This is a genomic window from Bacillus sp. VA15 (assembly GCF_055721145.1).
On record NZ_JBVQPQ010000004.1, the window covers coordinates 346030 to 399076 of the forward strand.

General features: G+C 42.6%; 55 protein-coding genes, 1 rRNA gene and 3 pseudogenes (1 of these 59 cut by a window edge). 23 read left to right on the top strand and 36 right to left on the bottom strand.

The features are described from left to right. The 3 genes from gdpP to AC0DBE_RS13495 form a co-directional block, all read right to left on the bottom strand. Positions 1-982, bottom strand: partial view of a cyclic-di-AMP phosphodiesterase GdpP gene (gdpP, locus tag AC0DBE_RS13485; protein ID WP_088680241.1) — the 5' portion only. Its footprint begins 998 nt before the window's first position; only the first 982 of its 1980 coding nucleotides appear in the window; the start codon lies at positions 980-982; its stop codon lies beyond the left edge, outside the window. Between the two features lie 37 nt (positions 983-1019). Beyond that, positions 1020-1949, bottom strand: a complete 930-nt coding sequence (locus AC0DBE_RS13490) for a YybS family protein (RefSeq protein ID WP_014115855.1) — start codon at positions 1947-1949, stop codon at positions 1020-1022. A gap of 227 nt (positions 1950-2176) precedes the next feature. Then, positions 2177-2326 (bottom strand): hypothetical protein, encoded by a 150-nt coding sequence (locus AC0DBE_RS13495; protein WP_014115856.1) that lies wholly within the window; start codon positions 2324-2326, stop codon positions 2177-2179. Between the two features lie 145 nt (positions 2327-2471). Here AC0DBE_RS13495 and cotF point away from each other — a divergent pair, with 145 nt between their 5' ends. Continuing rightward, entirely contained in the window at positions 2472-2954 is a 483-nt protein-coding gene (gene cotF, locus AC0DBE_RS13500; RefSeq protein ID WP_014115857.1) for a spore coat protein CotF, read from the top strand. A gap of 29 nt (positions 2955-2983) precedes the next feature. Here cotF and hypR read toward each other — a convergent pair whose 3' ends face one another. Beyond that, entirely contained in the window at positions 2984-3361 is a 378-nt protein-coding gene (gene hypR, locus AC0DBE_RS13505) for a transcriptional regulator HypR (RefSeq protein WP_014115858.1), read from the bottom strand. Positions 3362-3567: 206 nt separating this feature from the next. On the opposite strand from hypR, the gene AC0DBE_RS13510 reads away from it, so the two are divergent. After that, positions 3568-4497, top strand: coding sequence for a manganese-dependent inorganic pyrophosphatase (locus AC0DBE_RS13510; RefSeq protein WP_014666106.1), 930 nt, complete (start codon positions 3568-3570; stop codon positions 4495-4497). Positions 4498-4731: 234 nt separating this feature from the next. On the opposite strand, the gene AC0DBE_RS13515 is transcribed toward AC0DBE_RS13510, so the two are convergent. Continuing rightward, positions 4732-5178: a DUF6376 family protein gene (locus AC0DBE_RS13515; protein WP_472962484.1), complete on the bottom strand. Its 447-nt coding sequence runs from the start codon at positions 5176-5178 to the stop codon at positions 4732-4734. A 435-nt stretch (positions 5179-5613) separates the two neighbouring features. On the opposite strand from AC0DBE_RS13515, the gene AC0DBE_RS13520 reads away from it, so the two are divergent. After that, complete coding sequence (locus AC0DBE_RS13520) at positions 5614-6924, top strand: MFS transporter (RefSeq protein ID WP_014115861.1); 1311 nt, start codon at positions 5614-5616, stop codon at positions 6922-6924. A gap of 230 nt (positions 6925-7154) precedes the next feature. Then, the gene (locus AC0DBE_RS13525; RefSeq protein WP_472962522.1) at positions 7155-7892 is read left to right on the top strand and encodes a MerR family transcriptional regulator; all 738 of its coding nucleotides are present in this window, start codon (positions 7155-7157) and stop codon (positions 7890-7892) included. Between the two features lie 21 nt (positions 7893-7913). Here the strand turns inward: AC0DBE_RS13525 and AC0DBE_RS13530 are convergent, their stop codons facing one another. Together AC0DBE_RS13530 and AC0DBE_RS13535 are read right to left on the bottom strand one after the other, a co-directional pair. Further along, positions 7914-8723 (bottom strand): hypothetical protein, encoded by an 810-nt coding sequence (locus AC0DBE_RS13530; RefSeq protein WP_014115863.1) that lies wholly within the window; start codon positions 8721-8723, stop codon positions 7914-7916. A gap of 64 nt (positions 8724-8787) precedes the next feature. Beyond that, the gene (locus AC0DBE_RS13535; RefSeq protein WP_061187120.1) at positions 8788-9177 is read right to left on the bottom strand and encodes a YybH family protein; all 390 of its coding nucleotides are present in this window, start codon (positions 9175-9177) and stop codon (positions 8788-8790) included. Between the two features lie 145 nt (positions 9178-9322). Here AC0DBE_RS13535 and AC0DBE_RS13540 point away from each other — a divergent pair. Then, positions 9323-10164, top strand: a pseudogene (locus tag AC0DBE_RS13540) (pentapeptide repeat-containing protein). A gap of 126 nt (positions 10165-10290) precedes the next feature. On the opposite strand, the gene AC0DBE_RS13545 reads toward AC0DBE_RS13540, so the two are convergent. Beyond that, a complete protein-coding gene (locus AC0DBE_RS13545) occupies positions 10291-11490 on the bottom strand; it encodes an MFS transporter (protein WP_472962487.1) in 1200 nt (399 codons plus the stop codon). Between the two features lie 187 nt (positions 11491-11677). Here AC0DBE_RS13545 and AC0DBE_RS13550 point away from each other — a divergent pair. The 3 genes and pseudogenes from AC0DBE_RS13550 to AC0DBE_RS13560 all read left to right on the top strand — a co-directional run bounded on the left by AC0DBE_RS13550 (position 11678) and on the right by AC0DBE_RS13560 (position 13578). Further along, positions 11678-12558: pseudogene (locus AC0DBE_RS13550) on the top strand (LysR family transcriptional regulator). 14 nt (positions 12559-12572) lie between these two features. Next, positions 12573-13016: a GNAT family N-acetyltransferase gene (locus AC0DBE_RS13555; RefSeq protein ID WP_472962489.1), complete on the top strand. Its 444-nt coding sequence runs from the start codon at positions 12573-12575 to the stop codon at positions 13014-13016. A gap of 82 nt (positions 13017-13098) precedes the next feature. Then, on the top strand, positions 13099-13578 hold the full coding sequence (locus tag AC0DBE_RS13560; protein WP_472962491.1) for a DUF2798 domain-containing protein: 480 nt from the start codon (positions 13099-13101) through the stop codon (positions 13576-13578). Between the two features lie 46 nt (positions 13579-13624). Here AC0DBE_RS13560 and AC0DBE_RS13565 read toward each other — a convergent pair. Further along, positions 13625-13813, bottom strand: a pseudogene (locus AC0DBE_RS13565) (LysR family transcriptional regulator); the annotation flags it as partial. Positions 13814-13945: 132 nt separating this feature from the next. Continuing rightward, positions 13946-14608: an MBL fold metallo-hydrolase gene (locus AC0DBE_RS13570; protein ID WP_472962493.1), complete on the bottom strand. Its 663-nt coding sequence runs from the start codon at positions 14606-14608 to the stop codon at positions 13946-13948. A 104-nt stretch (positions 14609-14712) separates the two neighbouring features. Between AC0DBE_RS13570 and AC0DBE_RS13575 the strand changes: the two genes are divergently transcribed. Beyond that, positions 14713-15066, top strand: coding sequence for a winged helix-turn-helix transcriptional regulator (locus AC0DBE_RS13575; RefSeq protein ID WP_072183180.1), 354 nt, complete (start codon positions 14713-14715; stop codon positions 15064-15066). Between the two features lie 162 nt (positions 15067-15228). Here AC0DBE_RS13575 and AC0DBE_RS13580 read toward each other — a convergent pair whose 3' ends face one another. Then, a complete protein-coding gene (locus tag AC0DBE_RS13580; protein WP_472962496.1) occupies positions 15229-15681 on the bottom strand; it encodes a MarR family transcriptional regulator in 453 nt (150 codons plus the stop codon). A gap of 119 nt (positions 15682-15800) precedes the next feature. Here AC0DBE_RS13580 and AC0DBE_RS13585 point away from each other — a divergent pair, with 119 nt between their 5' ends. Further along, the gene (locus AC0DBE_RS13585; protein ID WP_061187112.1) at positions 15801-16229 is read left to right on the top strand and encodes a GNAT family N-acetyltransferase; all 429 of its coding nucleotides are present in this window, start codon (positions 15801-15803) and stop codon (positions 16227-16229) included. Between the two features lie 11 nt (positions 16230-16240). Further along, positions 16241-16837, top strand: a complete 597-nt coding sequence (locus AC0DBE_RS13590) for a YczE/YyaS/YitT family protein (RefSeq protein ID WP_090557182.1) — start codon at positions 16241-16243, stop codon at positions 16835-16837. Positions 16838-17002: 165 nt separating this feature from the next. On the opposite strand, the gene AC0DBE_RS13595 is transcribed toward AC0DBE_RS13590, so the two are convergent. The 3 genes from AC0DBE_RS13595 to AC0DBE_RS13605 all read right to left on the bottom strand — a co-directional run bounded on the left by AC0DBE_RS13595 (position 17003) and on the right by AC0DBE_RS13605 (position 18314). Next, a complete protein-coding gene (locus tag AC0DBE_RS13595) occupies positions 17003-17476 on the bottom strand; it encodes a DMT family transporter (RefSeq protein WP_014115877.1) in 474 nt (157 codons plus the stop codon). A 13-nt stretch (positions 17477-17489) separates the two neighbouring features. Then, positions 17490-17918 carry a DMT family transporter gene (locus AC0DBE_RS13600; protein ID WP_072565597.1) on the bottom strand — a complete coding sequence of 143 codons (429 nt, stop codon included), beginning with the start codon at positions 17916-17918 and terminating at the stop codon, positions 17490-17492. A gap of 81 nt (positions 17919-17999) precedes the next feature. Next, complete coding sequence (locus AC0DBE_RS13605; protein WP_014115879.1) at positions 18000-18314, bottom strand: ArsR/SmtB family transcription factor; 315 nt, start codon at positions 18312-18314, stop codon at positions 18000-18002. Positions 18315-18583: 269 nt separating this feature from the next. Here AC0DBE_RS13605 and AC0DBE_RS13610 point away from each other — a divergent pair, with 269 nt between their 5' ends. Next, positions 18584-20653: a thioredoxin domain-containing protein gene (locus AC0DBE_RS13610; RefSeq protein ID WP_014115880.1), complete on the top strand. Its 2070-nt coding sequence runs from the start codon at positions 18584-18586 to the stop codon at positions 20651-20653. Here the strand turns inward: AC0DBE_RS13610 and AC0DBE_RS13615 are convergent. After that, positions 20650-21549 (bottom strand): CPBP family intramembrane glutamic endopeptidase, encoded by a 900-nt coding sequence (locus AC0DBE_RS13615; RefSeq protein WP_014115881.1) that lies wholly within the window; start codon positions 21547-21549, stop codon positions 20650-20652. The genes AC0DBE_RS13610 and AC0DBE_RS13615 overlap by 4 nt on opposite strands. 226 nt (positions 21550-21775) lie before the next feature. On the opposite strand from AC0DBE_RS13615, the gene AC0DBE_RS13620 reads away from it, so the two are divergent. Beyond that, positions 21776-23131, top strand: a complete 1356-nt coding sequence (locus AC0DBE_RS13620; protein ID WP_072183176.1) for an MFS transporter — start codon at positions 21776-21778, stop codon at positions 23129-23131. Between the two features lie 30 nt (positions 23132-23161). Here the strand turns inward: AC0DBE_RS13620 and AC0DBE_RS13625 are convergent, their stop codons facing one another. The 11 genes from AC0DBE_RS13625 to AC0DBE_RS13675 form a co-directional block, all read right to left on the bottom strand. After that, entirely contained in the window at positions 23162-23719 is a 558-nt protein-coding gene (locus AC0DBE_RS13625) for a sugar O-acetyltransferase (protein WP_472962500.1), read from the bottom strand. A gap of 17 nt (positions 23720-23736) precedes the next feature. Next, complete coding sequence (locus tag AC0DBE_RS13630; protein ID WP_014115884.1) at positions 23737-24117, bottom strand: VOC family protein; 381 nt, start codon at positions 24115-24117, stop codon at positions 23737-23739. A gap of 55 nt (positions 24118-24172) precedes the next feature. Continuing rightward, a complete protein-coding gene (locus AC0DBE_RS13635; RefSeq protein ID WP_014115885.1) occupies positions 24173-25108 on the bottom strand; it encodes a LacI family DNA-binding transcriptional regulator in 936 nt (311 codons plus the stop codon). A gap of 58 nt (positions 25109-25166) precedes the next feature. Beyond that, positions 25167-25925, bottom strand: a complete 759-nt coding sequence (gene xth / locus AC0DBE_RS13640) for an exodeoxyribonuclease III (protein ID WP_268455639.1) — start codon at positions 25923-25925, stop codon at positions 25167-25169. 60 nt (positions 25926-25985) lie between these two features. After that, positions 25986-26225 (bottom strand): 30S ribosomal protein S18, encoded by a 240-nt coding sequence (rpsR, locus tag AC0DBE_RS13645; protein WP_003219224.1) that lies wholly within the window; start codon positions 26223-26225, stop codon positions 25986-25988. Positions 26226-26268: 43 nt separating this feature from the next. After that, complete coding sequence (gene ssbA, locus AC0DBE_RS13650) at positions 26269-26787, bottom strand: single-stranded DNA-binding protein SsbA (protein ID WP_014115887.1); 519 nt, start codon at positions 26785-26787, stop codon at positions 26269-26271. Positions 26788-26827: 40 nt separating this feature from the next. Continuing rightward, the gene (gene rpsF, locus AC0DBE_RS13655) at positions 26828-27115 is read right to left on the bottom strand and encodes a 30S ribosomal protein S6 (protein ID WP_014115888.1); all 288 of its coding nucleotides are present in this window, start codon (positions 27113-27115) and stop codon (positions 26828-26830) included. A 110-nt stretch (positions 27116-27225) separates the two neighbouring features. After that, the gene (gene ychF, locus AC0DBE_RS13660) at positions 27226-28326 is read right to left on the bottom strand and encodes a redox-regulated ATPase YchF (protein WP_053407040.1); all 1101 of its coding nucleotides are present in this window, start codon (positions 28324-28326) and stop codon (positions 27226-27228) included. A 126-nt stretch (positions 28327-28452) separates the two neighbouring features. Further along, on the bottom strand, positions 28453-30456 hold the full coding sequence (locus AC0DBE_RS13665) for a molybdopterin-dependent oxidoreductase (RefSeq protein WP_014115891.1): 2004 nt from the start codon (positions 30454-30456) through the stop codon (positions 28453-28455). Positions 30457-30506: 50 nt separating this feature from the next. Then, on the bottom strand, positions 30507-30713 hold the full coding sequence (locus AC0DBE_RS13670; protein WP_003219236.1) for a DUF951 domain-containing protein: 207 nt from the start codon (positions 30711-30713) through the stop codon (positions 30507-30509). Between the two features lie 93 nt (positions 30714-30806). After that, entirely contained in the window at positions 30807-31823 is a 1017-nt protein-coding gene (locus AC0DBE_RS13675; protein ID WP_014115892.1) for a YkvI family membrane protein, read from the bottom strand. 569 nt (positions 31824-32392) lie between these two features. Here AC0DBE_RS13675 and yyaC point away from each other — a divergent pair. Then, positions 32393-33010: a spore protease YyaC gene (yyaC, locus tag AC0DBE_RS13680; protein ID WP_472962507.1), complete on the top strand. Its 618-nt coding sequence runs from the start codon at positions 32393-32395 to the stop codon at positions 33008-33010. Between the two features lie 38 nt (positions 33011-33048). Here yyaC and spo0J read toward each other — a convergent pair whose 3' ends face one another. Continuing rightward, positions 33049-33897, bottom strand: a complete 849-nt coding sequence (gene spo0J / locus AC0DBE_RS13685) for a stage 0 sporulation protein Spo0J (protein WP_014115894.1) — start codon at positions 33895-33897, stop codon at positions 33049-33051. After that, complete coding sequence (soj, locus tag AC0DBE_RS13690) at positions 33890-34651, bottom strand: sporulation initiation inhibitor protein Soj (RefSeq protein WP_003219244.1); 762 nt, start codon at positions 34649-34651, stop codon at positions 33890-33892. Before soj ends, spo0J begins: the two co-directional genes overlap by 8 nt. 243 nt (positions 34652-34894) lie before the next feature. Here soj and AC0DBE_RS13695 point away from each other — a divergent pair, with 243 nt between their 5' ends. Further along, entirely contained in the window at positions 34895-35335 is a 441-nt protein-coding gene (locus tag AC0DBE_RS13695; RefSeq protein WP_472962524.1) for a PH domain-containing protein, read from the top strand. Between the two features lie 49 nt (positions 35336-35384). Here the strand turns inward: AC0DBE_RS13695 and noc are convergent, their stop codons facing one another. The 8 genes from noc to rpmH all read right to left on the bottom strand — a co-directional run bounded on the left by noc (position 35385) and on the right by rpmH (position 42878). Beyond that, positions 35385-36236, bottom strand: a complete 852-nt coding sequence (noc, locus tag AC0DBE_RS13700) for a nucleoid occlusion protein (protein ID WP_003219249.1) — start codon at positions 36234-36236, stop codon at positions 35385-35387. 121 nt (positions 36237-36357) lie between these two features. Next, on the bottom strand, positions 36358-37077 hold the full coding sequence (gene rsmG, locus AC0DBE_RS13705; RefSeq protein ID WP_061187099.1) for a 16S rRNA (guanine(527)-N(7))-methyltransferase RsmG: 720 nt from the start codon (positions 37075-37077) through the stop codon (positions 36358-36360). Between the two features lie 13 nt (positions 37078-37090). Beyond that, complete coding sequence (gene mnmG, locus AC0DBE_RS13710; protein ID WP_003226825.1) at positions 37091-38977, bottom strand: tRNA uridine-5-carboxymethylaminomethyl(34) synthesis enzyme MnmG; 1887 nt, start codon at positions 38975-38977, stop codon at positions 37091-37093. Between the two features lie 20 nt (positions 38978-38997). Then, positions 38998-40377 (bottom strand): tRNA uridine-5-carboxymethylaminomethyl(34) synthesis GTPase MnmE, encoded by a 1380-nt coding sequence (gene mnmE, locus AC0DBE_RS13715; protein WP_014115897.1) that lies wholly within the window; start codon positions 40375-40377, stop codon positions 38998-39000. Between the two features lie 311 nt (positions 40378-40688). Continuing rightward, positions 40689-41315, bottom strand: a complete 627-nt coding sequence (jag, locus tag AC0DBE_RS13720) for an RNA-binding cell elongation regulator Jag/EloR (RefSeq protein ID WP_457895596.1) — start codon at positions 41313-41315, stop codon at positions 40689-40691. After that, entirely contained in the window at positions 41312-42097 is a 786-nt protein-coding gene (spoIIIJ, locus tag AC0DBE_RS13725; RefSeq protein WP_061187097.1) for a YidC family membrane integrase SpoIIIJ, read from the bottom strand. Before spoIIIJ ends, jag begins: the two co-directional genes overlap by 4 nt. A 144-nt stretch (positions 42098-42241) precedes the next feature. Further along, the gene (gene rnpA / locus AC0DBE_RS13730; protein ID WP_041521115.1) at positions 42242-42592 is read right to left on the bottom strand and encodes a ribonuclease P protein component; all 351 of its coding nucleotides are present in this window, start codon (positions 42590-42592) and stop codon (positions 42242-42244) included. Positions 42593-42743: 151 nt separating this feature from the next. Continuing rightward, a complete protein-coding gene (rpmH, locus tag AC0DBE_RS13735) occupies positions 42744-42878 on the bottom strand; it encodes a 50S ribosomal protein L34 (protein WP_003178075.1) in 135 nt (44 codons plus the stop codon). A 619-nt stretch (positions 42879-43497) separates the two neighbouring features. On the opposite strand from rpmH, the gene dnaA reads away from it, so the two are divergent. The 8 genes from dnaA to AC0DBE_RS13775 form a co-directional block, all read left to right on the top strand. Further along, entirely contained in the window at positions 43498-44838 is a 1341-nt protein-coding gene (gene dnaA / locus AC0DBE_RS13740) for a chromosomal replication initiator protein DnaA (RefSeq protein WP_003242674.1), read from the top strand. A gap of 188 nt (positions 44839-45026) precedes the next feature. Further along, positions 45027-46163, top strand: a complete 1137-nt coding sequence (dnaN, locus tag AC0DBE_RS13745; RefSeq protein WP_088680205.1) for a DNA polymerase III subunit beta — start codon at positions 45027-45029, stop codon at positions 46161-46163. A gap of 131 nt (positions 46164-46294) precedes the next feature. After that, positions 46295-46510, top strand: coding sequence for a ribosome maturation protein RlbA (gene rlbA, locus AC0DBE_RS13750; RefSeq protein WP_003219264.1), 216 nt, complete (start codon positions 46295-46297; stop codon positions 46508-46510). A gap of 15 nt (positions 46511-46525) precedes the next feature. Beyond that, positions 46526-47638 (top strand): DNA replication/repair protein RecF, encoded by a 1113-nt coding sequence (recF, locus tag AC0DBE_RS13755; RefSeq protein WP_014112268.1) that lies wholly within the window; start codon positions 46526-46528, stop codon positions 47636-47638. Between the two features lie 17 nt (positions 47639-47655). Then, positions 47656-47901 (top strand): extracellular matrix regulator RemB, encoded by a 246-nt coding sequence (gene remB, locus AC0DBE_RS13760; protein ID WP_003219266.1) that lies wholly within the window; start codon positions 47656-47658, stop codon positions 47899-47901. Between the two features lie 54 nt (positions 47902-47955). Next, positions 47956-49872, top strand: coding sequence for a DNA topoisomerase (ATP-hydrolyzing) subunit B (gene gyrB, locus AC0DBE_RS13765; RefSeq protein WP_014112269.1), 1917 nt, complete (start codon positions 47956-47958; stop codon positions 49870-49872). Positions 49873-50082: 210 nt separating this feature from the next. Further along, positions 50083-52548 carry a DNA topoisomerase (ATP-hydrolyzing) subunit A gene (gyrA, locus tag AC0DBE_RS13770; RefSeq protein ID WP_061187096.1) on the top strand — a complete coding sequence of 822 codons (2466 nt, stop codon included), beginning with the start codon at positions 50083-50085 and terminating at the stop codon, positions 52546-52548. A gap of 281 nt (positions 52549-52829) precedes the next feature. Further along, positions 52830-53047, top strand: a 16S ribosomal RNA gene (locus AC0DBE_RS13775); the annotation flags it as partial.

Consider the following 53047-nt stretch of genomic DNA (forward strand, 5'->3'; position numbering starts at 1 on the left):
GAGAAATGACGCGGGCCCGCACCCTTGTTCGTTTCTCCATCGGGTTTGTTTTACCTCCGTAAAACTTCACCTTGCCGTTCGGCAGCTTAATGGCTACTTGGTCTCCGCCGCGCCCCAACGCTAAGTCCAAGCTGGATTGCGCCAAATCGCCAAGTTCTTTCAGCGAGGAGACTGAAGCCCCGACACCAACGCTTAACGTCAGTGCTACACCGTCATATGAGGTTTTTTCCCGCACCTCATCTAGAATCGAAAACTTCGAATTTTCGAGTTCAGTTAAGATGTGTTCATTAAGTACAGCAATAAAGCGTTCTGAAGACGTCCTTTTCAGGAAGATCCCGTACTCCTGCGCCCAGGCGTTCAGCAAAGATGTTACCTGGCTGTTCATCGTGCTTCTCGTCTGGTCATCCAATCCTTGGGTCACATCATCATAGTTATCAAGGAAAATATACGCCAGCACGGTTCTTTCGTTTTCGTATAGCTTTTCAATCTGGATTTGTTCCGTTACATCAAAGAAATACAGCAGGCGCTCATCCCGTTTGATGACAACCTTAAACTTACGGTCATTCAATGTAACCGTTTCCGATTCCACCTCTTGTTTGATGAGCGGCACAACCGACTCACAAGTATCGTAAAGGGACCTCCCCACTAATGTGCTTTCATTAAAGCAAGAAGAAAGAAACGGATTTGCCCATTCTATATAATATTGGTCATTAAAAAGCATGATGCCGATCGGCATTTCCATCAATGCCTCTTCACCGACTTTTTTCAACCTGTAGGATAACGTAGAAATATAAGCATCAATCTCTTTTCGAATAAGAGAATCAGCACGTTTAATAAAAAACAAAATAACTGCGAGCAGCAGTACTTCGACGGTTCCTAATATCCAGTTAAAATAAAAGCTGATGAGGATTGTAATGATTGACAGAGCAATCAATGCATAGATGGGATACCGAAACAGCGGTTTTTCATAAAAGCTTGGCATTTCTATCACTCCCCACCATGTGAGTAAAACTTCATGTTCACTTCACCTTATTCCTTATATTAAAGCCCATATCTATAACGCCTAAAATGCGAATGGCTGCCATAAAGATCGGATGTATAAACCCAAGAATCACTGCAATTACAGCCGCAGCCTTCGGATATTGTTTCTTATGGCAATAGAAAAAGATAAATGATAAACCTTGGATAAAAATCAGAAACCCGAGTATAAACTCCCCATTTAAAGCGATAGAGTACAGCATTTGGCCTTTTTCTAAAGGCAAAAATGAAAGTATGACGATCATTAAATACAGCACTACAACACTTTGCGGAAACTTCAACTCTCTAAAAGGCTTTAGATTAGGAATATCGGGGGAGAATCGCCTTAAGAGCGGCTTAGCGATAAGGTAACTGAGGAAAGAAAAAATAGCTCCTACCATCACAATAGCTGTTGGAAAAAGATATTGAACGATACCCAATTGTTCTTCCATCAGTTTCAATTGCTTCTCAAGCTGTTCAGCATTGCCCGACTGCTTCACTACAGTTTCTACAATATCAAGAGATTGCCGGTATTGTGTCATCGCTTCATCAATGATATTGATACCCAAAAACTGAATGCTTATCACAAAATAGAAGACAATACAAAGCATATAAATAAGAGCGCCCGAAATAATGGCGTGCCCGGGTTCTTTCTTTTTGAAATAGTGCCCCATGGCAATGCCGGCGCAAGCTGACATAAAAGCTACAATAAGCCCGGTAAAGGACCCAACAATAAAAACAACCGGAAGACTGACAATGCCCATCCATATCCCTAACTTCAATCCATGTCTAATCGTATACAGGATCATGGGCAGCGGCAGTGCAAATAACAGAATTGTTCCAATCACAGGAACATAAACGACCAAAAGCGTGATGATCGCAAACAGACTGATTAAAATAGCACCTTCCATTAATGCTCTCGTTTGTTTCACTTAGTCACCTCGTATCATCCTGAACATACGAATAGAAAAGAGCAGCATAAACGACTGCTCTTTTTTCATCGCTGCAACATGCTTTGCACCGAATGTTTTTTTATATCATCTCTAAATTTTACTTTTATATTTTAACATAAGTCCAAATCGCAAGTAAAATGACGCCAATGTTTCATGTGAAACATTGCAAATGAAAAGACATTCTTTGAAAAGAATGCCCATCACGGTTAATGTTTATCATCCATAAAGCCAGAAGATTCCTTGTTTTTCTTTTTCGTTTTTCTGACATACATAAAAATTAAGATCACCAGTAAAAGGGTTGTTGCTTGCAGAACGCCGCTGCTAAACAAGAAAAAGTTCTTTATCATCTCCCACATCGTGTTTCACCTCTTTTTGCATGTTCTCAACCCGTATCCTATATAAGGTGAATTTCCCTTTTTAAAAACTTCAAAACATCATGAACAACATTGAGCGTTAGGCATATGCTGATATGGAATCTGATTGATAAAGGAGAATTGTTACATGGATGAACGCAGAACATTGGCTTGGCATGAAACATTAGAAATGCACGAGCTGGTTGCTTTTCAATCAAATGGACTCATTAGGCTGAAGAAAATGATAAGAGAAGTAAAAGACCCTCAGCTCAGACAGCTTTATAGTGTGTCCATTCAGGCTGTTGAGCAAAATCTAAGAGAGCTTCTTCCATTCTTCCCGCAGGCGCCGCACAGAGAGGATGAGGAAGAAGAACGCGCGGATAACCCATTTTACAGCGGTGATCTTCTCGGGTTTGCCAAAACGTCTGTCCGCAGCTATGCCATCGCGATTACAGAAACAGCAACACCTCAATTAAGAAACGTACTGGTCAAACAGCTGAATGCTGCCATCCAGTTGCATGCACAAGTTTATCGATACATGTATCAGCATGGATACTATCCGTCTTACAACCTTTCTGAACTGTTGAAAAATGACGTCAGAAACGCCAACAGAGCCCTTTCAATGAAATAAAACAAGCAGCAAAGGAGTTCCCTTTGCTGCTATTTCTGCTGATCCTTCAGCAAGCCGTTCGACCGATAAGATTCCAGCACATCTCTGTTGGATTCTCCCCATTCTTTCATTTGCAAAACAATCGGTTCAAGCGTTCGACCAAATTCCGTCAGAGAGTATTCAACCTTGGGCGGCACCTGATGGTAAACCTCACGATGCACGATGCCGTCCGCTTCCAGCTCCCGAAGCTGAAGGGTGAGCATTCTTTGGGTGATACTCGGGCAGATTCGACGAAACTCATTAAACCGTTTCTTGCCATCTATCATGTGATAAAGAAGAATTCCTTTCCACTTTCCGCCAATCACATCTAGTGTAAATTCAACTGGACAGCCTTCTTTGTTCGGGTATATATTCTTTTTTTCACTCATTCTTGACCCTCCAATAGTACCTTTTTTGATACTACATCACATTTCGCAACTAAGCTACCCAGTATTTTACACACCTTTTCCTCTCAGCTCAAAGAAAATGCTTCTTATTCACATCAATTTTTACGGGTTTGTATGATTACACCTGCAGCAAGACGTGTTAAACTATATAAAGATTACACTACTTAAAAAATAGATAAGGAGCTATCATGGAAAAAATACTTATTTTCGGACACCAAAACCCAGACACAGATACGATTTGTTCTGCGATTGCTTATGCTGATTTGAAAAACAAACTCGGCTTTAATGCTGAGCCAGTCCGTCTTGGACAAGTCAACGGCGAAACACAATACGCGCTTGACTATTTCAAACAAGAAAGCCCGCGTCTTGTTGAAACAGCCGCAAACGAAGTAAACGGCGTTATCTTGGTTGACCATAACGAACGCCAGCAAAGCATCAAGGACATTGAAGATGTTCAGGTTCTAGAAGTGATCGACCACCACCGCATCGCTAACTTTGAAACAGCTGAGCCGCTTTACTATCGTGCTGAGCCTGTAGGCTGTACGGCTACAATCTTAAACAAAATGTACAAAGAAAATAACGTGAAAATCGAGAAAGAAATTGCCGGCCTGATGCTGTCTGCGATCATTTCTGACTCACTGTTATTCAAATCTCCAACTTGCACAGACCAAGACGTAGCGGCAGCAAAAGAGCTTGCGGAAATCGCCGGCGTAGATGCTGAAGAATACGGCTTGAACATGCTGAAAGCTGGCGCTGATTTAAGCAAAAAAACAGTGGAAGAGCTGATTTCTCTTGATGCGAAAGAATTTACACTCGGCAGCAAAAAAGTCGAAATCGCACAAGTGAACACAGTAGACATTGAAGATGTGAAAAAACGCCAAGCTGAATTAGAAGCTGTGATTTCTAACGTTGTGGCTGAGAAGAACCTTGACCTGTTCCTTCTTGTCATCACAGACATCTTAGAAAATGATTCACTTGCTCTTGCGATCGGTAACGAAGCAGCGAAAGTGGAAAAAGCGTTCAACGTTACATTAGAAAACAACACGGCCCTCTTAAAAGGCGTTGTTTCCCGTAAAAAACAAGTCGTTCCTGTCTTAACTGACGCAATGGCTGAATAATAAAAAAGCATCCCGTCGCCGGGATGCTTCATATTACTGACAACAGCCTAAAACGGTTTATAGTTTTAGGATGTTGTCATCTTTTCAGCGTAATTGAAAACCCTTGAAGTCTAGGAAGGACGAGCATCGGAGCACAGCGAATGTTGGAATTCGTGAGCACTGAAGCGCAGGCCTGACAACGAATGCGAGGGTTTGTCGACACGCTGAAGCATCCCGTCATCGGGATGCTTTTTCTTATTCGCCCAGCTTTTCAATCTGGCCCATCACATCAGTAATTTGCTTTGCGTTTTGGACAAGGTCTGACTGCTCCCATTCTTCAAGCGATACCTTGCCTTCCTCCACTTGTTTCAACACATCTTCAGCACTTTTTTGCAAGGTTTCGTTATGCTCCTGAACGATTTGATGAATCTCCGCCGCAGCATCAGGCGGTGTTAATTCATTAAAATCAGCGGCAGCCTGCTGAATCGACTCAAGCTGTGCTACAAGTTTTTCTTTCGCCTCAGTGTCATTTACAGCTTGCTCAGCCAATTCAGGCGCATCCTCTGCAAATGTCTTCACCTTCTCCACATAGCCGGCGGCTTCACTTGTATAATTCAATCCGTCATTCACCTGATCAAGCATGCCGCATCCGCCTGCACTCAAAAGCCCTACTCCGGCAAGAACAGTCAAAATGATTTTCATCGTCAGCCTCCTCATCGCTTCTTCTTCATTTTTTCTTGTAAGATCGGGATCAATTTCTCTTTTGCTAACGGCAGCCCTTTCCTCACCAATTCTCGCTTCAGCCACTTTTTCAGCTTAGACATCCTGACGCTCCTCTCCCTTTTTGATAAAAATGAAAAAACTCCACCGATTTGGTGAAGTTCCGAAACAAAAAGACCTTCACCAAATCAGATTTGGCAAAGGTCTCGCTAACAATTAGATTGCCAGCAAAGCCGAGGGCATCTTGCCCCGTAATGACGACTTTACTGTGAAAGCTACTCCCCTTTGGAGTGTTCATTTTTATTACTTTCATTCTAAAGCACCGGGCTTTTCCAGTCAAATTCCTGCTGTCCGTTTACACAAAAGTCCACTGTGGTATTTAAAATTTGAATGGTATTTCCATCAGGAGATCATGCTATGACAGAGGAGGTTTTCATCATGAGTCAAGAGCGCGTGAAACGGCCTGGACATACCAGATGGTACATATCTTCGTTACTCAGCGGCATTATTATTCTTAATTATTTTGACCGAGTGGCCATCTCTGTAGCGGCCCCTGCGATACAAGATTCGTTTCACCTTACAGCAACCGAACTCGGCATCGTGTTTTCCATTTACACCTATTCCTATACACTGATGCAGCTGCCTGTCGGAAGTTTGCTGGACCGGTTTGGCGTGGCGTGGGTCACGAGGATTGGAATGACGATATGGAGCTTATTAACGATCCTTCTTGCTTTTTTGCAAGGAAAATTGCTGCTGTATTTGTTCCGGTTTCTCATTGGGCTGACGAGCGCCTCTGCGTTCCCTGCCGCCTCCAAGGCAACCGCACTATGGTTTCCTCCAAGTGAGCGGGGATTGGCAAACTCACTGTTCGACTCGGCCGCCAAATTTTCAAACGTAATCGGCGCGCCATTGGTCGCCTTTCTTGTCACAACTTTTGACTGGCGTGTCGCTTTTTTGACGATTGGATGCATCAATGTGCTGTTTACGATCTTTTTCTGGCAGTATTATGAGCAGCCTGAACGGCACAAACGCATTTCCAAAAGTGAGCTAAACTATATTCAAAGACACAATTCAATTACAACAGAGCAAATCCCTTACAAAACGGGTCCGCTTTTAAAAAAGCTTTTCTCCAACCGGAAAGTATGGGGCTTAATGATCGGATTTACAGGGTACGGCTATACATTCAACCTGCTGCTCACCTGGCTTCCGACTTTCTTTAAACATACATACGGAATGGATCTCATGTCGTCCGGTTTATTTACAGCCGTGCCATGGCTGATCTCAACCATTTCCGGAATTGTAGTCGGGGGATGGCTCGTCGATTACTTTATTAAGAAAGGTTATCCTAACACCAAGGTATACCGAACCGTAATCATTGTTGGAATGAGCTTCGGCTTTTTCTTTTTAGGCTCCATTCTGACGAACAATATCACCATCGCGATTATCTGTATTTCAATCGGCCTTGCCGGTATTTCTGCAACCGCTCCAGTCGGCTGGTCCATCTCCGCAGAGCTGGCGCCGATCGGTTCCGTATCCATGCTAAGCTCCATGGTGAACCTGGCAAACAACCTGTTCGGAGGCATTATTGCCGCTTCACTGACGGGGTATTTGTTTGATGTGACAGGCTCCTTTACGCTCAGCTTTCTGGTAGCTGGTTTTGTGCTGTTGCTGGGATTGGTTTTTTATGTGTTTGTGTTAGGGGATGTAAAACGAATTAAGCTGGAATAAAGAGTGCTTGCTGAAAGCACTCTTTTTTGAGCATAAATAAGAAGCGGCCAGCTTTTGAACGGCTTCTCAGGATTATTTCAATCTAGGGCCTGCCACTTGTTTAGTGGTTCAAATAAAACTTCTCTCATATTCACCGATATTCTATTCTCTCCGTACGCCAATACCACCATTTTATCCTTGACTCCAACCAAAGGTAAGGCCTCATAGTGAAAGAATAAAGGAGGAATTGGATTGTGAAATTAACAGTAAAAGAACTATCCCACATTGCGAACGTGACAATCAAAACGCTTTATCATTACCACAAAATCGGCCTGCTGGCTCCAAAAGAAATAAGTGAAGCCGGATATCGGTACTATGGTGCTGACGAACTAAAAAGACTGCAGGAAATCCTTTTTTACAAAGAATTAGATATTCCTTTATCAGAAATAAAAATATTATTAGATAAGGATGCTGAAAGAACTAGTACATTAGAAAAACAAAAAAAGCTGTTTGAAAAGAAAATTGAAAAGTATCAGCGCCTCATTCAAACAGCCAACACGTCTTTAGAATACACGAGAAAAGGTGAGAATATGGATCATAAGGTCATGTTTAAAGGATTTGAAAGCGCGGAAGAGTGGAAACAATCTTTAGCAGAACAAAATGGCTATTTAAAAGATCATTACAATTTTGAATTAGATACTCATGCTATCAATGTAGATGAAATGAACAAAATGGCGATAGAAGCAAAACATTTTCTTGATGGAATGGCTGATTTTTTAAGGAGCGGCGTGACGTATCATGACCCTGCCGTGCAAGAGCATGTCATGAATCATCTTAAGTTCCTAAATCAGAACGGGCATCCGACAAGTAAAGAAGATTACGTAAAACAAACGCGATTTTTTATGCAAGATGATTTCCATAGAGGAATGCTAGAAGAGCAGCAAACAGGTTTATCTTATTATTTGACCGTCGTTGCAGAACACCTGTAACGTGAGTCTTTGTCACTCTATCTAGGGAGACAGCCTTCGTGATGACGAGACAGCACCGCCAACAATTGATACATTCTGCCGGTCAACGGCAAAATTCCGCCCGTTCCATTTCAACACGGTTTGGACATATCCCAGCGAGTCAGCGTTATACCTCCCGGCGATCCGCTGATACGCCACAAGTTCGTATGTGCCGTCTCTGTCAAAATCAACCGGATACAAGCCAGACAAAGGATTCACCCAGCCTTCTATCGGCATTTTTAACACACCCTGGCTGGTATAAATCTCATTCAAATATTCCCTGCCCTTGTAAGTAAGGTCAAGGATATACGTTTCATTCTGATGATGGCTGATGACACTTGCTTTATATTGATTTTGATAGCTCACACTGTACTTAAATTCATCATTAAACACATCCGAGTTAAAAATCTGTCGGAACTGCCGATTTAGATAGGCAAAAATATACGCATATATAGTGCCGCCGCTTCCCCCAGTGTCTATTACCACTGCCACATCATCAATCTTGTCGCCTGTCATATCCCCAAGAAATAGAGACGGATTGTATCCCAGATTGTTTTGGAGCTGGATTCGCTGTTCCTGATGGGTTCTGCCGTCACGGATCACCAATGTGATATTTCTCCATAAAGGGCTGCCAGTCATTTGGCTGCCAGTGAGAAAGACTTCGTCAATTACGCCGTCTCCCGTTACATCCCCGCGGGCTGATGCAATGATTGCACGAGAGGAGACAGGCTGCCGAAAAACGTATGGATGTGGAACAAGTCCTCTGCCTTCATAAAACCAATAAGGAGCCATTCTGATGTCATACAGATTCATTGGCGTCACCTTCCCTATTCAGCTGAATGAATTATTATATGCAGGAATGGCACATCGAAGGACGCTAAACACCAATTAAATCCGTACCATATGAATTATCGATTGCACAAAGCCACTCGCCTTGCGCATTCTTCTTAAATACATAGGTCGCTCTTCTTTCCATCGCATACTCGGAATTCTTTTTATCCGAATCAAGCAGTGTCTGAGAAAGGACGAGTACAGTGTCACCTGCTTCCAACATGATCATTTCCCCTTGTGTCGGGACAATATGATGATTGAAATAGTTCGCGATCTTGATAAATGCTTTCTTGATTTCTTCTTTGCCTCGCGCGATCATGCCAGGCTTCACAACTAAAATGGCATCTTCCGTGTAGTACGTCATCAGTGTATCAAAATCTTCATTTTGGATTGCCAAATCACACGCAGAGATAATGTCTTTAATTTGCTGTTCCAAATGAATTCCCCCAATCATCATGATTGGATATATTATACATCGTTTGACCCGCTGAAACCGTAAAAACAAAATGAAAAGTATTCCTATTTCCTATATAATCAAATAGATATATTTAACAAAGTACCCAGTGAAGGGGTGGACAATATTGTCTGCGGAAGTAACGTTACATGACAATATACATCATGATTTACGTGCGGATTGCCAGCACTGTTTTGGCCTGTGCTGTGTCGCCTTGCCTTATGCGAAATCAGCGGATTTTGCTTTTGATAAAGACGGGGGCACGCCTTGCCGCAACTTACAATCAAACTATCAATGTTCTATACATAAAGATCTCAGAGAAAAAGGATTTCGAGGCTGTTCTGCATATGAATGCTTTGGCGCCGGCCAGAAGGTATCCCAAATCACTTATGAGGGAAAGGATTGGCGAAATAACCCGGAAACAGCCAACGAGATGTTTGACGTTTTTCCCATCATGCAGCAGCTGCACGAAATGCTCTGGTATTTATATGAAGCTCTTTCTATAGATATAGCCAAGCCGATTCATCCTGAACTGAGAACCAGTTTCGAAAAAATAGAAAGGCTCACCAGACTCAGCAAAGAACGCTTGCTGACACTGCAGGTGGACGAGCATCGAGCTGAGGTCAATGAATGGCTGTTAAAAACGAGTGAGCTGGTGCGTGCCCAAGCCCGCAATCCAAAACTCCCGAAAAAAAAATCAGCCGGGGAAGTGTTCTAATCGGCGCGAAACTGAAAGGTCTCGATCTAAGAGGAGCAAACCTAAGAGGGGCGCTGCTCATAGCCGCCGATCTGAGAAATGCTGATCTGAGAATGACAGACTTTATCGGTGCAGATGTGAGAGACGCTGATCTCAGCGGCGCCGACCTGACCGGCAGCATCTTTCTGACGCAGGCACAGGTGAATGCTGCATACGGCGATTCAAACACAAAACTTCCACCGTCTCTGCAAACCCCCGCCCATTGGAAATAAAAAAGGACCTGCCTGCGGTCCTTTTTTTGCTGCCATCATTCGTCTTTAACAGCAGTTGGTGAAAATGAGTAGTGCTAATCTTATAGTTACCTTTTATTCTGTGAAATGTCGGGTACCAAACATCAGTCATAATGCTTTATCCGGCATTTTCACACTTCTAGCCAAGTATCCCGACAGCCATAATGCAACCAGCAGCATGAAGGTGATCATACCGACGACACCCAGCCAGTGAAAAGCAGACCAGAATAGCCCGCCGACCGTTCCGCAAATACTTGAACCGGCATAATAAAAGAACAAGTACAGCGATGAAGCCTGCGCTTTGTTGTGCAGGGCTCTCCTGCCTACCCAGCTGCTGGCGACTGAATGCCCGCCGAAGAAGCCGAATGTAAAGAGCGCAATCCCCAGAATTTTCACTGCTAACATACTGTTTATCGTTAATAAAGCACCTGCGATGACGATGAAGATATTCATCATCAGGATTTTCGGATAACCATATTGATCAACCATTCTTCCAATGAAAGACGAGCTGAAAATCCCTACAATCATCACAATAAAAATCCAGCTGACAAACGCTTTATTAAACGAATATGGCGGTCCCAACAGCACATACGCAATGTAGTTAAACAATGCAACATTGCTTCCGAGCAGTAAAAAACCAATGAGGAACAAGCTTAATAGTCTCCGGTCCTTCAAGTGGCTGATGAGAGACATTCCCAATTGCCCGAGCTCCAATTTTCTCGGGGTAAAATTTCTGGATGGAGGCAAATTTATAAAAAATATAATACTTGCGATCAAACTAATCACACCAATTGACCCCATCGCCATATGCCAAGTAAAGTACTCGCTCAGGAGCCCTGACACGATCCTTCCAAAAACGGCGCCGATCGCGTTTCCGCTGATATACAGCCCCATCGCCGATCCAAGGCTTCCGGGTTCAATTTCTTCTCCCAGATAAGCCATCGCAATCGAAGGAAGGCCAGCGAGCGCAATCCCTTGAATGGTTCTCAATACGAGCAGCGTATGAAAGTTCGGGCTGAAGGCCGACGCCAGACAAAGAACGGATGCGGCCAACATGGATACAGCCATAATCGGCTTGCGTCCCCACACCTCGGACAAGGAACCAAAGACAAGCATACTCACAGCTAACAGCATTGTTGTAACGGATAAAGAAAGACTCGCCGCAGTAGGTGTCACATGAAATTCCCGCGTGAACTCCTCCAGAAGCGGCTGTACGCAATAAAGAATTGCAAATGTATTGAAACCCGCGGCAAAGAAAGCAAACGTAATTTTCCGAAAAACCGGTGTGCCTTTTTGAATGTATGTCATCGGGACTTTATCGGTCCCTTAGCATGTTGTTGAGCACTGCCATTCATAAACAACCATCCTTTATTTCTTACGAATTCAAACATCCTCGAGTCTGTTTATACATTTATCTTAGCACCGTTAATATATGTTGTATAATGCATATAAAATATCCTTTTCATGCTTATATGTAATTTAGGAGGGATGAGGGTTGGAATGGGAACAACTTGAATATTTTCAAACACTGGCCCAGATGCAGCACGTGACGAAGGCGGCAAAAAGCCTCTCCATCACACAGCCTGCGCTTTCACGCTCTATCGCCAGACTGGAAAACCATTTAGGCGTCCCGCTTTTCGACAGGCATGGACGATCCATTACCTTAAATAAATACGGACACATCTTTTTACGGCGGGTTCAGGCGATGATGAAGGAGTACACCGAAGGAAAAGAGGAAATCCAAGCCTTATTAAAACCGGGCCAAGGTGAAGTATCTCTCGGCTTTTTGCATACTCTTTAGGGACAACGCTCGTGCCCGATCTCATCGGCTCCTTCCAGCAGGAATACCCCAACATTTCCTTCCAGCTGAAGCAAAACCATTCTTATTGGCTGCTTGAACGATTAAAATCCGGAGATCTGGACCTCTGTCTCCTCGCTTCGATCAAGCCTGAAAAGCCGATCCAATGGATCAAGCTGTGGAGTGAAGAACTTTTTGTATTTGTGCCAAACGATCACCCATTAGCCAATTATGAAAGCATTACTCTGAGTGAGATTGCCGGGGAGCGTTTTATTTTATTAAAAAAAGGCTACGCACTTCGGATGACAGTCGATGAGCTGTTTGAGAAAGCCGATATACAGCCAAACATTATGTTTGAAGGGGAAGAAGCCGCCACCGCAGCAGGTTTTGTCGCTGCCGGGCTCGGCATATCCATTCTGCCCGATCTGAAAGGCTTAGACCAAAGCAAAATTACAAAAATCCGCGTCAGCTGGCCAGAATGTCAGCGTGTCATAGGAATCGCCTGGATAAAAGGCCGATTTTTATCGCCGGTTGCTGAGACCTTTAAACAATATGTCATCAGCCATTTTTCTGAGTAAGGGAGGATCACATCGTGAATGTGAAAAGAATAACGTCAGAGCATGATTTACATACAGCGTTTGAAATCAGAAAAACTGTATTTGTAGAAGAACAAGGCTGTCCCGTTTCCGATGAATTCGATGAGTTCGATACACTCCGTGAAGATTGCCGGCACATTCTCGTTTATCATGAGAAGGAACCCGTTGGCACTGCCCGTGTCCGTATCGTTGAACACGTGGGGAAACTGGAAAGAATCTGCATTCTGAAGCCTTATCGCAAATTCGGGCTGGGCAAAGTGATCGTCGATGCATTAGAACACATTGTGAAAGAACAAGGCATTTCTGCCTTCAAACTGCACGGCCAGATACAAGCGGCAGGCTTTTATGAAAAGCTCGGCTATCAGACAGCTTCAGAAGAATTTATGCTGGACGGCATTCCGCATGTACTGATGACAAAAAAAGATGATTCCAGCCTATGAATTGTTCACAAATTTGTCACTTATGAGCATGAGTGGTTCATTGGTATACTAATCACCGATTATGGAGAGAAGGATTGATTGTATGCCAACAAATAAAAAAGAAGGTCTTATATTTGGCGTGATGATGTGCTTTGGAATGGTCTGCGTCATGTCGATTTACAATGCTATCATCAACGGAGCCATACAGGATTTTTCACTGGTGACGGTTTTTGAAATGGTCATCGGTTTTATGGTCGCACTGCTGTTAGATTTACTATTAGTGGGCCCCCTTGCCAAAAAGATTGCGTTCAGTTTGCCGTTCGACAAGTCTAAGAAATTATATGTCATCCTTGCCATGTCGACGTGTATGGTGATCGGCATGGTGCTTTGTATGTCTATGTTCGGTTTAGTGACAGCAGCTTTATCAAATGGACTTAACGGGGACAGCCTCTTCAGCGCTTACCTTATGATTGTATTGAAAAATTTCATCTTAGCTTATCCCTTGCAATTACTGATTATAGGTCCATTAGTCAGAGGGGTTTTTATGAAATTTGTAAAACCGAAGCTCACAGCTGCTGTTTAAATAGAAAAGGAGTGAGCGTTACACCCACTCCTTTTCCCAATGATTTTCAGCACACCGCCTCACAAATCGAATGTAAAACAAGCTCCGCAAAAGCCTCCGCGGCAGGCAGCTGCCATTTTTTCTTTGTGATTAACATATGAGAGTAAAGCGGATCAAAGGTTTCAACATGATGAAGGATTTTCAGCTTCCCCGCCTCCACTTCTTCTTTCACTGTGATATAAGGCAAAACAGAAAATCGGGATCTGCCGATTTATGTTTGATCTCTGATGAGCCTATTAATATCAGAAGCTCATTGAGATATCTGAGTATCTTTAAATTTCTCTCAAAACATATCAATATTTGTTTGGTATGTTTTTTCTTACTTCAATTAATCCCTATACCTTAACACATAGTTTTTATACAATTCTTTGTTATAAAGAATTTCTTCGCCATGTGAAGAGCAAATGAGCGCTGGTTTGATTTGATTTATGATTGCACCGCTATCGATGTTCTCATTCATATTAATGCTGAATTTTCTGATAGGGGGATGTAAATCCTCTTTGCTTGTGATAAAAAGGTCTCCTGTTAATAGGGTACGATCGATTTCATGATGATACACGACATGCCCCGGGGAATGTCCGGGTGTTAAATAGTATTGCAAAGGCAAGTGAGCCAGCGTTTGCGCCGTCAGCGGCTGGACAATATGAGCCACCCCTGTGTTCTCCACTTCATCTTTGTTCGGATAAGGCACTTCCCCATTGATATACACTAGCTCTTTTTCATGGGCATAAATCGGAATATCAAATCTCTCTAACCATTTTGATGCACCTCCGATATGATCACTGTGGCCATGGGTAAGCAAGATGGCTTTTGGATTGCCGATCGCTAACGCTGCCCTAATTTGAGCATCAGCAAAACGTTCTATTCCCGTATCAATGATATAAACATCATCACCATCTTTTATAAACCAAATATGAACCGGAATACGAAGAGGCACATCAAGCTCAAATTCACATTGAAAGACATGTTCTGATAGTTGTCTCAAGTTCATGCAAACCACTCCCTTTGGAAATTTTTGATATCATTACTGTAATACATCTGAGTTAGATATGTAATGGCGCACATTTTTGTAACTTACATTGTGAGGTGACAAAGATGGGAAACCGGTTAAATGGATTTGGCGCTTGCAGTGCAGAAGTAGAAAAGGCTTGTCCCGTGGAAATGACGCTGCATATTATCGGCGGGAAATGGAAAGGAATCATCATCGATATCCTGTCTCACAAATCAGCCCGGTTTAATGAGCTGAAACGGACCATACCAGGCATTACACAAAGAATGCTGACACTGCAGCTGAGAGAACTGGAAGCAGATGGTGTTGTGAAGAGAAATGTAGAGAATACTATCCCCAAGAAGGTGGAGTATTCTTTGACAGAACTAGGTGAAAAGCTTTCTCCTATTATTGCATCCATGAGGCTGTGGGGGAATGAGTATATGAGTAAAAATGAGTGAAAATGACTTTAAAGATTTTACAGAAAACAGAAGGGTTTCCTTTTAAGTGAACGGAACATTTTCAAGGCAGATTATCTTGAAAATGTTCCCACAATTCAGCAGACTGGTATTCTTGAGAATCAGAAGCAGGGTTTTCGCCAGCTTGGCTCGACTTGTTGTCCATTAATAATCCCTTTTGTTCCCCTTCTTCACATATTCCCAATCACGTTCTATATTTTTCCTGACTCTATGAACGAGTTTAAAAATGGTTTCCTTTTCCTCAGGCGTAAAACCGGACAAGGCCACTTCCATGGAATGTTCTCCTTCTCTTCTTAACAATGGATACACCTTTTTTCCTTTCTCAGTCGGGAACAGTTTTTTTATTTTTTTATTTTGCTCATCCGGCTGTTTTTGAATAAATCCCTGCATTTCTAATTTCTTAATGGCCCGCGCAGCCGTTGTTCGGTCCACTTTTATCATTTCCGCCAATTTTTCTTGAATAATTCCCGGATTTTCGTATATCCGTACGAGATAGAGATACTGCCCTCTTGTTAAGTCCAAATCTTTAAATTCCATATTGCTTATGGAATCCAACGCTCTTGCTATCATGCCGATCTCACGCAAAATGTCATTCATTCCTAAAACCCCTCACGTATTTTTGTTGCAATTACAACAAAATTGTTTTAACCTTACTATTATAAGACCACATGCATGCTGTACAGTCCAGACTAATATCAGAAAAGGATTGATCAATTATGAATATAAAAAGAATAACAACAGAAAATGATTTACATGTTGCTCTAGATATTAGAAGAATGGTATTCATTGAGGAGCAGCATGTATCTGAATCGGATGAGTTCGATGAATTTGATACGCTCCAAGAACAATGCCAGCATATTTTGGTATATCATGAAAATCAGCCCGTTGGCACAGGTCGTGTGCGCATCGTTGACCATACAGCAAAGCTGGAAAGAATCTGCATCCTAAAACCTTGCCGTAAGTACGGATTGGGTAAAGTCATCATAAGAGGGTTAGAAGAAATCATGAAAGAAAAAGGAATGACTGCATTTAAGCTGCATGGGCAAACACAAGCAGCAGGCTTTTATAAAAAACTGGGCTATCAGATTGCCTCACAGGAATTTATGGAAGACGGCATCCCGCACGTCTTGATGACAAAAGAATGATCACGAATAAAATGAAATATGTTTATTACGTGTTAGGTATCCTCATATTAAGTTTAGGCATTTCTTTAACGATACAATCAGGATTAGGCACATCGCCCTTCGATGCCCTTTTGGTTGGCCTTTCAAAAGAAGTCGGTCTTACCGTGGGAAGCTGGGAGGTCCTTATTTCTGTGATCCTCTTAATCTGTAACTCTATATTAACGAGAAAAAAGCCTATGTTGCTGGGGTTGGTTACAGCATTCATTACTGGGATAGGCATTGACCTATGGTTGTTTGTTGTAAAAAATACCATTTATCTAAACGCGTTGTTAAGCAAACTGATTTGTTTCGGAATTGGTTTGGTGTTCATCGGTCTTGGAACAGCCATCTATCTTCAGACAAAATTTGCATCAACTCCTATCGATCATTTAACACTCATCATCCGAGATATCTCCAAAAGAACGATCTTATTTTCAAGAACATTGGTATATGCTCTTTTCTTCGTATTAGCTATTATATGTAAAGGCCCTATCGGCATCGGAACGCTTTTAACTTTTTGTTTAGGAGGAATAATCCTTCACTTTTTTATGCCTTTTGTTGAAAGACGCTTCTTATCCTCAAAAATGTAAATTGATGGTTGAATACCAGTTTCTTATAAAAAAAAGAAAAGAAGAGGTTAAAAAAACCTCTTCGTCTTCAAAAACCTTGCTATCATTAATGCTGCTGAGGAGATGGGAGTTGAACCTCTACCTCCGTCTATTAGATCCCCAATCAAGAGGAAGCCATCTTGTTTTTTAAGCTTTCTGTGTTTGTGCTTCCTTGCTTGAACGCTTATTCCCCTTATAGATAAAATAAAGGGAAATAATCATAAATAGCAATGCGAAGACACGTTTAATATCTAGTTCTATGACTAAACTATTAAACCATCCAAAATGATCAATCATTACCCCAATTACAAGTTGGCCAGCTATACCAGCAATATTAGTTGCAATAACCCCTATTCTTGGAACGGCTATGACAGTTAGCAGCAAATATGCCGTACCCAAAAATGCTGCACTTAATTGCCATTTAGGCGCTTCTAGAAGTCCAAGCACATTTCCGCTGCCAAAAAATAAAATGAAAATAGTAAGAAACATTGTTCCAGTGAGAAAGGTTAAAAATGTTGTTTCAATTGTTCCAGCTTTCCTACTAAATGTACCATTAATAGATGATTGTGCGCTTAATGTGACACCGCCAATCAATGTGAATAAAATCATAAATAGCCCCATTATTAAAGACCTCCTAGTTTATTAATATAAGTGCAATAATCATTGAAATTACGGCAAAAATCTTTTCTTTATTAACCCTCGTTTTCTTACTTCCAAGCCATCCAAAATGTTCAATAACCATACTCATTATCAATTGCCCGATAATGACAGCAACCATGGTGATACCAACACCAACGAATGGAACACTTACAACAATTGAGGTTAAATAAACAACACCCATGACACCACCAAGTAATGACCATTTAGGTGCTTTCAATGTATAGGAAAGCTCTCCTTTTCCAAAAAAGAGCCACAATAGCCCCAAAATAATTGAGCCCATAAAGAAGTTATAAAAACTTGTTTCTATTTGTCCAATTGTTTTTCCCAGTTCAGCATAAATAGCCCCTTCAAAGCTAAGTGCTGCTCCAGCAAATAGAGCAAGTAAATAAGATATAAAGCGCATATATAATATCTCCTTTTTTGAATAATTAAATATCTAGAAAATTAGATATTTGCTGGTAAAAAAACAGAAACCAACATAAAATTAGATCTCTGTTTTAAAATATTTAGCTAACTGTTGAATAAATTCTTCGTTACGCCTGTAGTAAGTCCATTGGCCATGACGGATTGATTCAAGCAGACCAGCTTTTTGCATCATGCTTAAGTAGCTAGAAATTGTTGATTGAGAAACTTTGGCTTTTTCTTGAATATCCCCAACACATACTCCGCCTTTGTAACTTACCTCCTTTGGCAGGTGAGCGCCTTGTTTCGGGAAATGTTTCTCGGGTTCCTTCAGCCACTCTAGGATATTAAGTCTTGTTTCATTGGATAACGCTTTGAATACGTTAATAGGTTCCATGGTTGCAATTGTATATCTAGATATACCGATATGTCAAGTTGAATAAAAAATACGATAAATGTATAAATCATTAATAAAGACAATGAGATTCTGACTTGAAATCGATGGCTCGTCGGAATACTTTAGATAAAAATAAAAGATGTACTATATACTATCTATTCCAAATACTTTAGTTAACCCTATAGACTAAGGTATTTTTTTTATTATCTGTGGTAAGGTTAAATATGTTATCAAGTTTATAAAAGAAAAACACGAAAGAAGGTGATCCCATGCCAAATAACAATAAACCCAATAGATTAATCAATGAGAAGTCTCCTTACTTACTCCAACACGCCCACAACCCCGTAGACTGGTTCCCTTGGGGAGAAGAAGCCTTTGAAAAAGCAAAACGCGAAAACAAGCCGGTTCTCGTCAGCATCGGCTATTCAACATGTCATTGGTGCCATGTCATGGCCCACGAAAGCTTTGAAGACGAAGAAATCGCGCGTCTTCTCAACGAACGGTTTGTGGCGATTAAAGTCGACCGGGAAGAGCGGCCGGATGTAGATTCTGTTTATATGAGAATCTGCCAGCTGATGACCGGACAGGGCGGCTGGCCGCTGAATGTGTTTATCACGCCTGATCAGAAGCCATTTTATGCGGGTACATATTTTCCAAAGACGAGTAAATTCAATCGTCCCGGTTTCGTTGATGTCCTTGAGCATCTGTCTGAGACGTTTGCGAACGATCGCGAGCATGTCGAAGATATTGCAGAGAATGCCGCTAAACATTTGCAGACCAAAACAGCCGCAAAATCAGGCGAAGGCCTTAGCGAGTCAGCGATTCACCGGACATTCCAGCAGCTTGCCAACGGGTTTGATACGATCTACGGCGGTTTCGGGCAGGCGCCGAAATTTCCGATGCCCCATATGCTGATGTATTTGCTTCGTTATCATCACAATACGGAGCAGGAAAATGCTTTATACAACGTGACGAAAACGCTGGACAGCATGGCAAATGGCGGCATTTATGATCATATCGGCTATGGATTCGCCCGCTATTCGACCGATGAAGAGTGGCTCGTTCCTCACTTTGAAAAAATGCTGTACGACAATGCGCTGCTGCTCACTGCTTATACAGAAGCCTATCAGGTTACGCAAAACAGCAGGTATAAAGAGATTTGCGAGCAGATCATCACGTTCATACAGCGGGAAATGACCCATGAAGACGGAAGCTTTTTCTCCGCTTTAGACGCAGATACAGAAGGAGAAGAAGGAAAGTACTACGTGTGGTCAAAGGAAGAGATTCTGAGAACGCTCGGAGACGATCTCGGAACGCTGTATTGCCAAGTGTATGACATCACTGAAGAAGGAAACTTTGAAGGCAAAAATATTCCTAACCTCATTCACACAAAGCGGAAACAGATTAAAGCTGATGCCGGGTTAACCGAGGAAGAGCTCAGCCTCAAGCTTGAGGGCGCAAGACAACTGCTCTTGAAGACTCGCGAAGAAAGAACCTATCCGCATGTCGATGATAAAGTGCTGACCTCATGGAACGCGCTGATGATCGCAGGTCTCGCCAAAGCGGCAAAGGTATATCAGGAACCGAAATATCTCAGCTTAGCGAAAGACGCCATCACATTTATTGAAAACCATTTAATCATCGACGGCCGTGTGATGGTTCGGTATCGGGACGGCGAAGTGAAAAACAAAGGCTTTATCGACGATTACGCTTTTCTCCTATGGGCTTATCTGGATCTCTATGAAGCTTCGTTTGATCTTTCTTATTTACAAAAAGCGAAGAAACTGACGGACGATATGATCGGCTTATTTTGGGATGAGGAGCATGGCGGATTCTATTTCACCGGACACGATGCTGAAGCCTTAATCGTCCGGGAAAAAGAAGTGTACGACGGCGCCGTGCCTTCCGGAAACAGTGTGGCAGCCGTTCAGCTCTTGCGTCTCGGACAGGTCACAGGCGACTTATCGCTCATTGAAAAAGCAGAAACGATGTTTTCTGTGTTTAAGCCGGATATCGATGCGTATCCGAGCGGCCATGCTTTCTTTATGCAAAGCGTGTTAAAACACGTGATGCCTAAAAAGGAAATCGTTATTTTTGGCAGCGCAGACGATCCAGCCAGAAAACAAATCATCACTGCACTTCAAAAAGCCTTTAAGCCCAACGACTCCATTTTGGTGGCAGAGCATCCTGATCAATGCAAAGACATAGCACCATTTGCAGCAGACTACCGCATCATAGACGGCAAAACAACTGTGTATATTTGTGAAAACTTCGCCTGCCAGCAGCCGACAACAAATATCGAAGAAGCCCTCCAAACGTTAATAAGCAGCAGGGATTAAGACCCCTGCTGCTTACTTTGTGATTTCTTATGGTACCATAAAGCGATGCCCGCAAAAACAAGATTGACCGCTATCGTAAATAAAGCCTCCCACATCGGGTTCCCCCGCGTAACCGTAAATAAAGAAGGAATTCCTCCATACACACTGTTTTTTTCTGTGATAAACATACACAAAAACATATTATTCGCGGCATGGGCACCAAGTGATATTTCAATACTGCCAGTTTTAATCGTGTAATAGGTCCACACAAAACCAAATGTTAAGTACTCAATTCCTGCCCAGACAGCGCCATTGTTCATTTCTGGATTAGCAAAATGTAATACGCCAAACAAGCCCCCGACAATCAATGTCAAGATAAGTGGATTTTTCGTTAATCTCCCGAAAGCTTGAAGCAAAAATCCTCTAAAAAACAATTCTTCCGCTGATGTTTGAAACGGAACCAAAATGAGGGCCGCCGCTAGCAGCCATATAAACCGTGAAGCATCAACATCTTGCATTGAATAGCTGTCAGGATGGATCGCAAAATCAATCAATTGTACGGCGATCATCAGCAGGAAATAAGCAATAAAGCCAAAGAAAATTCTCCGCCAATTGATCTTTGCATTCGGCGTAATGACCGTTCGAAAAGGCCGCTTTAGAATAAAGCGCACAGCCAGCCATACTCCTGGAATCGCAAATAAATAAATGACATGAGACAAATAAAGATCTACCAGAGGATCACTCAGCACAGCTTCATCCAAATCAAACGTGATATCGGGATTCACAATAACCGTAAACAGTATAGCGAAAAGGTAAGCAATATTCCCGAATACATATAAACCTACCATCACCAAAAAGGCGAAAAAGTATCTCCACAACGTATTGTTTCCTTCTATAGGACGGATAAATGGATTCATTCCTTCTATGTCTCTTCCTTTCAATGAGAATATTACTATATATTTGCATAAATTGGTCTATGAATCTACTGTTTTGGAAATCTTTTATGCAAAATTAAAATATAAAGTGTGAATTTAGTTCTTCCATCTAGTGATTTGAACTCTGTCGCCAATGAATCAAGATACTTATAATATTCCCAAGAGGGGAGTTTTCAGTCTTTTCTTACTACTTAAAAGGGGGTTTTTTATGAATACGATCTTCAAACAGAAAAACACACATCCTTTCTCAAACGCAGCGAATCGTTTAGACCGCCTTCCGATTTCTCGCGTTCACTTCCAAGTATTAACCGCTCTCGGCATTGTTTATTTCTTTGATCTTGCAGATTTATTTACCCTCAGCAATGTAGCGCCGGCACTGATCGAGCATTGGGGCATCCCGCTTTCAACCATTGCCAATGTAACGGCGGCTTCGTTTTTAGGCATGTTTTTAGGCGCATCACTGGGTGGAAGGCTGTCCGATCGAATTGGCCGCAAAAGAGCCTTAAATCTATTTGTGTTTGTTTTCTCAATCGCATCGCTATGCAATGCCACGGCATGGGACATCCCGTCTTTAATGACATTCCGTTTTCTTACCGGATTTGGTGTCGCAGCGGCCATGGTTATTACCAATAGCTATCTGGCAGAATTTTTTCCTTCCAGTGTCCGCGGGAAATATATTTCTTTCTGTGCCATGATTGGATTGATCGGCGTTCCGATCACCAATATTGTGTCTGCCTTTGTCATTCCGCTCGGTTCATGGGGATGGAGGCTTGTATTTGTATGGGGTGCCGTCGGCCTTATTTATTTTTTCTTTATCCGCCGTCTCGAAGAGTCACCTCGCTGGCACGAAAATCGCGGTGAATATGCGAAAGCTGATGCGATCCTCAACAGAATTGAGGCGCAGGTTGAACAAGAGAAAGGCCCGCTTCCGGCACCAGCTCAGCCTAAAGCAAACAGTATCGTTCAGAAGCATGCCGGTTATGCAGGGTTATTGAAAGGAAGAAACCTTAAAATCACCATTGTGTTATCTGCTGTATGGATTTTTGAAACGTTTGGATTTTACGGATTTGCCTCATGGGTTCCCAGCCTGTTAAAAAGCAATGGAGTCTCCATGGAAAATACATTGTGGTATAACGTATTGCACTCCGTCGGCGCTCCGCTTGGCGCATTGCTCGGTTCCATGATTTCTGAAAGATTTCAGAGAAAGTGGATTTTAGCCGCCAGCGCATTTTTGACAGCCATCGCCGGTCTCTTATATGGCATGACTTTTATTCCGATCATGATCATTGTGTTTGGTTTTATCGTGAATATCACGGAACGGGTTTTCACCTCGAACTTATACGCCTATACGTCTGAACCTTATCCGACTGAATACCGTTCGTCTGGCAGTGGTTTAGCCTACGGCCTCGGCCGCTTTTCAAACATTTTTGGCTCATTGCTCGTCGGATTTATCGCCGTTCAGCTCGGCTATGTCAGCGTCTTCTTATTTATCGGCGGCTGCTGGCTCGCATGCTCCGTGCTGTTAATCTGCTTCGGCCCTAAAACGAATGCGAAACAGATTTAAAAAAGTCAGTGCGGATCTGCCGCACTGATTTCATTTCAATTCCTTCAACATCCTCGCAGGGTTTCCGCCTACAACCGTATTAGCAGGTACATCCTTAGTCACAACAGACCCTGATGCGATCACCGCGTTATCGCCGATCGTCACTCCCGGGTTAATCACTGCCCGGCCTCCGATCCAAACATGATCTCCAATTGTCACAGGCTTACCGAACTCCTGCCCGGACTTCCTTTCAATCGGATCAAGAGGATGACCGGCCGTGTAGATATGTACACCTGGCGCAATCAAACAATGACGTCCGATACGCACTTCACACACATCTAAAATGACACAGTCAAAATTAACAAATGTATGGTCTCCAATATGAATGTGATAGCCATAATCACAGCGAAATGTCGGCAAAATCGTGACTTGATCACCAATCGAACCGAGCAGCTCCTTCAAAAACTCCGTCCGCACTGTATCATCTTCTGGTGTTTCGTTATATTGTCTAGTCAGCTGTCTCGCATGTTTGCGTTCTAGTAGCAGTTGTTGATCTTCCGGATTGTATAATTCTCCGGCTGCCATTTTTTCTTTTTCTGTCCTCATCATTCAAGTCACTCCAGATGTCAGATTGTAATCTCGATCAAATTTCCTTCATCATCTTCAATCACACTTTCATAGTAGCCGTCTCCTGTTGTCCGCGGACCGTTTACTACTGCGAAACCATCCTTCTTCAATTGATCAGTCAGTTCATCAACCTTCTCCCGGCTTCCAACGGAAAAGGCAATATGGGCCCAGCCTGTCATCGTTTGTGAAGGCGGATCAGTCACATTTCCTTTTTTCATAATTTCCAGCCTTGCTCCGGAATCAAACGTAATAAAATAAGACTTAAAATCTTTTTTCTCATTATGGTATAGATCATTCGCTTTGCCGTTAAAATACGTTTCATAAAAAGCCTTCATTCGCTCTAAATCGTTGACCCAGATCGCTGTATGTTCAATCCGCATTTCTTCCTCCTCCTTCACCTTCAATGAAGTTATAAAGTATGAAATGCATTTCAGTTCAAGCTTTTTTCTCGAATTGATGCTGAATTTTGATATCAATGGGTTCATCCTGCATAAATAGAGAGAATGCTGCGATGCCGAGTTGCTCAAGATTCAAATCAAGCGACGGAAAACCAAGAACACGGCTGATAGAAGAATTCCCCTCGCCAATGATTTCAACATCCCATTTATTCTTTTGGGCAAATACATAAATTCCAGCTGCCACTTCATCACTATTTGCATAAATAGCAGTCGGAACCCGCTCGCTCGTATAATAATGTTCAGCTGCCCGCGCACCGTCATTCATCCCATTGCAACCAGACAGCATATGACGGTCTTCCAGCCTCCCGTAAACGGCTTTATAGGCCGCAGCTTTATCAGACGTGCTCGGACTCCTGTCGGCTTCTCTGACGCACGTAAAAGCAATATTTTCATGCCCACGGCTCTTTAGATAGCGAAAGCTTTCTGTATAAGCAGCTTTTCTGTCATTGTACGCACATGGGACATCAATGTCTCCGGTATCCTCACAAGCGATGATCGGCCCATACTCCTGATAAGCGATAATGCTGTTCCAGTCATTGGCGCGGGATGTAATGATGAGACCGTCTATTTTCTTCGTTCTTAACAGCTCTAGATATTTGATTTCAATAGCGGGGTTATAATTGGTGGGGAGGAGGGTCGTTGCATACTCTTGCTGAAACGCCGCCTTAGTGATTCCATTTACGATTTTATCAAAGCAGGGATGATCGCTATAAGGCAGGATCACACCGACCGTATGGGTTTTCCCGCGAATGAGATCGATTGCGGTTCGATTTGGTGTGTAATCTAATTCCTTCATGACTTGATGAACAAGCTTTCTCTTTTCTTCAGACACATATGGATGATGATTCAACACACGCGAAACAGTCGAAACAGATACATTGGCCAGTCTTGCAATCTCTTTTATGTTTGCCATCTCTTTCTCCTTTTTCATATAAAAAAGCAGTAAGTGTAAATTCCTTACTGCTATCTCATCATATATTGATCATAAGTTCAACAGGACAATGGTCGGAACCCATGACGTCCGCTGATATGCTGGCATCCTCAATCTGTTCCTTAAGCCTTTCGGACACAACAAAATAATCGAGACGCCATCCGATATTTCTGTCCCGGGCCCCGGCACGATACGACCACCAGGAATAAGCGCCTTCAAGATCAGGATAGACATGGCGGAATGAGTCAACAAAGCCTGCTTCTAAGAAACGAGTGAATGCTCCTCTTTCTTGATCAGAAAATCCGGCGTTATTTCGGTTCGCCTTTGGATTTTTCAAATCGATCTCCTGATGGGCTACATTCAAATCACCGCATAAAATGACCGGCTTTTTCTTATCCAATTCAAGAATATAAGATAATAAAGCCTCTTCCCATTGCATCCGATAATCGATTCGCTCCAATCCTCTTTTGGAATTGGGCGTGTAAACGGTCATCACAAACAAGTTTTCAAATTCCAGCGTAATCACTCTGCCTTCTTGGTCATGCTCTTCTATTCCGATTCCGTACATGACACGCAGCGGCTTTTGTTTTGAAAAAACAGCTGTGCCGGAATATCCTTTTTTCACTGCATAATTCCAATACACATGATAGCCTTCAGGCTGGAGATCAACCTGGCCGTCCTGTATCTTTGTTTCCTGAAGACATATAATATCTGCATCCTCTTCTTTCAGATAAGAGAGGAAATCCATCTTTCTCATGACAGCCCGCAGGCCGTTTACATTCCAAGAAATCAGCTTCATGTTTCATCCCCCTATAAAAAAGAGCAAGAACCCGAAGGTCCTTGCTCTTTACGTATCAGCTTACTCACCGCTTACGTACGGAAGTAAAGCCATTTGACGAGCGCGTTTGATCGCTGCAGTCAATTTACGTTGGTATTTAGCGTTTGTTCCAGTTACACGACGTGGTAAAATTTTACCGCGCTCAGAAACAAACTTTTTAAGAAGATCTACATCTTTGTAGTCGATGTGCGTGATACCGTTAGAAGTGAAATAACACACCTTACGGCGTTTCGCACGACCGCCTCTGCGTCCTCCTGCCATTGTCATTTCCCTCCTTTCTTTTTCAATTTAGGTGATAATCTCATTAGAATGGAAGATCGTCATCCGAGATGTCAATCGGTTTGCCGTCGTTGGCAAATGGGTCATCATTAAAGCTGTTCCCCTGATTGCGTTTCTGGTTGTTTTGATTTCCCCCGAATGGATTATCATTTTGGCCTCCGCCAAAGTACTGGCCTCCGCCGCTATTTCCTTCGTTGTATCCACCTGAACCAGAACCGCCGCCGTTTTTCGGCTCAAGAAATTGAACACTTTCAGCTTGGACCTCAGTCACGAAGACACGCTGTCCTTGCTGGTTTTCATAGTTTCTTGTTTGTAAACGGCCATCTACGCCTGCAAGGCTTCCTTTTTTCAGGAAGTTTGCAACGTTTTCGGCTTGTCTTCTCCAAGTGACACAATTAATGAAATCGGCCTCACGTTCTCCGGACTGGTTCGTAAATGTACGATTCACAGCAAGAGTAAACGTAGCAACAGCCGCACCGTTTGGCGTATAACGAAGCTCTGGGTCTTTTGTCAGTCTTCCGACTAATACAACTCGGTTAAGCATAAGAAAGACCACCTTTTACCATTATATATTTCAAAATTGCTTATTCTTCTTCTTTAACAACAATGTGGCGAATGATATCGTCACTGATCTTAGCTAGACGGTCAAATTCTTGAACTGCCGCAGCGTCAGCTTGAACGTTTAAGATTTGGTAGAAACCGTCGCGGAAATCGTTGATTTCGTAAGCAAGACGACGTTTACCCCAATCCTTTGTTCCAGTGATCTCCGCACCGTTAGAAGTCAGAACGTTGTTGAAACGCTCGATAACTGCTTTTTTAGACTCATCGTCAATGTTTGGGCGGATAATGTACATAACTTCGTACTTTCTCATCTGTTTGCACCTCCTTTTGGACTAAGCGGCCCATAATGGGCAAGGAGCAATAATTCTATTACTCACAATTTTATATTATACCAAAGCTCTTGTCCCTTTACAACTGCATCCTATACATTAAATCGGAAATGAATAACGTCTCCGTCTTGAACAACGTACTCTTTTCCTTCGAGACGGACTTTTCCTGCTTCTTTCGCTCCTGTCATACCGCCGCCCGCAAGAAGATCCTCATAAGCAACAGTTTCAGCACGAATGAAGCCGCGCTCAAAGTCACTATGAATAATTCCTGCACACTCAGGGGCCTTCATGCCTTTTTTGAATGTCCAAGCTCTGACTTCCTGTTCTCCGGCTGTGAAATATGTTGCAAGGCCAAGAAGGGAGTATGATGCTTTGATCAACTGATCAAGCCCTGATTCTTCAATGCCAAGCTCTTCAAGGAACATTTGCTTTTCATCGCCTTCAAGCTCGGCGATTTCGGATTCGATTTTCGCACAAACAACGATAACTTCTGCATTTTCGCCGGCAGCGTACTCGCGAATCTTCGCTACATTTTCATTGCCAGACGGATCAGCTACTTCATCTTCACTTACGTTTGCAACGTACAAAATAGGCTTCGAAGTCAGTAAATGAAGCTGCTTCACAAGCTTTTGCTGCTCTTCAGTGAACTCAACAGAACGAGCAGGCTTTTCACTCTCAAACGCTTCTTTCAGTTTAGACAGAATCTCAAACTCAAATACAGCTTCTTTATCTTTTTGCTTCGCAAGTTTGCTGACGCGTGTAATCCGCTTTTCAACTGTTTCCATATCAGCGAGGATCAACTCAAGGTTGATCGTTTCAATGTCATCAATCGGATCAACTTTTCCAGAAACGTGTGTAATGTTGTCATCAGAAAAAGCACGGACAACGTGGCAAATTGCATCAACCTGGCGAATGTGAGAAAGAAATTTGTTACCGAGTCCTTCTCCTTTAGACGCACCTTTTACGATCCCTGCAATATCAGTGAATTCAAAAGCAGTCGGCACAGTCTTCTTCGGTTTGACCAGCTCAGTCAGCTTTTGCAGACGATCATCAGGTACTTCTACAATTCCCACGTTCGGATCAATTGTACAGAACGGGTAGTTGGCTGATTCGGCACCGGCCTGTGTAATTGCGTTAAATAGCGTTGATTTCCCGACGTTTGGCAAACCAACAATTCCAGCTGTTAAAGCCATTCTTTCATCTCCTCTATATAAAACCGTCATTGTATAAACGTATTTTGAACCTAGAGCAATTATAAGGAGGTTCACTGGAAAAGACAAGCTGACAAAAAAGCATTTTCAGCCTGCCAATCCCTTTGGTTACGCTTTTTTCAAGCCTACTAAACAGTCAAAAAGCGTGCTTCCCATTCCATTATCAGAATTTGTATCATTTGTCAGTGCATTGACTGAACCTCCAAAAGCCGCCCACATGCCTTCATCTATATTAATCGTCTTCGGGTGAGCCTGCTTCATCACTTTCACCTTGCCCGTCAAGCGCCCGCGGTCATTAAAGATGGCAACCTCGTCTCCGTCCTGAAGGTTCTGCTCCACCGCTATGTCTGGAGAAATATCGACTTGAATATGCTGAAGCTTTTCAATAAACGGCACATGCTGAGAATGATTAGAACGCTGCGGATGAATGGACAACAGCGTGTAAGGATACTTTCCAGCTAAATCCTCATTATGGAAAGCAGATTCTTCGGGCACATTTAATTGAAGCAAGCCGCTAAACCCTTTTTCCTCAGCTAGCGACGAAGTAAATTCAAATTTTCCGCTCGGCGTCAAAAACTGATAGTCATCCCACGGCACTTGCTTGACTGGAAGAGGGAGATGGCCTTTTTCTTTCAGTCGCTCTAGCGTCACATCCTCTGCCTCCAATGAAGAAAGCCCCATTTCCAAAAATTCTTCAGTGCTGTGTTCAAACAACTCGCCAAATCCAAGGCGTTTTGCAAGCTCTGACCAGATCCAGCTGTCCGACTTCGCTTCACCCTGCGGCTCCACAAGCTTTTTCCCGTATTGAACGTAATGGTGATACATGCTGGAATAGTAGATATCCTCTTCTTCAAAAACAGTGGCTGTCGGCAAAACATAGTCACATAGCTTTGCCGTATCCGTCATGATAGAATCAATCGCTACCGTCATCGGAACCTTTTCAAACGCTTGTCTCACTTTATGTGTGTTTGGCACCTGGGTCAACGGGTTTCCGCACGTCACGATAATCATCTCGATCGCTGGATCAGCAGCCGTTAGTACCTCTTCAGCCTGCGTCATCATTGAAAACGAACGTGATGTTGTTTTTAACTCCGGGAGCGTCAGCTTCGTTTTCGCAAAGCTCTCACCTATTTGGACATTCCCGAAATTCGCGCCGCCACCTTTAATTCCGACATTTCCGCTTGCCGCAACGAGTGCATCAATCCAGCGAATCGTTCCGCCCCCGTTTTTATAGCGCTGCATACCAAGCCCCATAAAAGTAGACACCGGGCCATCGGCATACAAACCGGCCAGATACTCCAGCTCCTCCATAGAAGTTTCTGTTTTTACAATAAACTCTTCTAGAGAAACGGTGTTCAAAAGCTCTTTTACATCATCAAAACCGACAGAGTGCTCAGAAATAAATGTCTCATCCGTTCTCCCTGTCTCAATCAGAACCTTCAAAACAGCTGCCGCAAGCCAGCCATCCATTCCCGGCTTTACAGAGATATAGCGGTCTGCAAGCTTGGCAGTCGGATTGAAGATCGGGTCAATCACAGTAATTGTGGCGCCCTTTTTCTTCACCTGCTGCAAGTGATGGTATAAGTGCATATTCGTTCTGGATACATTTCTTCCCCACACAACAACATGTTTGCTGTTGTAAATATCAAGCGGGCCGTGCCCATACGAACGGCCGAAATCCCAGCTTTGTGCCTCGATACCGGAGCCCCAGCATATGCTTCCGACGATTTCAGTCACGCCGCCATACCCATTAAAAAAACGCTGGTCTAGCGCTTTTAACAAACCGTTATTCGCATAATCGTGGCTGTGCAAAACAGCAGTTGTCTCCGATTTTTCCTTGATCTCCCGAAGTTTGCCGGCAATTTCATCAAGTGCCTGATTCCAGGAAATTCGCACAAACTCGCCATTTTGTTTTTTCATCGGATAGCGGAGCCGCTGAGGCGAATTTGTTTTTGTCTCAAGCATTCTGCCGCGGCCGCAGATTTTGCCTTCCGTAATCGGATGGTTCGGATCTCCGTCCACCTTTGTTACCTTTCCGTCTTCAACAGTCACCAAAAAGCCGCAGCTGTCCCAGCAATTCAGCGGACATGCTGACTGATGCACTTTGCTCATCGCCGTCTTCTCCTTACCTTCTATATGAAAAAGCATGAGTGCCGGCCTTTTTACGAAGTAGGCTCCTCATGCTTGACAAGTACTTTTTTTAGTTTTCTTTCAAATTCTTTTCTCGGAATCATTACACTGTGAGAACATCCCTCACACTTAATTCGAATATCCATTCCCATGCGTATAATTTTCCAGCTGTTCGCTCCGCATGGATGCGGTTTTTTCATTTCTACGATATCATTCAGGCCAAAGTCTTTATCCGCCAAGACCCTTCACCTCTTTTCATAAACTGCTGTATCTATTGTACAAAAAAACTGATCATAAGAGCAATCAAGATATCTGAAAAGAAAGGTATCCTCTTATTTCCATTTACTCAAAATAGGATATAACAGCAGACAAACTAACAAATATAAATTCAGCATCCCGTATATCGGATACAAGAACGCGATCAAATCAGAAAACCCGAAAGAGGTAAATGGCACCATTAACACTAACAGAATCAACACAATCATCCATCTTGGCATATGAACAAACGCCATCAGCCGGCTGGACAGCCCCAGCAAACCAGCTACCGTCGTCGTGTAAATCGCCAGACAAAGCACCGCCGTCATACATAAAAAAAGGAGATAAGGCGCTCCCTCCAAAACGGCAAACAACGGTATTTCAAACTGGGAAAGGGAGCCCGCCAACTCCACTAACGTTTCATTATAAACAAAAGAGATCACGCCAAAAATAAGTCCGCTTGCCACACTGGCGATTTTCGCTTCTCCGAGTCCTTTCATTTCTTTCCCAACGGAGGATAAAATCGCGACAACTGAAAGAATGTTTAAAGAGGTAAACGTAATGCTCGCAGGCCAGTTATACTGCCGAGTCAAATCAATCGTCCACGTATGATGATGGGTGCTCTGAAAGGAGATCAGCGCATACAGCAGCCCTGCTACTAAAACAGGTATTAAAAAACCATTTACTGATAATATTCCTTTCACATCCCAGAAAAACAAACACACGGTCACGATACAAATCAGCGCGATTCCCCACCAGAAAGGAAGCTTGTACATTTGCAGGGTCACACCGCCTCCGGCAATCATCACCATAGTCGTCGAAAACAAATAAAAAACGATGAGGACATCATAAATTTTCGCCAGCCATGGTCCCATCAAATGCTCCAGAACCGGCAGAAAATGAGTGGATTGAACCTTAAAACTGATTTTCATCACAATATAAGACGAGAAAATGAACATGATTGTAAACAGCACAATAGCAAGTCCGCTTTCCGCCCCAAAAAACTGCCATATCTCCTGACCGCTCGCATATCCGGCCCCGATCAGGCTCCCTAATATGAGCAGCATCCACTTCATTCCGGCTCTCCACAACATCATCACCTCATAGCACAGAGTTCAGCTTTTTCCCGTTATTGTTACTATATAAATAACTGAAAGCAAACATGCCATATTTTCATAGACATTGACCACAAGGTGAAATTATCATACAAAATACACATAAAAAAGACTGCCAATGAAGGCAGTCTAAAACGGGATATTAATTTGTCAGTGGAAATAAGGTAAGAACCTCTGTATGCATCTTCACCCCGATATCCTATGCTGCCGAAATAGATAATGTATTGTATGACAAGAAACAGACGGATTGAAATCACTTCTGATCCCAGAATCCTAAACTTTGTCGGTATTGCCCTTCCAATGTAGACATCTATGCATTTTCAACTGTTTTGTAAGCAGACCACAGCTTGATCATAATAGAGGCATTGGAGCACAATACTTATAACCAACCCCTCTAAGCACTCATATCAATCCTCTATTTTTGAAAATATCCGGTGTCTACACAAAGCATAAAAAATCATACTGCTGGATATACTGTAAACAACCTTACATAACTAGGCACACACCATAGCAATTCTGTTACCTACTATAACAAGGAAGTGAAACCTATGAATCGAAAAGGCGGGCTTTTTTCCTCTCAGGAACGAGTAAAGCAATATGTTTTACATACAGATGCAGCAGCAGCAAAACAAATCCAAACCATCCTTTCTTCATCCTTACGTAAAGCTGCCGGCAAACCAATTGTCGTGGTTTGTATCGGAACAGACCGTTCAACCGGTGATTCATTAGGCCCGCTCGTAGGAATGAAACTCAAACAAATGCCACTCACCAGATTCCATGTCTATGGAACCCTATCTGATCCCGTCCATGCTGTGAACATGAAGGATAAAATCAATGACATTCAAAAATTACATAAAAACCCATTTATTATAGCGGTCGATGCATGCTTAGGACGCGTTAAAAGTGTAGGATCGTTTCAAATCGGAGAAGGGCCATTAAAGCCTGGGGCTGGTGTGCAAAAAGACCTTCCTGAAGTGGGAGATCTTCATATTAACGGAATTGTGAATGTGAGTGGTTTTATGGAATACTTTGTATTGCAAAATACAAGGCTACACTTAGTCATGAATATGGCAAATGTTCTTGCAGAAGGATTGAGTTTAACAGATCGAACAGAGTGGAGGCAGGAACGCCTTAACCCGCTGCAAAGGCTCACTGGACGAATATAAAACAAAAACCATCTTCGCTTGAAAGATGGTTTCTTTATTTATGATTCTCGTTCAGACAAAAGTTCTAAAATCCGGTCAAGATCTTCATTAGAGAAAAATTCGATTTCGATTTTACCTTTTTTCTTTTGTCTTTTAATATTAACCGTTGTTCCAAAATAATTTTGGAGATAAGATTCCCGTTCTTTTAGAACCGCGTCTTTCACAGGTTCTTTTTTCTTTGTTTCACGTGAAACATTCTCATTTAACTGCTGAATCAGCTGCTCAAGCTGGCGAACATTGAGCTGCTCCGCAATCACTTTTTGTACAAGCGGTTCAAGCTTATTTTTGTTTTTCAGGCCAAGAAGCGTGCGTCCATGCCCCATGGAAAGCGTACCATCGGCAATAAGCTGCTGAATGTTTTCTGGCAATGTCAGCAATCTTAAATGATTCGCAATATGCGGTCTGCTTTTCCCAAGACGTTTGGCAAGCTGTTCTTGCGTGAGATCTAAGTGTTTCAGCAAGGAGTCATAGGCCTGAGCCTCTTCAAGCGGCGATAAATCTTCACGCTGAAGGTTTTCCAATAAAGCAATTTCTCTCATTAAAGCCTCTGATAATTCACGGACAATCGCCGGAACTGTGTCTAAACCCGCCAGCTTTGCCGCTCGAAAACGCCGTTCCCCCGCAACAATATCATAGCCTTTTAAAGATTTTCTGACGATAAGAGGCTGAAGAATGCCATGCTGCAGCACAGATTCTTTTAGTTCAGCTAATGCCTCGTCGTCAAAGTGTTTTCTTGGCTGATAAGGATTAGGGCGTAAATCGGCAACTTTAATTTCTTCAACTGTCTCTTCAGACAAATCGACCTGATTAAACAACGCATTAATCCCTTTTCCAAGGCCTTTAGCCATTCGCAGCCACTTCCTTTGCTAAATCTAAATATACTTCCGCACCTCTTGACCGCGGATCGTATAAAATGATGGGTTTTCCGTGACTCGGTGCCTCGCTCAGACGGACATTACGCGGAATAACCGTCTTATATACTTTATCTCTAAAATATTTTTTAACCTCTTCAATGACTTGAATACCGAGATTCGTCCGGGCATCAAGCATTGTCAGCAATACACCTTCAATCATTAAATCAGTATTCAAATGCTTTTGCACAAGACGTACTGTATTTAATAACTGGCTGAGCCCCTCCAGGGCGTAATATTCGCACTGTACAGGAATCACAACGGAATCTGAGGCAGTAAGCGCGTTAATCGTCAGCAGCCCCAATGACGGCGGACAATCAATGATAATATAATCATAATTCTGCTTTACTGCTTCAAGCGCCCTCTTCAGTCTCACTTCTCTGGAAATCGTCGGAACCAACTCGATTTCAGCTCCAGCAAGCTGAATGGTCGCAGGAATCACGTCCAAGTTCTCTACTGTCGTTGCTTTAATAATATCTATTACATCTGCATCATCTACTAAAATATCGTACACACACTGCTCTACATCGGCTTTTTCAATCCCTAATCCGCTTGTCGCATTCCCCTGCGGATCAATATCTACCAGCAGAACCCTTTTCCCTATGTAAGCTAAGCATGCCCCAAGGTTGACAGACGTCGTTGTTTTGCCCACTCCGCCTTTTTGGTTCGTAATTGCTATGATTTTTCCCACGATGTCACCTACTTTCACATGAACATGTACTATCTTGCTTCTATTCTATCAAAAAAAGATTAAAGCGTTTCATTTTTTTCATCATTTTGTTCCGATTCAGAAGGGAAATAATTGAAAATTCAAGCTTGTCATATGCTTTCTCTTATAAATTCTGCAATTTCTATGTTTTTTTGACTTAAAAAAGGAATTTCTTAAAGAAAAAAAGAAGAAGTTACAGTGCAGAACGTACAGGACGGTGAGAATATGGTTTATAAAACAAAGAGAGATATACCCGTTACGCTGATGATTTTGTTCCTTATATTACTGATACAAGCAGATGCCATTGTTCCTTTTGTGCTGGGTAATGTGAGGGGTTCAGGCTGGATCATTTTTACTCTGCTGACTCTTTTAAATGTGCTCATCATTTGGAGCTTTATTGATCTGAAATATGTATTAAGGGCACATCATCTGATCATTAAAGCCGGACTGATCAAACATCAAATTCCTTACGAAAAAATCGACAAAGTGGTTCAAAAAAAGAAGCTGTGGTCAGGTTTTCGTCTGATCGGCTCTCGTCATGCCATCACGATATATTATCAGAGAGGCTGGGGACATGCAGTGATTTCTCCGCAAAATACTGAAGAATTTATCCACAAGCTCGAAGAAAAGAATTCCAATATAACATTATCCACTAAAAGTAATTAATTTCCTTTTACAATAAGAATAAAAGCTCTCCTGCTTTTCAGGAGAGCTTTTATTTTGGTATGCGAATCGTTAATTGAATATATTCTTCAAATTCTTCTTCTTCCGTATTCAATTTTACACCGCTGTCTTCAACCATTGATAGTGACTGGCGAATCGTGTTCATTGCAATTCTTGTATCTCTGCTGAACGCTTTGCGTCTCGGCTTTGGTTTTCTTTGGCCTTGCTCCAGCATTTTCACCACGCGGTCTTCCGTCTGCTTTACATTTAAACTTTTCTCAATAATCTCTGTGAGCAGTGTGACTTGGAGCTCAGGCTGCTTCAGCGGAATCAGCGCTCTGGCATGACGCTCAGTGATTTTCTTCTCCATAATCGCGTCTTGGACCGGCTGAGGCAGCTTTAATAACCGCAGCTTATTCGCAATTGTGGATTGCCCTTTTCCTAAACGCTGTGCGAGTGCTTCTTGAGTTAAGTCATGCAGTTCAAGAAGCCGTGCATAGGCATGCGCTTCCTCAATAGAAGACAGTTCTTCCCGCTGCAAGTTTTCAATTAACGCCACAGAAGCGGTTTCCGTGTCGGAAAAATCCTTAATAATAGCCGGAATCTTTTCCCACTCGAGCGATTGTACCGCTCTCCAGCGTCTTTCACCTGCAATGAGTTCGTATTGGCCCTCTTCTTCTGTATGCCTGACAACAATCGGCTGAATAATGCCGTGTGTATGGATGGTCATTGCTAACTCTTTGATTTTTTCATCTGAGAAAATGGTGCGTGGCTGAAAACGGTTGGGAACGATAGCATTTACCGGTATTTCCAGAATCTCTTCTTTGTTTGTCTCATGTTCAGCAATCTCCGGTTCCTGTTCCTTCTCACCAAGCCCGAAGAAACGAGAGAATGAATGCTTCATGTACCTACACCACCTTTAAAAACTGCCATTTTTATAATTCTATTTTCTCATGGTTTTTCCTGCTGTACATCCATCAATTTTGATGAAAATATGATGGTATTGTCATATCAGGCTGTCTAAATTACCCTTCAATTGGCGATTTATTAGGAGTTCCCGGTTTTCTTGGATACTTCTTAGGTGTATTTTTTGTCTTGCGTATCACCATAATATTACGATCGCTTTCTTCAATAGGCAGCTTAAAGGAATGGATATTCTCAAGTTCTCCTCCAAGCGTCGTGATTGCTTTTTTGCCGGCATTCAGTTCTTCTTCAGCTGATGCGGCTTTTAAAGCAACAAACAAACCGTTTTTCTTCACCAGAGGCAGACAAAGTTCGCTCAAAACAGATAGTCTTGCAACTGCTCGCGCCGTCACAATATCATAGCTTTCCCGTACGTCTTTCCGCTGTCCGAATGTTTCAGCTCGGTCATGGCAGAAGTTCGTATTCTCCAATTGCAAAGCTTCAGACAACTTTTCTAAAAATGTAATCCGTTTGTTTAGTGAATCCACGATTGTGACATGGAGGTGCGGAAAGCATATTTTAATCGGAAGACTCGGAAAACCCGCTCCCGCTCCGACATCACAAATCGTGTTCACTTGATTGAAGTCGACATAAAAAGCAGCTGTAATGGAATCATAAAAATGCTTAAGATACACTTCTTTTTTCTCTGTAATTGAAGTCAGATTGATTTTTTCGTTCCATTCAACCAGCATGTCGTAATACAGCTCAAATTGCTCCAGCTGACGGGGAGAAAGGGAGATCCCTTTTTCCGCCAAACTAGAAGTGAATTCTTCAATATTCATGCCGTCATCCTTTCTACTCGGCTATCTTCGCAATGCGTCCCTGCTCTAAATACACCAATAGAATTGAAATGTCCGCCGGGTTTACACCGGAAATACGGGAAGCTTGGGCAACAGACAAAGGACGCACATTTTTCAGCTTTTGACGCGCCTCAGTCGCGATCCCTTTGATTGCGTCATAATCAATTCGATCCGGAATTTTTTTGTTTTCCATCTTCTTCAGTTTTTCCACTTGTTGAAGGGATTTTTCAATATATCCTTCATATTTCACTTGGATTTCTACTTGTTCTGCCACGTCTTGCGGAACCGGCACTTCTGGCGGCGCCAGTTTTGTGACTGTTTCATAGTTCATTTCAGGACGTTTCATCAAGTCTGTGCCGCGAACTCCATCTTTCAATTCGCTTCCGCCAAGAGAACGGATATATTCTTGATTTTCCGGTGACGGCTTGATAATCACAGAGTGCAGACGTTTTTTCTCCGCTTCAATCGCCGCTTTTTTCTTCTCAAAAGCTGCATATCTCTCATCAGAAATCAATCCAATGCGGTGTCCGATTTCTGTCAGACGCAAATCAGCATTGTCATGGCGAAGAAGCAATCTGTATTCAGCACGTGATGTCAAAAGACGGTATGGTTCATTGGTTCCTTTTGTTACAAGGTCATCAATCAGAACACCAATGTAGGCGTCAGAACGGCTTAGAATCACTTCTTCTTTTCCAAGCGCTTTTCGCCCTGCATTGATTCCCGCCATAATCCCTTGTCCCGCAGCCTCTTCATAACCGGATGTTCCGTTAATTTGGCCTGCAGTGTAAAGATTTGTGATTTTTTTCGTTTCAAGTGTCGGCCATAGCTGTGTCGGTACGATCGCATCGTACTCGATCGCATAGCCGGCTCTCATCATTTGCACGTTTTCAAGACCAGGAATCGTTGCAAGCATTCTTTGCTGTACATCTTCTGGCAGACTTGTAGATAACCCTTGGACATAGACTTCCTGCGTATTTCTGCCTTCCGGCTCAAGGAAGATCTGGTGACGCGGTTTATCATTAAATCGGACAACTTTATCTTCAATGGACGGACAATATCTTGGGCCCGTACCTTTGATCATACCGGAATACATCGGTGAACGGTGCAGGTTGCTGTCAATAATCTCATGTGTCTCAGGGCTTGTATATGTCAGCCAGCAAGGGAGCTGATCTGTAATATATTCCACTGTTTCATATGAGAAAGCGCGAGGCACATCGTCACCAGGCTGAATTTCCGTTTTGCTGTAATCAATCGTGTCGCTTTTGACGCGAGGCGGCGTACCTGTTTTAAAACGAACGAGGTCAAAGCCCAGTTCCTCCAAATGCTCAGAAAGCTTAATAGAAGGCTGCTGGTTATTCGGACCGCTTGAGTAAGACAGATCACCAAGAATGATTCGTCCTCTTAAATATGTCCCTGTCGTCATGACAACTGCTTTCGCACGATAATGTGCGCCGGTTTGTGTAATAACACCGCGGCATTCGCCGTCTTCAACAATCAGCCGTTCCACAATTCCTTGCAGCAATGTTAAGTTTGGTTCTTTTTCAAGCGTATTTTTCATTTCGTGCTGATATTGGAATTTGTCTGCTTGCGCACGCAATGCACGGACCGCAGGACCTTTTCCAGTATTCAGCATTCTCATTTGAATATGCGTTTTATCGATGTTTCTGCCCATTTCTCCGCCGAGCGCGTCAATTTCGCGGACGACAATCCCTTTTGCGGGACCGCCGACAGACGGATTACATGGCATAAATGCAACCATATCTAAGTTGATGGTCAAGACAAGCGTTTTGGCGCCTTGGCGTGCTGATGCGAGGGCAGCCTCAACACCGGCATGCCCGGCGCCAATCACAATCACATCGTATTGGCCTGCTTCATACCCCATGATTCTAGTTCCTCCTTTTATTATTTTCCTAAACAGAATTGAGAAAAGAGCTGATCAATTAAGCTTTCGTGGACAGAATCTCCGATGATTTCACCCAAAAGCTCCCAGCATCTTGTAAGGTCGATTTGCACCATGTCGATCGGGACATCCTGTTCGATGCCGCTAAGCGCATCTTCAATGGCACGTTTTGCTTGCTGTAAAATAGAGATATGACGTGTGTTGCTGACATAAGTCAGATCTCCGCTTTCAATGGCACCCGTGTAGAACAGCGATTGAATCGCTTCTTCCAGATCATTGACGCCTTCCTCTTTTAATAGAGATGTCGTGACAACAGGACGTCCATTGGCAAGCTCACGGACACGCTCACTGTCAATCTTCGCCTCAAGGTCAGTCTTATTCATAATCACGATAACGTCCATGCCCTCAACGGCTTCAAAAAGCTTCACGTCTTCTTCAGAAAGCTCTTCACTATAATTAAGCACGAGTAAAATCAGGTCCGCTTCCTTTAGAACCTGGCGAGAACGTTCAACACCGATTCGTTCAACAATATCCTCTGTTTCACGAATACCTGCTGTATCAACCAGACGAAGTGGAACGCCCCTTACATTAACGTATTCCTCAATTACATCCCGAGTCGTTCCTGGAATATCGGTTACAATGGCTTTTGCCTCATGAACGAGGCTGTTCAGAAGAGATGATTTTCCTACATTCGGCCGGCCGATAATGACAGTAGAAAGACCTTCCCGCAAGATTTTTCCTTGCTCAGAAGTCCTCAGCAGCGCCTCAATTTCTTTTTTCACGGCGGTTGCCTTTTCAACCAAAAGCTGATGCGTCATTTCCTCTACATCATCGTACTCCGGATAATCTATATTTACCTCAACGTGAGCCAGCGTTTCTAAAATCTCACTGCGTAAACGGCGCACCAAAGCAGAAAGACGCCCTTCCATTTGATTCATGGCGACGTTCATTGCCCGGTCCGTTTTCGCTCTGATTAAGTCCATAACCGCTTCCGCCTGTGAAAGATCAATTCGGCCGTTTAAAAACGCGCGTTTCGTAAATTCACCAGGCTCTGCCAGTCTCGCTCCCTCTCTCAATGCGAGCTGAAGCACTTGGTTCACAGTCACAATTCCCCCGTGACAGTTAATTTCGATGACATCTTCACGTGTAAAAGTTCTCGGTGCCTTTAACACTGATACCATTACTTCCTCTACGACACGATCCGAAGGTCTGTCTACGATATGACCATAATGAATCGTATGTGATTCGACCGAGCTGAGTGTTTTTCCCTTCGGCCCTTTATAAATTTTATCTGCGATTTGAATTGCTTCTGGTCCGCTCAACCGTACAATCGCAATCGCGCCTTCTCCCATCGGAGTGGAAATTGCTGCAATTGTATCCATGCTGTTCACCTCTCTTTACTTATACTTTCATCTATATAAAAAAATTTTTATTATGCCAAAACTAAAAGATAACATAGTTTGGTTCGAAGTGGAAGATGTGTTATCCACAGAATTAGGAATTCGCCTCCTATTACTTTAACTTATCCACATGTGAATAACAATTAATTTTATTTCCTGAACTTCCTTTTTATCAACAGGATACACCTAAAAAGAAAAAACTTAAACGGCAAAAGCTTGATATGACTAGGAAAAATAGATTTTTCTCATACAAAAAAACCGAAATCCGCTTTTTATCGGACTTCGGTTTTATGCTATCTTTTATGGGAAATAACGAGATGGCGATTTTCGCCTTCACCCATTGAATATGTTTTGATCTGGTGATTTGCATATCCAGAAAGAGTATCATGAATGATTTTTCTTTCACTGGACGGCATAGGTTCAAGATGAACTGCTTTTTTCGTTTTCAAGACCTGGTCTGCAAGCCTGATGGCCAGCTGACTCAGTGTATCTTTTCTTTTCAAACGATAGTTTTCTGCATCCACCGTCACATTTTTATATTGGCCTGGATAACGATTAAGGACAAGCTGTGTCAAAGTTTCAAGGGCATTTAAGGTTTGTCCTCTTTTCCCAATCAACAAGGCCGCTTTTTCACCTGTTATATGGAAACTCACTGTCTTTTTGCTTTCTTGAACAGTCACATCAGACTTCCCGGCAATAGCCTCAGCAATTGTTTGAAGATAAGACTTCGCTTGCTGAATCGGATCAATCTTTTCAACCAGCTTTACGACCGCCGGCTTTTTACCGAAAATACCGAGAAACCCTTTGTTTCCCTCTTCAATAACGGTAATTTCTACCTTATCCTTCGTTAATTCCATCTCTTGCAATCCAGACTGTACTGCTTCATCGACATTTCGCCCTGCAGCAGTCACATTCCTCACTTTTTCTTTCCTCCGGCTTTTTCCGGCTCAGGATTTTTTTTAATATCTGGTCCTTTAATGAGGAAAGTTTGTGCAATCATAAATAAGTTACCGACTACCCAATAAAGAGAAAGAGCCGCCGGGAAGTTGATCGCAAATACGATAATCATAATCGGCATAATCCAAAGCATCATCGCCATTTGCGGATTTTGCTGCGCATTTCCCGCCATCATCAGTTTTTGCTGAACAAATGTAGCAACACCCGCAACGATAGGAAGAATATAGAAAGGATCTTTTTCTCCTAAGTCAAACCATAAGAAACTATGCTCTGAAATCGCCTGTGTTCTCATGATCGCATGATAGAATCCAATTAAAATCGGCATCTGGATTAAAATCGGGAAACATCCCGCCAACGGATTGACACCATGCTTTTGGAATAAAGCCATTGTTTCCTGCTGAAGCTTTTGCTGTGTTTTTTGATCCTTTGAGCTGTATTTTTCTTTAAGCTTTTGCATTTCCGGCTGTAAAGCCTGCATCGCTTTCGAACTTCTCAGCTGCTTAATCATCAGCGGTAAAATTAATAAACGAATTAAAATGGTAACAAGAATAATTGATAGTCCATAGTTATCTCCCGTCAATTTCGCTACATACGTAATGAGCTCAGACAATGGATATACTACGTACTTGTCCCAAAAATGCGGACTATCTGCAGTGATTGGCTCCTTCACACTCGAGCACCCAGCCAAAAGCATGAATACGCCAACCATACTAAATAGCAACCCTATTCTCCTTTTCAACAACATTTCCTCCTATAATTAATCTTTACACTCTTTTATTGCAAAGCATACTTGTATGTATTTTAGCATCTTTCAGTTTTAAATGGTGTCTTTTTCTGATCAACCAGAAAGGAAGCGCTTTTAAAAGTTGTAAGAAAGCAGTGACAATGCCTACTTTGACGAAGATTTCTTATATAAAGAAGACTTCCTGAATAGATGCTGCAGACTTTTTTTCGTTTCCTCATATGTCAGCTGGCTCGCCGGTTTTCTGGCAATAATGATGTAATCCTTTTCCTTCAGTCTCTCTTTCTCTTCAAGAAAAGCCTGCCGAATCAAACGTTTGATCCGATTTCGCATCACAGCGTTGCCAATTTTTTTGCTGACGGAAAGCCCGACGCGCAGCTCATCGTTTTCAGGCTGATCAAGCGTATATAAGACAAACTGGCGGTTCGCTATTGATGTCCCATGCTTAAACACTTTTTGAAAATCTTCATTTTTCTTTAAACGATTTCGCTTCTTCAAATGACTCACTCCGATACTGGCTGGCAGAAACTTTTAAAATTTATTATGAAAATGAGATGCATTAGAACCAGGGAGCATACCCCGGTTCATCATGCATCACACCTATCTTTTCCCATAAAGTGAAAAAAGACCACTGACATTATTCAGTGGCCTAAGCTGATAATACTTTTCTGCCTTTACGGCGACGGCGTGCTAAAACTAGACGACCGTTTTTTGAACTCATACGGCTTCTGAAGCCATGAACTTTACTGCGTTTACGGTTATTCGGTTGGAATGTTCTTTTCATTTATGACACCTCCCTCGAGGAATAGCTGTTAAAGACAGTCTTACTTATTATATTTGCGTTACCTATTCATTGTCAACTTCACTAGTGCTTTTATTTCTTGCAACCATAATAGGATACCACACCTTCCCGACTTTCGAAACCTTATTTTTTAGATTCCTTAATTTAACGAAAAAAAGTCAGAAAAACTGCTCTAAAAATACGAATGTGGATATCTTTTTAGCTCTTTTTTAATATCCACATTGGTTATCGACAACATTTTCACATTACCAACCCCTGTGGACAAGATTTTTTCAACAGGTTGTCCGCTTTGTGGATAAGATTGTGACAACCATTGCAAGCTCTCGTTTAATTTGGTATTATATTTGTGTTTTAACTCTTGATTACTAATCTTACCTTTACTCTTTATCCACAAAGTGTGGATAAGTTGTGGATTGATTTCACACAGCTTGTGTAGAAGGTTGTCCACAAGTTGTGAAATTTGTCGAAAAGCTATTTATCTACTATATTATATGTTTTCAACATTTAATGTGTACGAATGGTAAGCGCCATTTGCTCTTTTTTTGTGTTCTATAACAAAGAAAGACGCCATTTTCTATGAAAAGGAGGGACGTGCCGGAAGATGGAAAATATATTAGACCTGTGGAACCAAGCCCTTGCTCAAATCGAAAAAAAGTTGAGCAAACCGAGTTTTGAGACTTGGATGAAGTCAACCAAAGCCCACTCACTGCAAGGAGATACATTAACGATCACGGCTCCCAATGAATTTGCCAGAGACTGGCTGGAGTCCAGATACTTGCATCTGATTGCAGATACTATATATGAATTAACCGGGGAAGAATTGAGCATTAAGTTTGTCATTCCTCAAAATCAAGATGTTGAGGACTTTATGCCGAAGCCGCAAGTCAAAAAAGCGGTCAAAGAAGATACATCTGATTTTCCTCAAAATATGCTCAATCCAAAATATACTTTCGATACTTTTGTCATCGGATCTGGAAACCGATTTGCACACGCTGCTTCCCTCGCAGTAGCGGAAGCACCCGCGAAAGCTTACAACCCTTTATTTATCTATGGGGGCGTCGGCTTAGGGAAAACACACTTAATGCATGCGATCGGCCATTATGTAATAGATCATAATCCTTCTGCCAAAGTGGTTTATCTGTCTTCTGAGAAATTTACAAACGAATTCATCAACTCTATCCGAGATAATAAAGCCGTCGACTTCCGCAATCGCTATCGAAATGTTGATGTGCTTTTGATAGATGATATTCAATTTTTAGCGGGGAAAGAACAAACCCAGGAAGAATTTTTCCATACATTTAACACATTGCACGAAGAAAGCAAACAAATCGTCATTTCAAGTGACAGACCTCCAAAAGAAATTCCGACACTTGAAGACAGATTGCGTTCACGTTTTGAATGGGGCCTGATTACGGATATCACGCCGCCAGATTTGGAAACGAGAATTGCGATTTTACGAAAAAAAGCCAAAGCGGAGGGCCTCGATATTCCGAACGAGGTTATGCTTTATATCGCAAATCAAATCGACAGCAATATTCGGGAACTTGAAGGAGCATTAATCAGAGTTGTTGCTTACTCATCTTTAATTAATAAAGATATTAATGCTGATCTGGCCGCTGAGGCGTTGAAAGATATTATTCCTTCTTCAAAACCGAAAGTCATTACGATAAAAGAAATTCAGAGGGTAGTAGGTCAGCAATTTAATATTAAACTCGAGGATTTCAAAGCAAAAAAACGGACAAAATCAGTAGCTTTCCCGCGACAAATCGCCATGTACTTATCAAGGGAAATGACTGATTCCTCTCTTCCTAAAATCGGGGAAGAGTTTGGAGGCCGTGACCATACGACCGTTATTCATGCGCATGAAAAAATTTCAAAACTGCTGGCAGACGATGAACAGCTTCAGCAGCATGTAAAAGAAATTAAAGAACAGCTTAAATAGCAGGACCGGGGATTAATCGGGGAAAGTGTGAATAACTTTTCAGAAGTCATACACAGTCTGTCCACATGTGGATAGGCTGTGTTTCCTGTCTTTTTCACAACTTATCCACAAATCCACAAGCCCTACTATTACTTCTACTATTTTTTTAAAATATATATATTAATACATTATCCGTTAGGAGGATAAAAATGAAATTCACGATTCAAAAAGATCGTCTTGTTGAAAGTGTCCAAGATGTATTAAAAGCAGTTTCATCCAGAACTACGATTCCCATTCTGACTGGTATTAAAATCGTTGCATCAGATGATGGCGTATCCTTTACAGGAAGCGATTCAGATATTTCAATTGAATCCTTCATTCCAAAAGAAGAAGGAGATAAGGAGATCGTCACAATAGAACAGCCTGGAAGCATCGTTTTACAAGCTCGCTTCTTTAGTGAGATTGTAAAAAAACTGCCGATGGCAACTGTAGAAATCGAAGTGCAGAACCAGTATTTGACGATTATCCGTTCTGGCAAAGCTGAATTTAATCTAAACGGTCTGGATGCTGATGAGTACCCGCACTTGCCGCAGATCGAAGAGCATCACGCGATTCAAATTCCAACTGACTTGTTAAAAAATCTAATCAGACAAACAGTATTCGCGGTGTCCACCTCAGAAACACGCCCTATCTTGACAGGTGTAAACTGGAAAGTGGAGCGAAGTGAATTATTATGCACCGCGACGGATAGCCACCGTCTTGCTTTAAGAAAAGCGAAACTTGATATTCCAGAAGACAGATCTTATAACGTCGTGATTCCGGGAAAAAGCTTAACTGAACTCAGCAAGATTTTGGATGACAATCAGGAACTTGTAGATATCGTAATCACAGAAACCCAAGTTCTGTTTAAAGCGAAAAATGTTTTATTCTTCTCGCGGCTTCTGGACGGAAATTATCCGGATACAACCAGCCTGATTCCGCAAGAAAGCAAAACAGAAATCATTGTGAACACAAAAGAATTCCTTCAGGCAATTGATCGTGCATCTCTTTTAGCCAGAGAGGGACGCAACAACGTGGTGAAGCTGTCTGCAAAACCGGCTGAATCGATTGAGATTTCTTCCAACTCACCTGAAATTGGAAAAGTTGTTGAAGCGATTCTTGCTGATCAGATCGAAGGTGAGGAATTAAATATCTCATTTAGTCCAAAATATATGCTGGATGCACTAAAGGTGCTTGAAGGAGCAGAAATACGGGTAAGCTTTACAGGCGCAATGAGACCTTTCTTAATTCGCACACCGAATGATGAAACGATTGTACAGCTTATCCTTCCTGTCAGAACCTATTAATCCGATACACTGCTGCCGACCCTTTCGGCAGCTTTTCTATTCGGTATCTGCTCCGACAAGTTTTCCCTTTCCCTAATTCGTTTTTTTTTAGTACAATTAGATATTAGTGATATTTGAAAGAGGTCGATATAATGGCAAATCCGATTTCAATTGATACAGAGATGATTACACTCGGACAATTCTTGAAATTAGCCGATGTCATTCAGTCAGGCGGTATGGCGAAGTGGTTTTTAAGCGAGCATGAAGTGCTTGTGAACAACGAGCCGGACAACCGCCGCGGCAGAAAGCTGTATGTTGGAGATGTGGTAGAGATTGAAGGATTTGGTTCATTTCAAGTCGTCAATTAAAGCGGGTGACACTGATTGTATATCCAGAACTTAGAACTGACATCTTACCGCAACTACGACCATGCTGAACTTCAATTTGAAAATAAAGTAAATGTGATCATCGGAGAAAACGCCCAGGGGAAAACAAATCTCATGGAGGCGATCTATGTCTTGTCCATGGCGAAATCGCACAGGACGTCAAATGACAAAGAACTTATACGGTGGGACAAAGACTATGCTAAAATAGAGGGAAGAGTGATGAAGCAAAACGGGGCGATCCCGATGCAGCTCGTCATCTCCAAAAAGGGTAAAAAGGGCAAGGTCAATCATATTGAACAGCAAAAGCTCAGCCAGTATGTCGGGGCCCTCAACACCATTATGTTCGCGCCGGAAGATTTAAATCTTGTAAAGGGAAGCCCTCAAGTGAGAAGGCGGTTTCTTGACATGGAAATCGGACAGGTTTCTCCTGTTTACCTGCATGACCTTTCTCTTTACCAGAAAATCCTCTCGCAGCGAAATCATTTTTTGAAGCAGCTGCAAACAAGAAAACAAACTGACAGAACGATGCTCGATGTTTTGACCGATCAGCTTGTAGAAGTTGCAGCAAAAGTCGTCGTAAAACGCCTGCAATTTACAGCGCAGCTCGAAAAATGGGCTCAGCCTATCCATGCGGGCATCTCAAGAGGGCTTGAAGAGCTGACCCTGAAGTACCATACGGCTCTTGAGGTATCAGATCCTAAAGACTTGTCGAAAATAGGAGATAGCTATCAAGAAGCGTTTTCTAAATTAAGAGAAAAAGAAATTGAGCGCGGTGTTACGCTGTCAGGGCCTCATCGTGATGATGTTCTTTTCTATGTGAACGGACGCGATGTGCAGACGTATGGTTCTCAAGGACAGCAGCGAACGACGGCATTGTCTCTTAAGCTGGCGGAGATTGACCTGATCCATGAAGAAATCGGAGAATACCCCATTTTACTATTGGATGATGTACTGAGTGAACTGGACGATTATCGCCAGTCACACTTGCTTCATACGATCCAAGGCCGTGTACAAACGTTTGTCACAACGACAAGCGTTGATGGCATTGATCACGAAACCTTACGTCAAGCAGGAATGTTCCGTGTGCAAAATGGTGCGTTAGTGAAGTGAAGAAATGAGGTGGGCAATTGTATATTCATTTAGGTGATGACTTTGTGGTTTCAACACGAGATATTGTCGGCATTTTTGACTTTAAAGCCAACATGTCGCCTATTGTTGAAGAATTTCTGAAAAAACAGAAACACAAGGTGGTGCCTTCCGTAAACGGCACGCCCAAATCTATCGTAGTCACGGTTCAGAATATATATTACTCTCCCTTATCTTCCAGCACATTAAAAAAACGTGCGCAATTTATGTTTGAAATAGATTCTTAGAAATTTTTTATCACGAATATATCGTTTAGAAAAGTGTAGGTGAATGACGTGGCTATGGAACAGCAGCAAAACAGTTATGATGAAAATCAGATACAGGTACTAGAGGGATTGGAAGCTGTTCGTAAAAGACCAGGGATGTATATCGGTTCAACAAACAGCAAAGGCCTTCACCACCTGGTATGGGAAATTGTCGACAATAGTATTGACGAAGCCCTCGCCGGTTATTGTACGGATATCAATATCCAAATCGAGAAAGACAACAGCATCACGGTGATAGATAATGGCCGCGGTATTCCAGTCGGTATTCATGAAAAAATGGGCCGTCCTGCGGTAGAAGTCATTATGACGGTGCTTCATGCTGGAGGAAAATTTGACGGAAGCGGTTATAAAGTGTCTGGAGGATTGCACGGTGTAGGTGCGTCAGTCGTAAACGCGCTTTCAACCGAGCTTGTGGTGACGGTACACCGTGACGGTAAAATCCACCGTCAAACCTATAAACGCGGAGTTCCGGTTTCAGACCTTGAAATCATTGGCGAGACAGATCATACAGGAACGACGACACATTTTGTCCCTGATCCTGAGATTTTCACAGAAACAACTGAGTATGATTATGATCTGCTTGCGAACCGCGTGCGCGAATTAGCCTTTTTGACAAAAGGCGTAAACATCACGATTGAAGATAAACGTGAAGGACAAGAGCGCAAAAATGAGTACCATTACGAAGGCGGAATTAAAAGTTATGTAGAGTATTTAAACCGATCTAAAGAAGTTGTCCATGAAGAGCCGATTTACATTGAAGGCGAAAAGGACGGCATTACGGTTGAAGTGGCTTTACAATACAATGACAGCTACACAAGCAACATTTACTCATTTACAAATAACATTAACACGTATGAAGGCGGTACCCACGAAGCGGGCTTTAAAACGGGTCTGACTCGTGTTATCAACGATTACGCCAGAAAAAAAGGGCTTATTAAAGAAAATGATCCAAACCTAAGCGGAGATGACGTAAGAGAAGGGCTGACCGCGATTATTTCAATCAAACACCCTGATCCGCAGTTTGAGGGCCAAACGAAAACAAAGCTAGGCAACTCAGAAGCGCGGACGATCACCGATACGTTATTTTCTACGGCAATGGAAACATTTATGCTGGAAAATCCAGACGCGGCCAAAAAAATTGTCGATAAAGGTTTAATGGCGGCAAGAGCAAGAATGGCTGCGAAAAAAGCCCGTGAATTAACACGCCGCAAGAGTGCTTTGGAAATTTCAAACCTTCCCGGTAAGTTAGCGGACTGCTCTTCAAAAGACCCGAGCATCTCCGAGTTGTATATCGTAGAGGGTGACTCTGCCGGAGGATCTGCTAAACAGGGCCGCGACAGACATTTCCAAGCCATTTTGCCGCTTAGAGGTAAAATCCTGAACGTTGAAAAAGCCAGACTGGATAAAATCCTTTCTAACAACGAAGTTCGCTCTATGATTACAGCGCTCGGCACAGGTATCGGGGAAGATTTCAACCTGGAGAAAGCCCGTTACCACAAAGTTGTCATTATGACAGATGCCGACGTTGACGGCGCGCACATCAGGACACTGTTGTTAACGTTCTTTTACAGATATATGCGCCAAATTATCGAAAATGGCTACGTGTACATTGCGCAACCGCCGCTCTATAAGGTTCAACAGGGGAAACGTGTTGAATATGCATACAATGACAAGGAGCTTGAAGATCTGTTAAAAACGCTGCCCCAAACGCCTAAGCCGGGATTGCAGCGTTATAAAGGTCTTGGTGAAATGAATGCCACCCAGCTATGGGAAACAACCATGGACCCTAGCTCTAGAACACTTCTTCAGGTAACTCTTGAAGATGCTATGGATGCGGATGAGACATTTGAAATGCTGATGGGCGACAAAGTAGAACCGCGCCGAAACTTCATAGAAGCGAATGCGAGATACGTTAAAAATCTTGACATCTAATCATAAAAAGCCTTATTTCCAATTAGAAATAAGGCTTTTTTCTGAACAAGATCAGCTGCAGTAATGCTTGCAATACCTATATATTCTAGCAATTTAATGTGTATAATCATAAGTTTATTGATATAATGGAGAATAGTGAAATCGTATTGAAGGTCATAATGGACAATCTACTCCCACATATTTCATGTGATACTTCAGGGAGGTTTTTTAATGAGTGAACAAAACACACCACAAGTTCGTGAAATAAATATCAGTCAGGAAATGCGTACGTCCTTCTTGGATTATGCAATGAGCGTTATTGTGTCCCGTGCTCTTCCAGATGTACGTGACGGTTTAAAACCGGTTCACAGACGGATTTTGTATGCAATGAATGATTTGGGCATGACGAGTGACAAGCCATATAAAAAATCCGCGCGTATCGTCGGAGAAGTTATCGGGAAATACCACCCGCACGGTGATTCAGCGGTATATGAATCCATGGTCAGAATGGCGCAGGATTTTAACTACCGTTACATGCTCGTTGACGGTCACGGGAACTTCGGTTCTGTTGACGGAGACTCAGCGGCTGCCATGCGTTATACAGAAGCAAGAATGTCTAAGATCTCGATGGAAATTCTTCGAGATATCACAAAAGACACAATCGATTATCAGGACAACTATGATGGGTCAGAAAGAGAACCCGTCGTTATGCCTTCAAGGTTCCCGAATCTGCTCGTGAACGGTGCTGCCGGTATTGCGGTAGGTATGGCAACAAACATCCCTCCGCACCAGCTTGGGGAAATCATTGACGGTGTACTTGCTGTCAGTGAGAACCCGGACATTACAATCCCTGAGCTGATGGAAGTCATTCCAGGGCCTGATTTCCCGACTGCGGGTCAAATCTTGGGACGCAGCGGTATCCGGAAAGCATACGAATCTGGCCGAGGCTCTATTACGATTCGGGCAAAAGCTGAGATCGAACAAACATCTTCAGGTAAAGAAAGAATTATCGTTACAGAGTTACCTTACCAAGTAAATAAGGCGAAATTAATCGAGAAAATTGCTGATCTCGTTAGGGACAAAAAGATAGAGGGCATCACAGATCTGCGTGATGAGTCAGATCGTACAGGTATGAGAATTGTCATTGAAATCAGACGCGATGCCAATGCAAATGTTATTCTAAACAACCTATACAAACAAACTGCGCTACAAACATCTTTTGGTATCAACCTGCTTGCGCTTGTTGACGGTCAGCCAAAAGTTTTAAATCTAAAGCAATGCCTAGAGCATTACCTTGACCATCAAAAAGTCGTCATCAGACGCCGTACGGCATATGAATTGCGTAAAGCGGAAGCGAGAGCTCATATCTTGGAAGGTTTGAGAATTGCTCTCGATCATCTCGATGCAGTTATTTCTCTTATCCGTAATTCTCAAACGGCTGAAATAGCGAGAACAGGTCTAATTGAACAATTCTCACTGACAGAGAAGCAAGCACAAGCGATTCTCGATATGAGGCTGCAGCGTTTAACAGGACTAGAACGTGAAAAGATCGAAGAAGAATACCAATCTCTTGTTAAATTAATTGCAGAGCTAAAAGACATTTTGGCAAATGAATATAAAGTGCTTGAGATCATCCGTGAAGAACTCACTGAAATCAAAGAGCGTTTCAACGATGAAAGACGCACGGAGATCGTCACTTCTGGACTAGAAACAATTGAAGATGAAGATCTTATTGAGAGAGAAAATATCGTCGTCACTCTGACACACAACGGGTACATCAAACGTCTTCCTGCATCAACTTACCGCAGTCAAAAACGAGGCGGAAAAGGTGTACAGGGAATGGGAACAAACGAAGATGATTTCGTTGAGCATTTAATATCTACGTCAACTCATGACACGATTCTCTTCTTCTCGAACAAAGGGAAAGTGTATCGTGCAAAAGGGTATGAAATCCCTGAATACGGCAGAACAGCAAAAGGAATCCCGATTATTAACCTGCTGGAGGTAGAAAAGGGTGAATGGATTAACGCAATTATTCCAGTCACTGAATTCAATGCGGAGCTTTACCTTTTCTTCACAACAAAGCACGGGGTTTCAAAACGAACTTCACTGTCTCAGTTTGCTAATATCCGCAACAATGGCCTAATCGCTCTTAGTCTACGTGAGGATGATGAATTGATGGGTGTACGTCTGACTGACGGTACAAAACAAATGATCATCGGAACGAAAAATGGATTGCTGATCCGTTTCCCTGAAACAGATGTCCGGGAAATGGGAAGAACTGCGGCAGGCGTAAAAGGCATCACCCTGACCGATGACGACGTTGTTGTCGGCATGGAGATATTAGAGGAAGAATCACATGTCCTTATCGTAACTGAAAAAGGTTACGGAAAACGAACTCCGGCTGAAGAGTACAGAACCCAAAGCCGGGGCGGAAAAGGACTCAAAACAGCGAAAATCACCGAGAACAACGGCCAATTAGTAACAGTAAAAGCTACTAAAGGTGAAGAGGATCTAATGATTATTACGGCCAGCGGCGTACTCATTAGAATGGACATCAATGACATCTCAATCACCGGACGTGTCACTCAAGGTGTACGCCTCATCAGAATGGCGGAAGAAGAGCATGTTGCTACAGTAGCATTAGTAGAGAAAGACGAAGAAGATGAGAATGAAGAAACACAAGAAGAAGTGTGAGAAAAGCGCAGCTGAAATAGCTGCGCTTTTTTTGTGCCATAACCCTTTACAGTCATAAGAATTATGGTATAATCATTTCTGTTGTCTTTTAAAAGACACAAACATGACTAGCAAAAACTTTTTTAAAAAAGTGTTGACCTAGTTAACTAAAAATGTTACTATTAAGTAGTCGCTTCGAGAGGAGCACACAAAGTTCTTTGAAAACTAAACAAGACAAAACGTACCTGTTAATTCATTTTTTATAAAATCGCACAGCGATGTGCGTAGTCAGTCAAACTACTTTATCGGAGAGTTTGATCCTGGCTCAGGACGAACGCTGGCGGCGTGCCTAATACATGCAAGTCGAGCGGACAGATGGGAGCTTGCTCCCTGATGTTAGCGGCGGACGGGTGAGTAACACGTGGGTAACCTGCCTGTAAGACTGGGATAACTCCGGGAAACCGGGGCTAATACCGGATGCTTGTTTGAACCGCATGGTTCAAACATAAAAGGTGGCTTC

What these genes read in the sequence shown, in the direction of transcription:
- xth (WP_268455639.1), bottom strand. Translation starts at nt 25,925, where the DNA reads ATGAAGCTGATTTCTTGGAATGTAAACGGCCTGCGGGCTGTCATGAGA.
- AC0DBE_RS13610 (WP_014115880.1), top strand. Translation starts at nt 18,584, where the DNA reads ATGCCAAATAACAATAAACCCAATAGATTAATCAATGAGAAGTCTCCT.
- AC0DBE_RS13545 (WP_472962487.1), bottom strand. Translation starts at nt 11,490, where the DNA reads ATGACATACATTCAAAAAGGCACACCGGTTTTTCGGAAAATTACGTTT.
- hypR (WP_014115858.1), bottom strand. Translation starts at nt 3,361, where the DNA reads ATGAGTGAAAAAAAGAATATATACCCGAACAAAGAAGGCTGTCCAGTT.
- AC0DBE_RS13615 (WP_014115881.1), bottom strand. Translation starts at nt 21,549, where the DNA reads ATGAATCCATTTATCCGTCCTATAGAAGGAAACAATACGTTGTGGAGA.
- AC0DBE_RS13665 (WP_014115891.1), bottom strand. Translation starts at nt 30,456, where the DNA reads ATGAGCAAAGTGCATCAGTCAGCATGTCCGCTGAATTGCTGGGACAGC.
- rpsF (WP_014115888.1), bottom strand. Translation starts at nt 27,115, where the DNA reads ATGAGAAAGTACGAAGTTATGTACATTATCCGCCCAAACATTGACGAT.
- rsmG (WP_061187099.1), bottom strand. Translation starts at nt 37,077, where the DNA reads ATGAATATTGAAGAATTCACTTCTAGTTTGGCGGAAAAAGGGATCTCC.
- spo0J (WP_014115894.1), bottom strand. Translation starts at nt 33,897, where the DNA reads ATGGCTAAAGGCCTTGGAAAAGGGATTAATGCGTTGTTTAATCAGGTC.
- AC0DBE_RS13635 (WP_014115885.1), bottom strand. Translation starts at nt 25,108, where the DNA reads ATGGCAAACATAAAAGAGATTGCAAGACTGGCCAATGTATCTGTTTCG.
- AC0DBE_RS13620 (WP_072183176.1), top strand. Translation starts at nt 21,776, where the DNA reads ATGAATACGATCTTCAAACAGAAAAACACACATCCTTTCTCAAACGCA.
- gyrA (WP_061187096.1), top strand. Translation starts at nt 50,083, where the DNA reads ATGAGTGAACAAAACACACCACAAGTTCGTGAAATAAATATCAGTCAG.
- yyaC (WP_472962507.1), top strand. Translation starts at nt 32,393, where the DNA reads ATGAATCGAAAAGGCGGGCTTTTTTCCTCTCAGGAACGAGTAAAGCAA.
- AC0DBE_RS13600 (WP_072565597.1), bottom strand. Translation starts at nt 17,918, where the DNA reads ATGCGCTTTATATCTTATTTACTTGCTCTATTTGCTGGAGCAGCACTT.
- AC0DBE_RS13695 (WP_472962524.1), top strand. Translation starts at nt 34,895, where the DNA reads ATGGTTTATAAAACAAAGAGAGATATACCCGTTACGCTGATGATTTTG.
- AC0DBE_RS13530 (WP_014115863.1), bottom strand. Translation starts at nt 8,723, where the DNA reads ATGAATCTGTATGACATCAGAATGGCTCCTTATTGGTTTTATGAAGGC.
- rpmH (WP_003178075.1), bottom strand. Translation starts at nt 42,878, where the DNA reads ATGAAAAGAACATTCCAACCGAATAACCGTAAACGCAGTAAAGTTCAT.
- ychF (WP_053407040.1), bottom strand. Translation starts at nt 28,326, where the DNA reads ATGGCTTTAACAGCTGGAATTGTTGGTTTGCCAAACGTCGGGAAATCA.
- AC0DBE_RS13675 (WP_014115892.1), bottom strand. Translation starts at nt 31,823, where the DNA reads ATGTTGTGGAGAGCCGGAATGAAGTGGATGCTGCTCATATTAGGGAGC.
- noc (WP_003219249.1), bottom strand. Translation starts at nt 36,236, where the DNA reads ATGAAGCATTCATTCTCTCGTTTCTTCGGGCTTGGTGAGAAGGAACAG.
- spoIIIJ (WP_061187097.1), bottom strand. Translation starts at nt 42,097, where the DNA reads ATGTTGTTGAAAAGGAGAATAGGGTTGCTATTTAGTATGGTTGGCGTA.
- AC0DBE_RS13590 (WP_090557182.1), top strand. Translation starts at nt 16,241, where the DNA reads ATGAAATATGTTTATTACGTGTTAGGTATCCTCATATTAAGTTTAGGC.
- dnaN (WP_088680205.1), top strand. Translation starts at nt 45,027, where the DNA reads ATGAAATTCACGATTCAAAAAGATCGTCTTGTTGAAAGTGTCCAAGAT.
- mnmG (WP_003226825.1), bottom strand. Translation starts at nt 38,977, where the DNA reads ATGGGGTATGAAGCAGGCCAATACGATGTGATTGTGATTGGCGCCGGG.
- AC0DBE_RS13605 (WP_014115879.1), bottom strand. Translation starts at nt 18,314, where the DNA reads ATGGAACCTATTAACGTATTCAAAGCGTTATCCAATGAAACAAGACTT.
- AC0DBE_RS13495 (WP_014115856.1), bottom strand. Translation starts at nt 2,326, where the DNA reads ATGTGGGAGATGATAAAGAACTTTTTCTTGTTTAGCAGCGGCGTTCTG.
- ssbA (WP_014115887.1), bottom strand. Translation starts at nt 26,787, where the DNA reads ATGCTTAACCGAGTTGTATTAGTCGGAAGACTGACAAAAGACCCAGAG.
- AC0DBE_RS13595 (WP_014115877.1), bottom strand. Translation starts at nt 17,476, where the DNA reads ATGGGGCTATTTATGATTTTATTCACATTGATTGGCGGTGTCACATTA.
- gyrB (WP_014112269.1), top strand. Translation starts at nt 47,956, where the DNA reads ATGGAACAGCAGCAAAACAGTTATGATGAAAATCAGATACAGGTACTA.
- AC0DBE_RS13575 (WP_072183180.1), top strand. Translation starts at nt 14,713, where the DNA reads ATGGGAAACCGGTTAAATGGATTTGGCGCTTGCAGTGCAGAAGTAGAA.
- AC0DBE_RS13580 (WP_472962496.1), bottom strand. Translation starts at nt 15,681, where the DNA reads ATGAATGACATTTTGCGTGAGATCGGCATGATAGCAAGAGCGTTGGAT.
- AC0DBE_RS13515 (WP_472962484.1), bottom strand. Translation starts at nt 5,178, where the DNA reads ATGAAAATCATTTTGACTGTTCTTGCCGGAGTAGGGCTTTTGAGTGCA.
- AC0DBE_RS13520 (WP_014115861.1), top strand. Translation starts at nt 5,614, where the DNA reads ATGACAGAGGAGGTTTTCATCATGAGTCAAGAGCGCGTGAAACGGCCT.
- rpsR (WP_003219224.1), bottom strand. Translation starts at nt 26,225, where the DNA reads ATGGCAGGAGGACGCAGAGGCGGTCGTGCGAAACGCCGTAAGGTGTGT.
- AC0DBE_RS13630 (WP_014115884.1), bottom strand. Translation starts at nt 24,117, where the DNA reads ATGCGGATTGAACATACAGCGATCTGGGTCAACGATTTAGAGCGAATG.
- mnmE (WP_014115897.1), bottom strand. Translation starts at nt 40,377, where the DNA reads ATGGATACAATTGCAGCAATTTCCACTCCGATGGGAGAAGGCGCGATT.
- dnaA (WP_003242674.1), top strand. Translation starts at nt 43,498, where the DNA reads ATGGAAAATATATTAGACCTGTGGAACCAAGCCCTTGCTCAAATCGAA.
- AC0DBE_RS13585 (WP_061187112.1), top strand. Translation starts at nt 15,801, where the DNA reads ATGAATATAAAAAGAATAACAACAGAAAATGATTTACATGTTGCTCTA.
- rlbA (WP_003219264.1), top strand. Translation starts at nt 46,295, where the DNA reads ATGGCAAATCCGATTTCAATTGATACAGAGATGATTACACTCGGACAA.
- AC0DBE_RS13570 (WP_472962493.1), bottom strand. Translation starts at nt 14,608, where the DNA reads ATGAACTTGAGACAACTATCAGAACATGTCTTTCAATGTGAATTTGAG.
- AC0DBE_RS13510 (WP_014666106.1), top strand. Translation starts at nt 3,568, where the DNA reads ATGGAAAAAATACTTATTTTCGGACACCAAAACCCAGACACAGATACG.
- cotF (WP_014115857.1), top strand. Translation starts at nt 2,472, where the DNA reads ATGGATGAACGCAGAACATTGGCTTGGCATGAAACATTAGAAATGCAC.
- AC0DBE_RS13560 (WP_472962491.1), top strand. Translation starts at nt 13,099, where the DNA reads ATGCCAACAAATAAAAAAGAAGGTCTTATATTTGGCGTGATGATGTGC.
- AC0DBE_RS13625 (WP_472962500.1), bottom strand. Translation starts at nt 23,719, where the DNA reads ATGATGAGGACAGAAAAAGAAAAAATGGCAGCCGGAGAATTATACAAT.